Origin of the sequence: Teredinibacter franksiae, assembly GCF_014218805.1 — a bacterium.
Lineage (GTDB): Bacteria > Pseudomonadota > Gammaproteobacteria > Pseudomonadales > Cellvibrionaceae > Teredinibacter > Teredinibacter franksiae.
Genome location: NZ_JACJUV010000004.1, coordinates 57672 through 115342, shown reverse-complemented (window position 1 = coordinate 115342; position 57671 = coordinate 57672). Strand labels below are relative to the sequence as shown.

The following is a 57671-nucleotide window of genomic DNA, read 5'->3' as shown; positions in this document are numbered from 1 at the left end:
CGTTTGCCATTGAAGGTGATGGTATTAGCGCAATTGAATGTGCTATCAGTAGTAGCTCTAGTTCTAGTTCTAGTTCTAGTTCTAGTTCTAGCAGTAGTTCTAGCAGCAGTTCTAGCAGCAGTGCAAATTCAACAAGCAGCAGCTCCAACGGCACTGGCACCCCAACAGGTTACACGTTTTGTGCCGATGAGAGTGAAACCTGCTCGTTTACGGGTACCCGAGAGGTACGCTATGGCGCCAATGGCACATACACTAGCCAAACAGCAACGGCCAGTATAATCTGTGACAACAATACATTTGGCGACCCGATTGGAGGTGTGGCAAAAGCTTGTTATTACGCCAATACAGAATCTAGCTCAAGCACATCCACGAGCGCCTCCACATCATCAAATGTAAGTTCCGCATCTTCGAGTTCAAGTACATCTTCAAGCTCAAGTACATCCACTAGTACCAGCAGCGCATCATCGAGTAGCTCTAGTAGCAGTTCCGTAACCGGCTACATAAATATCAACGATGTGGCGCCCGGCTGGGCGAGCGTAAATGGCGGCACTACCGGTGGCGGCACCGATTTAAGTAACGCAGTAACCGTTAGCAATATGAGCGACCTTAAAGATGCCGTTAAAGGTAACAACAGTAAAATAGTATTGGTAACACCTGGAAATTACGATGGCTCACTAACCCCAGGAGCCAACACCACAATTATTGGCACCGGACCTGGCGTTACCATAAGCGGGAACATAAAGGTCAGCGGCTCGGACAAAATAAATATTATTGTGCGTAACCTAGCCGTGCGTGGTAAGTATTGTGGTGACAACAATGCCTGCAAATCGGGCGCCGACGGAGTGTATGTCGGCAATGGTGCGCATCATGTGTGGTTTGACCATGTAGATATTGCCGATGGCCAAGACGGGAATTTTGATGTTACCCAAGCGGGCGACTTTGTAACCTGCTCATGGTGTAAATTCCATTATACCTACGACAAAGAACACAGCTTATCTAACCTTATTGCCGGCAGCGACGGTGAAACAAACAGTCGCGACAAGCTCAACATTACTTACATGTTCAGTATGTGGGGAGATCGTGTTAATTCTCGTCAACCTCGCGGGCGTTTCGGTAAAATTCATATGCTGAACAACTACCATAAAAATAGCGGTTCACTTCATGGTGTGGGCAGGGAAATGACGCTACTAGCCGAAGGCTGTTACTACGATGTACCGAATAAAAGCGTGTTCTTTACCATGGGCGGTGAACACACTGGCTGGAAGGGCATTGGGAATGAAGGAACTTCTAAAAATTTGAACGATTCCGAAGGCACCATTTTTACACCACCCTATACTTACAGTGTAATGTCCGCCTCCGATGCTAAGCGCGCAATTACCTCTAGCGATTGCGGGGTTGGTAATACTTGCCTGCTTCAACAATAAAGCCCATTAAACCCTCTTGGTGCATCGCACCAAGAGGGTTTCTAACTTTCTAAAACCGGCATATAACACTAGAGCATCACCCCGGAACAACAGAATATCGCAAAAAACAACTACATCTAAACGAAGTAAAATGTCGGAAGGCGGCTTTTGCAAGCTGTGTTTGCTCAATCCACTGTATGGCGGTATTCATTTAACGCCACCCTATTAGGGCCACATAAGCCTTAGGTATTGTTTACGCGACTGAATTCTTTCATTTTCTACTTCAGCCTCTATCGCGTACTGCTCCCATTTCCCTACGCCCACTGCCACTTGCTCTATCAAGCTGGCTGCCCTGTTTTTGGGGATATTAAAACGCTTCGCTACGGTGTAAAAATCTTCCAAAACAAAGCCATCGCGTTTACCGTTAAAACTCATTTGGTGTTGCGAGGTAAACTGTCCTTGCGGGTTATAGGCAAACGTTAAATCATAGGCGGGTGCGAGCTTCCATTGCCCGCGGGTGTCCATAAGAAAGGCAATATTTTTAACATGGTCATCTTGGTTTCTGGCCATAATGTTGAATAGCGCACGCAAATAAAGCTGCTCTATTGCGCTTTTACCCAGGCCTAAATTACCGGCCGTAAGCATAGCTTGCTCGTAGGCATAGGCGCCGGGCATGTTAAAGTCAAAATGCTCCAGCGCGCATAACGTTTGCATATGCAGTTTGCCGCCGCTTGCGGTTCTATCGAAACGTTTGGTTATAAAATGACGACGCTCGTGTTCAGCGAGCAATTGGCATTCGTTCATGTCTATACCGGCCGCCAGTGCCATGCGGTAGTAAGCGTATTCCATTTTGCCGTAGCCCTGACCATCGGCCAGTTCTTTATCTTTGTTGTTGCCTACACCGTCGAACTTTATTATCCAATGCTCAAAGCCTTTTGGTAATGTCAGTTGGCCAGACCGTACTTCATTGGTGGTTTTGTTCCAAGCGATTACAGCTTTTGCACGGGCACCACCGGCGGAGGAACCTATGTGCAAAATATCCCGAAGGGTTTGCTCGTTAAGCCAATCTTCACCTTCTACCCAGTGAGTATTCAACGTTTCGCGCTGGGTTAAAATTTTACTCGCTACATTCACCATGGCCGCTAGGTCTAAGGCTGTGCTGGTTGTTTGGGTTTGGCGCTCCAGTGTTGGCTTAAACTCCAATGCCCCCATACCGCGTGTACCGATATAGCACAGCCGCTCTACGGGAGAAAAATGTGCTTTATTAATGCCCTCTCGTACCAGCCATTGATCAATCATGGCGTTACCGAATTTATCCGGTAAGGTATCGGCCAGCATGCCGGGTAAACGCTTAAACGTATCGGCATTCAGCCCAGGAAAACTGTACACCTGGGGTCGCAAGGGCATCTTGAAGGGCGATAATGCAATGCCACTGTGTAGAAAATCTGGCGCGTATTCAAAAAGACCTAACGCTCGCTCTTCGTCCCAGCTAACAGCGCCAATATTAGCGCCCCAAAGCTGAACGGAAGCCGTTGTTACTTGTCGCACCATGCCTTAACCCTCATTCTTATTCTCGCCCTCAGCTTCAAAATCCACCTGCTGTTCAAAGCCCTTCCACTCGGTGTTTTTGTCACCTGTTTTGCGCTTGCCTGTTGCTCTCTGGCGCTCCTTACCCTTAGCGCGGCTTGCACGCTGTATGGGGCTAATATCAAGCGCTGGAATAAGGCTATCCAGCCGGTCGAGCAGGCCCAGCACCCTAAGCACCTTAATATAGGCATCAAAACTTACGGGGCCGCCTTTCTCTAGTCTGTACAAGGTACTAACCGACACCCCAGCCTCATAGGCAAAGGTTTCTTGGTCCTGATTTAACCGCAAGCGATAAGCCTGGGCTCTACCCCCTAACTCACGGCGGATAGCGTCGTCACTTAAACTGGAATTTATCATATTCATCATATTTGACTGATAATTGACCACCAACACTATAGTACTTCATATATGATGTGTAAATAAATTTACTTTTTATAGCCCTCATATTTGACTGATAAAATCGATTAGCCACATTTATCAATCATATATGATGCTTAATTGTGGTAATGCTTGCATGCGTTAGTACGGCTAGCGTTTAACATGGCTGATGACCGACAGCCTGTTTTTTCATCACCTAGGCTAGGCAGTGCCCACCCTGCCTCGCCTATTCAGTTAACGTGAACCCCTGGCATTGCACTGGCTGCTACCTACTCGTAAACTTCCCGTTCCACGATAAAAACCGCGTAAACCAGATCACCATGCTCCATCTATTCAAAAAACCAGTCGTTGTAGACCCTACAACCGCTAAAAATTTGCAGCTCACGTTTCAATGGGCGCTCGACAATTTCGATAACCCTTATTTCTCCAGCGCCACCGTACTGGTACAACCTACGCGCGAATACTTTCCGGACCGTGCCGACAACGAAACCGACATGGCGCGGGCGCTATGTACCCGCATACTCCGCTACAGCGGCTTAAGCCACTGGCCATTCAAAGTGGTATTGCCCCAGGCGTTTTCACCAGAGATGCCACCGCTACTGCGTTTAAACACCCAACTACGGCAACCGACCAATTCATCTACACCCCTTAAAACAAGCGGCATTAGCTCCACCACGGTAACCAGCACCGACATACTGGAGCCAACATTAGACATCTCCTACGCCAGCGCCATGATGAAACAACCCATGGACCTAGTCGGTAGCATGAGCAAAAGCATTACCCAACACTTTTTATATCAGTCGCAGTTAGAATTGCCGAATGGGCCAGAAAGCTTTGACGCCACCGCCGAGATTCTCTCCATATTTATGGGCTTTGGCATAATGATCGCCAACACCGCCTACACGTTTCGCGGCGGCTGTGGCCGCTGCTACGACCCAAGAGCCAATCGCACAGCAGCACTTTCGGAAGACGAAGCCATTTATTGTTTAGCGCTGTTTTGCCATCACAAGCAAATTGCCAACAAGCAGGTTACAGCGTCGCTGAAGGGATACCTGCGGGGCAGGTTCCGAAAAGCCAGAAAGCAAGTGGCTGCTTTGGTATAAAGGGTTTTAACGTTTAAATTGTGAGCGTGTGTGTATACAGAATTCCTAACTACAACGAACTGGTGCGATGAAAAACCCTCCATCGCACCAAGTACAATGTAGCTATAGATTACTTATTATGATGGACAACCCACTGCGATTGATAAGCTTTGAGAATGGACGCGGCCAAAATCAGCTCATCTTCATGCCCCATCCTCTCCAAATCATCAATCACTAGAGACATCCATAACAAAGCGGTTTCGAGCTGCCAGTGCTTATTCCGATCCATAACGACAGCAGCTTTGGCCGCATGAAGCGCAAGCGCGGTTCTTCTGCCATGACGTCCAGAAGAAGGAAGCTCTTCCAACATTGCAATAAGCTCCGTTTCCATTTCTCTTAAGGAATGCCTCAAACTGAGAACCGAGTTTTCAGTTGCGAGCAAGCTACCGTTGTTATCTTCACCCGCATATATACTCGTTTCGACAGTAAAATCACCCGCTGATTCAGGGAGCAAGATTAATCCACCAAAGGTCAACATATCCATTAGATTCCACTGAGCCGAAGTGTCGCTTTCAGCCATACCTCCCTCGCTTAATTCGAAGTACTCCATCCCTCCCCTAAGTTCTTGGGTAGCGAATAGAGAGCCTGATTCGGAAGAATCGATTGTCCAGTCTACATACTGCAGTGTCGACGGGATACTCTCACTTTCGCTTGGCTCTACAAAGCTCACCATACTTATTGCAAGTGATTGAGCCGCTTCACTATCGGGTATATCCAATAGGTTGAACGGAATCGTTACCGTTTGCCCTTCGCCAAACTGATTTGCTACGAAAGCGGGTTGGCTACAGTTCCCACGTCGATAGCGATAGCAGGAGTACTCAATGGACCCGAGTGCAATACCACCAGCCAGCCGAACACGCATGAGGTCATCTTCAAGCGTCCACACATAATCACCGGAAATAAAATTATCCGATATATTAACCGTCGCGCCACCAGGAACCCGTCCATGAAGCTTGACTCCTGTGAGCGAAGCTAACGATCTAAAGGAATGCGGCTGAGTATTACTCACAATCAAGCCGGTTCCTGAAGCAACAGCCCCTTTAAGTTCAAGAATCGCTCTTCCGTCAAACCCAAAGCGCCTTGAGTACTCTTCCCTAGTATTAAGAATCTGCACTACATTGTGTTTTTGTGAACGCAAAGCCGTAATAAACGCTAAGCGACTACGTGCAACGGTAAAAGAAATACCTGCTGCCTGATACACCTGCTCAAAGAACTCCAATTGAGCTTCCAAGTCACGATCATAATGTTTGAAGTCAGTTCTGTGTCCCGAATGCGACCGACTGGAGCAACTTGGGTGGTGGTGGGTCGATTTCTCTGCGGCCCAAATAAGCACATCAGTTGATAGCACATTTACGCCACTTAACTCAGTTGACCCTTGAACCGAGAAACTGAGTGCATAAGCCAAACTTCCGCTAGCGTTCCCAGCTCGGTCCTGCGCGACAATCGCGAAACTGTTTTCCCCTGGATTCAGCTCAACATCAGTAAAACTGAATATACCGGCACCGTCAGCCGTTGTGCTTAATAGGGTGGAGTCCTGTAGCGTCATAGAAATAAACGCGTTCGATTCTGAGTGCCCAATAATATCGACGGAAGAATTAGAAACCGATGAGCCGTTTGTTGGCGCACTAACGCTTGGCAGCATCGGCGCCGTGAAATCGAGCTCAAATTCAACAGAAGTCTCTACAGTGGTACCAGCCGCATCGGTTGCAGAAATATGGAGTATGTAACCACCCTCTTCTACTATTGCACCACCGGATTCGTAGGTATTTCCATTTAGCAGAATAGTGGACGAGACTAAGTTGTCGTCAGTAATGGTAACTACTGGTGCAATCGGAACGTTATAAGCAGCCTGATCTGAGACCCCATCAATGTCTATCTGAGCTTCAGTAGTATCGATAGTAAACAAAATAATATCAGTGCCTATATTACCGGCAGCATCTTCAGCTGACACAACCATTCGGTACTCGCCATCCTCTTCAATGCTAGTGCCTGAAGTAAATGATTCACCATTTAGAGTAATCGCAGAGTGCGATAAGTTTGCATCGGAAACATTAATTACGGGTATGACTGGCTCACTATAGTACTCGCCGCTCAATACACCTGAAACGGAAATCATTGGTAACGAATTATCAATAGTGACTAAACGAAGCTGTTCGCCGCTAATATTGCCAGCGGAGTCTTCTGCCACTACCCGCAGCTCATGCTCACCTTCAGAGAGGCCATCAAAGCCTTGAACAAACTGATTAAGAACGGAGCTGTTCTTCGGTAACTGCTGTTGATCACCACCACCAAAGCGAACATAAACTGAATCGATTCGTGAGTCAGCGTCTTGAGCTTCAACCTTTAGTGTACCCAGTAGTCCGGAAACAATTGCCCCCTCTTCAGGCTCCAGAATTGTTACCTCTGGAGCTTCTGTATCGACGATGGAAGCGAAGCTTTGGTCTAATACCCCCGACAATGTCTGACCCAATATCGCTTTTTCATAACTCAACCGAACCGCATAATCACCAAGATCGATGCCAGTCAAATCTAATGGAATAGCCCCGCTAAGCTTAGAGGTATATTCAACAGATTGAACAAGTGAGTTTGTCACCAGCTCAGCACCCGTCGAATTATCGAAAAGCGTTAGGCTGAGTGTAATATCAGATACAGCGGCATTACCGTGATTTGAAACCTCATAACCGACGCTAATGGAAGAATCTTTACCAAATGCGCTTTCTGACAGAGTGATTTTCCCCGTCAGTGTTGGGCGACTCGCTAAAATGGTGAAGCTCGCTTGTGCATTCAGTTCCGCAATACTCTCAGACACCAACGAAACCTGCACTTGATAGTTGCCAGGTAAGCTAACAGCTGAATTCCAAAGAATCTCAAATGTTTGCGCTTCGCCCGGCAATATTTCACCAACGTTTCGTGAAACTGAGTACAACGTTTCTCCGAGAGAGTTGTATATGGAAATTGTTGCCGAACCCCCAGGGTAAAGTGCATTCCCTCCCTGATTGAGCACAGTAACAGGCATTCTTACAACTTCATTTGCTGTATAGCTTGGTAAAGCTGCCACAACGCTTGCAACCAGGTTAATGTCTTCAGAAATCTCGAAACTCGCAGTTTGAGAAGACGCTTCTAACCCGTTTGAATCATAAAGAGTTGCTACAACGCGATAATCGCCGGGGAATATTGTTGCAGAGTTCCAAACGAAGCCAGCTTGGTATCGCTGACCGAAAGCAAGATCGACGGGTGTATTTGATAGCTCTTCTACCAAATACCCTTCAGCATCCTCGATAACAAGCCGAAGTTCACCTTGTAGAGTAGTTGCTGTATTGACAAGCGACAGGTTACCAGCAATATCGGTATTGGCCCCAATAGACGATTGTTCGGTGTTCAGCGAAATCACAGGGTCTTCGGAATCTACAACTAGAATTCCTTCAACTGTAGAGGTGTTCGAATCATTAGATTCTACCACCAAATTTTCTGTATCCACGTTCACAACCAACCGGTAGTTACCAATATCACCGGCTTGCCAGCTCAGCGCAAGTGATTCATTGCTACCAGGTTCCAAACGAGGAACGGTGATTTGGCCAAGATCCAACACAATTCCACTTTCAGATACCAGTGAGATATTTGCACTTGTTTCAGCAGACAAAACACCACCAATATTACTAACGATAAACGTCACCTCAGTTTCGTTTCCAGCTAACAACACCCGCTCCTGGTTAACGAAATCAATGTTCAAGTCGGCCATCTCTGGAACAGTTCGTATTACATATGCTGATTCCGAAGGGTTACTTTGATTGCCTGTTTCGTCCGCAGCGATAGCTACAAATTGGTTTTCACCAATATGTATCCCTACATCAGCAAACCTAAACAGCCCAGGCAGCGTCAACACAGAAACAGAGCGACTGGAATCGGAGCCAAAGCTAATTCCGGTAGAGGCAGACCAATCAAGGAACTCTAGGCTTCCAGAGTAACTCAGTTCTTGGGCAAAAGTAGTATCACCAGAAGCTGTTTCAGTAATTCGAATTTGCGTATTGTTGCTCGAATTACGCGCTTGATAAACGAACGCGTCAGCACTATCTGACCACTCCGGTAATGACAGGTTAAATTCACTATCGCTTGCTAAAACAGTAACTTCAACTTTATTAAAGTCATACATAACAACGTCGTCATAGCCTGCTATGTTACCAGCGGCAAAAATCGCTTTATCACCATCCGCGTTCCAAGACACAATATTATCAACCCATTCGTTCAAGGTTGTATCACCAACGGTTATACGCTCAATGGTTTTTGTGTCGCGGTCGAACACTACGAGATCAGTACCATTATCAACGTAGGCTAAGTGCCGGCCATTTGGCGACATTGATAAGTCACACGTTGAGCAGAACCCGTCTAATGGCTCAAATGTTTTCTCCAGAGTGGTGAGATTTACCGTAAACAATCCTGTCCTAGAGACGTCGTAATCACGGGCGATCAGTACCACGGAATCTTCAGTCGTAGAAAGTAATGAGTAAATATCGGCGGCAGCGAAAGCGGTACCGGAAGAAACAACAGTACCAGATTCATGGTCTACCACTTCAAATTTACCATCATAATCATCCATGTATAGAACATATGAACCCAGCCACGCTAAGAAGTCGGGTAAACTCCATGAAGAGTAATTACTCTTCTCCCATTTGCCTTTACTACCAACAAGCAGTTCCCTTGAATAAGTATCGTAGTTGTAACCCAGTGCGGCAATCGTTCCATTTTCTGCCTCACCAATTCTCTCAACCTCAAAACTTGTGTACTGAGTTTGAGTCAGGCTCACGCTCGTTGTTGCTTCTTGAACCACTGTATTGTTTTGAACCAGGAATATGCGAGAGCCTGGATCAGCCTCACCCGTAACTGAAACCCTAGTCTTACCCGTGAGCAAAGGTTCAATGGTAGACGGCACAACAATTGTCGGAGCATTAACGGGAATAGAAAACTCAGCCAGCACCGACACTTCAGAAGAATGGGCGCTTAAATTTCCATAGGCATCCTCTGCGCGAATGGTGTAGCGGTATGTATTACCTTCCGCAACGCTCACATCGTAATGCGAAAGATTTGATTCCTCTACGAGAAGTGCAAGCCCCTCGGACCCTAGAGCCCTATAGATTTTATAAGCACCAGGAGATGTATCTGGCCCGGGCTTCCATGAGAGCCTTACGCCCCCTTCGGAATCCGATAGAGCCGCTAAATCAACAGGAGCGGCTAAAACAGGCGTTAAAATATCTGCGGCTACTATGTTTGAGGGATCACCAGCATTACCTAATGCATCTACACCGCGAATTGTATATTGGTAAGAACCATTTGCTAGCCCTTCATCAGCATAGGAAAGCTCAGCAGAGGACAGCTCTTGAATTAACTGCCCATCGCGGTATACACGGTACGACGCTGTATCGTCCGAATCACTCTCGGTCCAGGTGAGCTCCACATTCACCCCGTTAACGTTAATGGACAAGCTGACAGGGGCTGGTCCAATAAAGTCACCTACCTCAACAAGAGTGGGTTCCGACGCAGGACCCTCCATGCCTCTATCATTTATTGCTGCAACGGTATAGCTATGTTCTCCGTCACCAGGTAAATCCGTAAAGTAGTCAACATCATCCGTAAAACTCAATGTTGATACAGATATTTCGCTCAAGCGGAATGGGTAGGTAGTACCGTCACCGTAGTATGTGTCATTAAAGACAAACCGAACCTTATTTGTAATATATTTTACCGTTAGGTTTTGAGTACTAGAAGCATAACCAATTTCTTTAATTGGTAGATATCTCTCGCCATTCCAGACTTGTAAAACGTAATCATTAGACGAGTAGTAGTACTGATTCCACCGAACTCTAATACCAGTTATGTATTGGGGCCCGTCAAACTCCAATTCAAGGTAACTTGGCATTGATTCGGGTATCCATAGAGAGTTGTCATCACCATCAAATAAATTTGAAATTGGGTAAGCAGACAAATCAGTCGCATCCGTTCCATGAGTTACCGGCTCTATAATGGTTGCAGGAGTAATCTGCACGTCATTGCGGTATACGCCATATCCGAAAATATTAGATTCAGTATTACTATTCCAGCTTAACGATACATTTTCCTCATCGGAATTCACCGAACCAAGTAATCCGGTCACTTGTGACGGCGCCGCAGAATACTCGGTATACCCCGTGACTGTTTTACCAACAAATCCATATTGATCGACAGAATGAATTGTATACTCGTTCTGCCCGGGCTCTAGAACTACATCTCGCACCCAGAATTTACCATACTCGTTGGCTTCAGCTGTGTAAGAACCAATTGGAACCGAGTTGTGCATAACGTTAAAAGTAATGGACACATAAGCTTGCGTATGCCCTACAAACAATTCGGTAGACTCGCTCGTTAAAATATCTGCTCCCGTTAGGAAAGGCGTATAGACAGTCGCCCCAATGGCCTCCGAAGCACTAGAACGGTTACCCGATAGATCCTGAGTGACGATTTGGTATTCGTACTTATCGTCTTCAAGCCCCTCATCTGCATACTGTGTTGCACCAAAGGGAACAGATGAAATCACACTCCAGCTTTCCTCGCCTTGGAAACTTCTCTGAACTTCAAAAAATTCGATATCCAAATCCGCGGGGCCCACCCACGTTATTGTAGCTGTGCCGCCATTTACGGCCACCTCGACTGAAGAGGCGACACCGGGAATAATAAGGTCACGTTTTTCCAACGTCACAACATCGGGGGCACCATCGATATTCGCATGAATATCCTGGGCCACTGCTCTTAACTCATAAGAACCGTAATCTAAATCAGACGTATCCCACTGGTGTTGGTACGGCGCTAAACTATCTTGCTGAATTAGAACCCAATCTGTTTGCCCGCTCTGGCGATATTCAAAATCCATAGTGGCAACGTCCAAATCTTCAAGCTGGGCGTTTAAGAACAGCGTATCATCAAAAAATGACGGCAGCCCAATAAGCTCTGCATGTGGAGTTTGTTGATCAATAGTTAACTCGAGAGCTGCGGATGGGTCACTCTGATTGCCGGCGGTATCTATAGCGATAACCGTAAAACTGTATTCACCATCTGGAAGCGAGTAATCGGAAAAATCCAACTCAGTTACCAAGTACGGAGCCAAGTCACCAACAACAACACCGCTAGCATTTGCAATTTTATTGTTGCGTAACACAAGGTAGCCAGCAATATCATCTTCAACGGGCGCATTCCAACGGAAGTGTGCGGTGTTTCCGAAGTTAATAACGGAGTAATAAATTTCCGGAGCGGTTGGCGCGGTATTATCAATTATCACACTGACTTCATCGAAGGCGCTATTCCCATTTATGTCTTCCGCTTCTACTCGCAAAACATAACTTTGTCCGTCTAATAAAGTGACAGTATTCCATTGCCCAATATCATCACCAAGTACACCAACAGTAGCAGAACTTACCTCTGTCAATAATTCTGAACTTGGACCTACCAATAAACGGTAGTGGCTGAAATCAGAAGCGCTGTACGCTGTACCACGAATATTCACGAGCCCACTGACCGTATCGCCAGTTTGTGGGTAAGTGAATGAAACCTCTGGCCCAGTCAAATCAAGGGTAACATTCTGTGAGGTCTTTTCACTCTCATGCCCTGCTGTGTCAATAGCACTAATAGAATACTGATGTGTTCCTTCGCCCGGAGAACTATCCAAATAATGTGTATTCGAGATGGGTTCGCTCACGACTTTCTGACCATTGCGATACACCCAGTAACCGGTAAGGGTGTCTTCAACCGGTAGCCATTCTAAAGAGACTGCGGCTGTTTCTTTGTCTGCTTCAGCGACTGTTATAGACGGTGACATGGGAACAATAGAATCTACAATAAAATCATGAGAAACAGCGGCAGTATTACCTGCTTTATCTACAGCCGTTAATTGTAAGCTGTAGTCACCATCAGCAGGCAGACTGTCAAAGTTAAATAATGCACCATCGTGAATGCCTGACCTTACTTCTGCAATCGTTTCAAAGGACTCTGAGCCCCCGGCTGCCAACTCCACCAAGTATTTGTCGAAATTACTGTCTTCTGCAGTACCTGTAACGATTAGCGACAAACCGAAATAGCCACTATGCTCTGGAGAACTAATGACAACCTCTGGCGGGGTGTTGTCTATCACAATTGATTTAGATTCTTCCGCTGTGTTACCCACTTTATCAACAACCGATAACTGTAGTGTGTATTGCCCTTCGGGCAGCGTAGTCAAATTAATTGAAGTTAGCGTATCATCAACAGGAAACACATCGTACTGCTGAGAGAGTACTTTAACCCCCGCACTTGATACGAGCGAAGCACTGTAATTCAGTAAGTTTGCCTCCTCGATACTTCCTTTTACGACCAAACTGCCACTACTGTTTACAAACAGGTCGTTCACCGGCGAAGTGATGGTTATTGCCGGTGCAGAAGTATCAAAAAGCATATCGAAAGTAAGAGAACTTCTATTTCCAGCTACATCCTTGGCGCTGACCTGAAACTTATATTCACCTTCGTCTACAACATAATTACTTAAATTCGCCAGCAGACTAATTGGGGCAACATCTCCTCCAGCGATAGTAGTAAACACCGAAGCGCTATTCGGTGTACCAAGAAGTGCAACACTATAGTCATTGAAATACGTGTCGGTAACAGAGCCCAACAACGAAGCGGCCTCTAGATTAGTACGAACACTTATCAACCCAGAATCTAAACCATCGACTTGTATCTGCGGAGCAATTGCATCGAGAATGATACTGGTCGATTCTGTTTGTATAGTAGAAACCGTATGTGCGGCTTGTGCTTGTACTCTTATTGAATAAATACCGTTTTCAAAAGGGACGGAAGCGTTATTCAGGCCATCCCAGGAAATACGGTGGGTTCCTTTTGTGTAAACAGCGTCAGCTAACAGTGGTTCGACTATTTCGTCGCCTTTAAAAATATCAGCAGAAATAACAACATCATTTTCGAACGTAACCGTAAAAGTTGCATTAGCAAACTGTTCATCACCATTTGGCGCCACATACTTTTCAGTGGCAGCCAAGTGCGATATCTGCGCATCTCGCTCAGGAAGGGCCACCTCAACGGAGCCTGATGAATGGTTGCCGACAATATCGACAGCATTAACGCCTAACAACCAACTCCCAGTCAAACCAAATGTATTCCAATGCCCCATACTTAACTCAGAGCCAGATAATATCGCGGCTTTGGAATCAATTATGGCCATCAAGCTTTGATTTTGACCATAAGATAACTGCGTAGAAAAAGAATTTGCATCCACAATGTTCGCCAGCGGCTCAACAATCACACCAAGAGACTGATTTGAAGTAGGAGACACTATTTGCACTACAGGTGGCGTAACATCTAATTCAACCCAACGCGCGGTACGGTCGACAAAGCCACACCCGTCTTGAGTTTCGAATCTAGCCACATATAAACCGTCTGGTATCGACTCTGCATGCCATGCAACAACGTGGTCGCCCTGCGCAAATGCCGCCCCCTCATAAACGCTGGCAACCAACTCATCTGTAGCCCCGTCATGAATAGTCAGCGTAAGAGATACAGCTTCTTCTACAGAATACTGCCAATGAAGTTCGTCATAAAAGCCGTCACCATTGGGTGAAAATATTTGATAGCCATCACCACTTGCTGTTACGCGCTGCACACCTCCGGTTGTACGTATGCTCAGGCCTTCAACGCGAGAATCTATCGTTACAGCCATATTTGAACAGCTGAGCGCCCCAGACCAATTGGTCTGCTCAAAATAGATGGACTGCTCTCGACTACCTTCAGCAACCACATAACCCAAAACACCGTTAGTTCTACTTTCATTAATCAGCGGATTGTATATAACAGGGGTAGTGATGATTTTCTCACCAAACTTATCGACTCTCTCGTTTAGTTTACAGCGAGTAAATGTTGAGCCTTTTTTACACTCAACCGCACCACCGGGATTATAAAACTCAGCGTACGAAACCAAATCTGAATCCAGGGACAAGCTATTTTTAATTGCTAGATTGTGCTTTCCAGCGCTAATCGATTGACCTTGAATTTCTAACGCGGCTATACGATATTCTTTGTCTTTTGGTTTGTCAGAAAGGTACGCCGTTGCACAGTAAGTTTGACCCTCAATCGGATAGACTATATCTAGCGTGGGCTCTTCGTAAGTTATAGGGATATTCAGCGAATACTCCGCCTCATTATCATTTACATCTACGGCTCGCGCATAAAAGATAACTGCCCCACTTTCAACCAAAGTAGTATCGAACACATACTCAAGGGGTTGATTGTAGCGCGGCGAATTAGAATTAAAATGAACGCTCTTAGTGCCATCCATACCAACAGTATAAAGTTCAAGGGTTTTAAGATCGACCGGGTCTCCATAAGACAGGAGCTCCTCAACAACCATTTCAAATCGAACCATGTTTGTTGGCCCGGTATTACACTCATCCGCAACAACTGGCGAAGCCATCACTTCGATAGCTAGGCACTGAGTGTCTATCGGTTTGCTATCGGAAACCCTTTTTCCGTCCTTTGTCTTAACATCCAGAGTAACCTGGTAGGTAGAGCATGGCATCAAGCTCTCCGCACCAAAGGAGAAATGTAAGAAAGGATTTTTAAGGTCTAAACTATGCTTACCATCTTCAGGGAAAATTGTCTTGTAGACGGTTTTTTCGAGATAGCGGTCATCTTCAGTATTCTGAATAGATATCGTTGCAGACTGAAACTCTTCATTTGCTACCGGGCTTAGATACCCGCTAATTATATTTTCACCGCTTATAGTCCGCACTCTATTGTCTAGAATTACTTTTTCGGATGTAGTAAAAGAAATGCCATTTGTTTTGACCTCAGGGCCTATATCAGGCGTTATTTGCACGTAAAAATTGTAAGTAGTGCCAGGCGCAAGGTCGAGCAAAGGTAGATCAACAGACAAGCCAAAGTGATGGGCAAGCAGGTTATTTTGCTCAAAGAAACATATGTCACTAGAGTTCTGCCCTAGATAGGTGTAGCAGGCCCCTATAGATCCGTAAGAAACACTACTGGCGGCCTGATAAGTATCAATCGCAGCCTCAGCCTCACCGTACATAACATGCACAGACGAGATTCCACCCGGAATGGTTTCATTCAAACGAAAAACCAATGGTTTATTAACGTCCAGCGCAACACGAAGATCGGGGAAAAGCCCAGCCTTGGAAAAATACGGCTTACCACCAAGTACTATAAAGCCTGCTGCATTTGGGTTAATCGCGGCATTACCAATAACAGTATCTGTATTGGTAAACCGATCCCCTGACTGCTGTCCGTACCAAATAATGGCTGATTGATTAATTTTTTGATCAAAATCTATGGGTGTTACGGTTGTATTCCCCGCTTGATCGGACGCCTTGGCTTGATACTCCCCTGAAACCCACTGTTGTATAGATAGTGATGATGCAGCCGCAAGGCGCGCTCCCTGTTCGATAAAGTTAATAGGAGTATTCAACCAATCGGCGCTTTCCCAATGTCTGTAGGTAACTTCCGCGTCAGGTACAGAAACATCGTCGAAAGCTTGAATAGTAATGCTATTGGAAACTTCTAAGTAGGCGGGGCTTCTAGCATCGAAAGGATCGAAAAGTATGGACTGATACCAAGGGCCCGTTAAATCCAATACCGTAGGAAATACCGTATCTAAGGTAACCAAAAGTTCGTTATTTTGAACCCTTAATGTATAAGTACCGTCTGCTACACTGTCTCCACTATCATTTCGTCCGTCCCAGGTTATGCTTTGCTCGCTGCCTATTTCGGTATAGCTTTCGACTATTGTGCGAACAATAGCGCCCTCTTCATTCAAAACTTCAACTGTAAAATTATTAATTGGGGTAAGTACACGAAAGTGAATTGATACAACATCCTTAACACCATCACTGTTGGGAGAAAAATAGGCTGGCGTACGGTACAAATTCGAAATGCTCGACTGAACTGACGTAGATACCTGCTTAATAGCGTCTCGAGAATTGCCCGCCAGATCGTGAGACGAGAGCCTAACAAAGAAAGAGCCAGTGGAAGCAGGTACCCACGCACTAAGATCTTCATCAATTGCATGTTGGTTAACGGCAGGTTGAAGCTGTTGCCAGTTATCGGGGGAATCTACGGATGCATACTCAAGCGTATAAAAGTCGAAATTTTGATCTGTGGCAGTACCATGCAGGGTAATGCTACCCGACGAACTATTACGAGTAATGCGTAAATCTGATGTCAGGTTTAACAGCGAGCGAACTAAACGATAACCGTCGGTCATACCAGTAGCGCAAGCATCTACATTATCTTCAGCGTAAAACTTAAGAAACTCTCCCTTATTAGACTGCCCGAGAGAAGATATCGCACGTAAAGGCGTAATTTTTTTTGCTGGCAATACACCGGCTGTGTCTATTGCAACATAAGTATCAGATTTCACCCAGAATGAACTAGAATTATTTAGCCACTGAAGCCCCTTCACATCAGCTAGTACGGGTAAGCCCTCACGGGTAACGGGTACACCTAGAATATTTTGATCAAAGTCCTCAAGCATGACAACCGGAATCAAAGCGCCTGAACTATCGTCGTATTCATCAAACGAAAACGACTCCATTCCACCACCTTGATTCGATTCTATTAGTTTAGAAATTGCATTTGCAGTGGGGAGTTGCGAAGTTATTTGCTCTACTTTGTTTCCGGCAAGCTGATATAAGTAAACACCCGACATATCGCCTTGATAATCAAATAACGCCAAGTCGAAATCTTCAGGTTCAACGCCTCCATCTAGCTCTGCGTACCAACAGTCGCAGTCGAATGTGCCATATTGAGATACCAATATTTGATATAAAAATGAGCTCGCAACATCTTTTAACGAGAAAAGAAGCGCTGAGCTATCGGGGTTCCAGCTAATATGTTCAATATTGCCCACCAACTTCGGTGTTTCAATATCTTCGAAATATTTCCAATCAATGTGGGCCCAATCTGGAAACGTATCAATCGAGGGTGCCGCTGCACTAGCGAGCGAGCGATCGAACTGGTCTGGAAACCGGTAACTTTGAATAACCTCGCCGTCTAAGTTGTAAACTACAACCCCGCCCATTGCTGGGTCGCCAACAGCAAGCTTAGTTCCATCGGGAGCCCAACTTATTGCTGTTGCTTCGCCACCCAAATTCTGACTTATACCCGAAGCGATATTATAAAGGTAGCTTTTGCTTGAATAACCAAAAGTTCTGCCATTAGATCTAACGGGTTCTTTGAATTGAATCGCTACATGGCTACCAAGTGAGTTAATCGATATGTGGGTGTTCGCCGAACGAGCGTAGGCCAAACTGATGGCGTGATCAACTCTGTCGCCACCCACGGTGTCCACATCCCAACTACTTAGGCCGACTTCCAGTTGTTCGTTGTCTACGGAAGTTGGATAGGACGCCAATAAACGATGTGTGCCTTTAATAAACTGTATTGATTCACTGCTGCCATAACCGGTATCAGCTGGATTTGGATTAAAGCTTTCAATAAGGGTGAGTCCACTACCAGGAGAGGTCGATGCAGACCACACTTCAAATTCAAAGTCATAGTCAGACGTTAAAATAAAAGCCAGACGCTTACCATCGTCGGAAACAACCAAATTCAAAAAACGAGGCACACCATTATTAAAGAATCGACGAGACTCCAGATCGAGCACCGAAATGTTGGACACCAATCGCGCATCGGAGCCGTCCCAATTCGCACGGTATAAACCGGCAGGAAAAACAATCTCATCCGACTCATCAGTTTTTTTACCGTAAGCATCCAAAGCCTTGGTATTTAGGTAATAAACAAATTCATCCTTGGGCCCGTATACAAACGCGTTGGCATGCTGCGCACCAATGTTACAAGAAAGGAAGTTTTTTACTTCGTGCTGCGTTCCTAGCGCTTCTACCAGCGAAGCCCTGTTGGTATCCAGTACCGTTTTGGTTTGGTGGCTAACGCTGCCATCTTCGTGCTTAATCGAGAAATAATAGTTTCCGTCGTAGGCCAAACTCCCTACGTCTGTTCTACCATCCCATTCAATATTACCGGTGGTGGCATTGTTGAAAACTTCATCGAAGGTGCGTACCGCAGAGCCTGTAGCGTCAAGTACGGCTACCCGCACGGTTTCTGGTGTATCGAGTTCAAAGAAAAAGCGCGTTGAATCTTTTACTTTATCGCCGTTGGGTGAGAAATAGCGCTCGGAGACATACAGGCTGCCATCTTGAACCGATATGGTTTTTAATGCATTGTTATTCAGTTTATTCGATTCAGTTATTGCGCCGTCTGGGTCAACTTCAACATAAAAACGCTGTGTACCCTCTTGCGTAAAACTAAAATCAAAACTAACCGTTTTTATGCCAAAGCCTGAAATGTCAGAAATTGGGTAACCGCTGCCAATTTCAATGCCGCCATTATCTGGGTCGCCATTAAAGGCGCGCACCAGAACATTTTCGGCGGCCTGTTCGCCAAGGTTTGAAACAGAAACTGTAACGGTCGCTGTTTCGCCCAAGCTTGGGTATCTAGGGTCTAATTGAATAGCACCCTCTGTAACCACCAAATCCGAAACTGAATTTACCTGTAGGGTATCGAATGCTTGGTTATCTGTTTCGTCCAATTCTGCAATGGCATTTTCTGGGTCCACTACGGCAAATACGTAATGGTCGGCAGTGCCCATAACTTGGGGCCAAACGTGCTCTACTGTAACAGAGCTGCCTGCGGTGATTTCAGGCACAACCTCGTAGTCACCAATAAGTATGCCGCCGGTGCCAGGGTCGCCATCGTAGAAACCAACCGGAACCGACGTAACCGTCTCTGTACCGGTATTGTAAACTGTTGTACTCAACACCAAACCCAGGGACTCATTGGCAGGGTATTGAGAAAACCCCAGCTCTGCGGCCTTGAGCGTTACGTTAATGCCTTCCAGCTGTACAACGGAGAAATTGAACTCCTGCACATTATTGGTTTCGTCAGCCTCTGCAATAAGGTTTTCTTCATCGATAAGTACGCGTAGTGCTGTATCGCCTAACCTATTGGCCTGCCATGTAAACTTAACAGGCTTAGTTTCACCTGCGGCAAATGTTAGCTGGGTATCTTCTAGCAGCTCATAGCCGTTATCGCCGAGGATAAACAATTTTACGCCAACATTGGGTGACGCCAGGGTTCCCTGATTACGCAAATTAATCGTAAATGTCGCATCTTGATACAAATACACAGGCAAAGAGCTAATCGCAAAATCCCCTTGCGTAACGGCCAAATCAATACTGCTTGAAGTCGTTACTGCCTGTGTGCTCGTGTTATTCGAAAAGTTGTCTTCTATTGGCAATTCGGTGGGGTTTACCACCACCGTATAGTGGGTTGTACCGGCTTCGGTTAAATCGAACACAAAATTAGCGACAGTGGACAAACGACTGGTAACCGATATTGGCTGTTCTTCTAATAAAATACCGCTCTGTGCTTCGCCTTGCCACAACTGAATACCCACATCAGTCGCATCTGCCAACCCAAGATTGCGCACCACAACAGATGCCGATAACGACGCGGGCAAAAGTGAAGGCGCAGCGGGGAAAAGAACAAATTCACTCTCGGTTACTTCTAAATCGACGTTTTCAGGTGCTTCTGCTACTTCATAAGCTAAAGTAGCCACATTATCGAGCAGCGAACGCTCCACTAAAGCCGCTTCGGGGTCTACAACAGCATAGAGCGTTTTACTACCCGCGCTATTGAGGGTATCCCATACAAAACGGATATAGCGGATTTCTCCCGGTGCTAAAACCGGTATTACCGCTGAACTGACAATGGGGCTCGCTCCGCTTTTCGGGTCACCATCAAAAAGCGCTAAAGTGGCTAACGCTGTATTGAGCGGGCTATTGTTGGTAACGGCAACCGTCAAGTGCACACGTTCACCGTCTCGCTTACTTGCAGCGTCGGCATAAAACTCTACTACAGCGAGGTTTTGCAAAGTAATAGAACGCAGTGCGTTTGCTGCAAGCGCCGTTGTGTAAACGCTTCCCTCCCATGCACCCGACTCACGCTGTAAATTGTTTAAGTAGGCCAAGGCAGCGTTTTGATCGACTTTATCGGCTTGGCGGCTTTGTACGAGGGATACAAGGGTTTCGGCTGTTTCATTAACAGTACTGGCCGGCGCACCAAAACCACCATCTATATTTTGCTGGCTAGCAATCCAAGATGCTGCGTTTGTAATAGGTGTCGGAAACGCGCCAATGTGCTGTAGCGCTGTAATGGCTGCCAGTGTTGCTCTTAAGTTGCTATTACCCCCAGCAATCTCTTCCCAACCAAAGTCTGCATTTTGCTCGGCAATTAAGTACATTTGCGCAAACGCGAGCGCAGCCATATCACCAACACTACTTAAGGCCTGCACTGCAAGTGATGTATCAAGAACGTTACTTTCAAACCCGGCAAGTAGCCCCCAACCGCCATCTACATTTTGGCGTGCAACTAACGCTTCTACTAGCGCTGTTTTATTGGTTGGGTTTAATCGAATTTTTCGAGCGAGGGAGTCGGTATTTTCAACCTGCTGGTCTTCTAACCACTGGTAGGCACTGGAATCATTTGTAAAAGAAGCATCCAGTGATTGCAGTGCATCAAGCACAACGGCTGTATCACGAAAACGGGTTGCGGGTTTATCTTCCCAGTAACCAAGCCCGCTATTTTGCTGGGTTTTCAGCCATTCGAGCGCATCTTGTACATCTGCGGAATCTACGCGTACTGTATCGCCTACAGCCGCTTCAACAACGGACTGCTCGCCAGCTGTTACCTCTGGGAGTGCCTGTGGGTATACATGCGCTATTGCCCTACCACCGGTAAGAATGGCAAAGCGATCCATAAAGGCGCGACGAAAATTATCGATTTTTACAATATCGGCATTTTCAGCGATTTCACTTTCACCAATAAGGTAAACAAAAGCAATTCGAAATTCCTTTTGCGCCTGATCTTTGGCGGGTATGCGCGCGCCTTCGGCTGCGATAACATCATTAATGGAAACCAAGTGTTTGGTGCCTGAAACTTTTGCACCTTGAACAGGGTAGCTATCTTTAGAGTATTCACTATTGGTAGGCTCAATAACAAAGAAATCTTCAATTTCTTCCGGGCCGTAAAACCCCATTAAATACAGATCCAATGGCGAATAGAAGCGCTTAGCGGCAGTAGCGGTAAAGGTTCCGTCGCCATTGTCTCGCCATTGGTGGCCATACTCTACAGAGGCGTCTGTGTCTAGGTAAAAGCTCCAGTGCGCGTCGTCTTTCCCTCGCAGTACGTCAGCATTTAACCCGCCACTTGTATCCACATTTACAAAACTACTCCAGCGGTGCAAAACCTCGTGCGCCAATGTAGAGAGTGTATACTCATAATCAGCCTGAAACGGGTTGTAGCTGCTTCGCGAAAGAGCAGCCATATCGATCATACCCTGTAATTTACCATTAGAACCGTATACGGCCGAGTTATCGAAAAGTGGTAAGCCAATCCCTTGCACATCGTTTTTCACTCCATGATAGAAAGCGCGGGCTTCAGGTGTTGCATATTCAAACGAAGTAAACGTTACAATAAAATCGTAGTTGTCTTGATGGGTTCTATAAAATTCTTTGGCAACTGTTGCACGCGCACCGCGGTTAAATGCGCCGGTTTCAAGTGTGTCATCAAAATTACCCGAAAACGACATGACCGTTACGTGATTTCTGGCTTCTACAAAAGTAGCCGAGTAGGCACCCTCGGGAATATCAAAGCTATCGGTTGGATAACTTCCGCCCGCCATGCAATTAGCTGTATATATTGCCGAAAAAGCCAACACTTTAACCAACAACTTACTTTTATTGCGCAGCTCAACAATCACTTTTTTCATTCCCATAACTCTCACTCTTTACCACTTAGCTTCCGTGCTAATTTGTTATTACTTAAATGGACTAAATTTTTATACAAAAGACTTTACTTGTTTAAAGTCTTCTTGCCGTTACTGCCACTACCAGCCGATTTCAACTGGGTCACATGCCCCTTAGTTTGTTCTGGCGTTGGTGCCACTCGGCGAATCCGTTTAACACTTGATGGCCCACCATTCTTCGACTTGTAAATAACCAAAACATCACCGGGTGCTGTTGTTTCTCTTACAACAACCTTATCGTTTTGAATTTGCGTTACGAAAAGCTCAAAACCAGGAAACCGCGCACCTTTTTCAAGCGTAATCATGTCACCGCTCGCGCTCCTAATAACGGCCGATTCGTCCCTCTCGGATATGGCAAGTAACTTATAGTCAGCCAGTAAATCTTCAGTTTGTTCTTTATCTTTCGCAAACCCAAGCGGACTAAAGGCCAGCCCAAGGTAGAATATAAATACCAACAGCAATAACTTTTCTCGCACACACACAGACATAAATCTCTCTCAAATCTTTGGATCAAGCGCTCAAAACCATGTTGGGCGTTCGAACGTAATTTACGGCATTTTTGGTCGACCACGACCACGATATTCCACGCTAACCCCCGTATGCCGCTCCACTTTGGCGATAAAAGCGTATTTTTCACGCGCGCTTACACTATCACCCACATACGTTAGATAAACCGCTAGACACTCCGTAACGGTTGAGCCTAGCGATAAAAAAGCAATCATCCAAACCCAATAACAGGGTTTGGGGGGCAGGCCTTAGATTTCACATCCTGCACTTTTGTGTCAAACCATCCTTAATGTCAAATGTAAGGCCTGACCCCATTAGTTCCTCCATTAGTTCAAAGTCATTTGTAATGTCACCTATTATTCATCAATGAAGATTGCCGGAGTCTGACGTTTTCCATCAGCATCTCTAAGGTTAATATTGTAGTGTGGCTGATTGGCATGACGACCTTTCTCATGAATATTTGAACTTGTAGGATCCTTGGTATTTATCAAGTCACCACGATAGGTATTAGCAGGATCGCGCATTCCTGGCGACACATTATTTGGCCCAGGTCTCAACTCCTCCATATAAGGTTTGGGGGTCAGGCCTTAAATTTCACATCCTGCACTTTTGTTTCAAACCATTATTAATGTCAAATGTAAGGCCTGACCCCCTTAGCTTTTCTTTGTAACATTACTGCATCAACAAAACTCAATCATTGGCATTGTATAGATCATGCAGACCAATTACCTCAGGATCGTTTAGTATTTGTTCTTTCTCACCGTTATAAGTCAAGACCAACCTACCTTTATCCTCTCCATCCTCAATAGCTCTAGCTCCATCAATTACGGATAACAAACCAAAAATAGCTTCATCAACAGCATCCTTAACAATACTTCCCACTTTACTTCGGTCGTCATCCGACAAAGCGTTAAACCAATCGGATCGAACTTGCTCTGCTTCTGGCACGCGCCTGCCTGGAGGATCTTCTAAGTTTTCAATCGTGTCTTCAATTGCACTTTCACGTACGACCCGCTTAATAATTGTTATAAATTTCTCGCTATCCATTTTGCCTGCCTATTTAGTAAATGCACCCGGTGAGGTTTCTTTATTAAGTCGAATCAAATTTTGCAAAGCACTATTTGGCGCATTCGTGTGCTGCCTCATATCCTTAATGTCCTTAGCCAACAAGTCACGAGCATTTCCACTATATGTTCCCTTGATCGTAGGTATACGTTTATGCTCTCTAGAAGGCAATGCAATTGATGGGCCAGTCTTCGGATCATACCCATCAATGATCTGCCCAGCGGGATGTTTTTGGGTCGCATGGTGTATGTCAAGTTTATCGCCAACAGCCGAACGTTTTTGCAAGTCATTAGAATCGCCGACTTCATACTTTGCAACCCCAGCAGCCCTATCCCGCAAGGTTTGGGGGTCAGGCCTTAAATTTCACATCCTGCACTTTTGTGTCAAACCATCCTTAATGTCAAATGTAAGGCCTGACCCCCTTAGTTCTTTAAACTCATCCTGCCAGATTGCCAACACCAACCTTCACCGTTATCCACCTCGTCAATTGGATCAAATTCAACACTAAAACAATAAGCACCGACTTTTCCAGTTATATAGATGGACATAATTAGTAGCGCAGTCTGCTCTAACGGCTGCCGAAAAACACAGACAGCACCACGAGATCCACGAGCAATATAATTTTCAATTTCTTCCAAAGTCATTTGTAATGTCACCTATTATTCATCAATGAAGATTGCCGGAGTCTGACGTTTTCCATCAGCATCTCTAAGGTTAATATTGTAGTGTGGCTGATTGGCATGACGACCTTTCTCATGAATATTTGAACTTGTAGGATCCTTGGTATTTATCAAGTCACCACGATAGGTATTAGCAGGATCGCGCATTCCTGGCGACACATTATTTGGCCCAGGTCTCAACTCCTCCATATAAGGTTTGGGGGTCAGGCCTTAAATTTCACATCCTGCACTTTTGTTTCAAACCATTATTAATGTCAAATGTAAGGCCTGACCCCCTTAGCTTTTTAGTTACCTTGAGCAGAAACTTCTATATTTTCACACCTTATATTTAGATTAACCCAATCGCCACCTTTAACTTTCGAATCACCCGACTCAATCATTATTAGGCAATCTTGGGATAAACGTAGATAAGCCATGCCATCCTCCTCAACAGATTCAACCTCACCACTCATGAGTGTAGAGTTACCCTCAATGGATATTGAATATCGCCCTTTGTTTGCGTTATTTCTACTTTTCACCTGGTCTATAGAGCTCTCAATGTCAATTTCAACATCGTACTCATAGTTTTTAATAGGTTCCTTTTCGCCAACCCATATTGCGATACCATCCCCTATGCTTGATTTGAAATATACAACCACATTACCATCGATAGTTTCAAAGTTGATTATTTTAATCTTCACTGGGGAATCCTCTGCAATACATTTTCTACTTTATCGTCGTGCCAGGTTTCTTGGTGGTAATGAAGTTTATTTGGCTTACTATTCATTTCATGCTCACCAAACCTAATACTTCTCTTACCATCTGCCGACCAAATTCGATCAGGATCTGGAAGCCCATCTCTAGGGTCTATATTTGTTTGCTTATCACCTAAGAAGTTATCCCACTCATCAGTTGCGTTTTTCTGCTTTACAGCCTTACCACTCTTAGTTTCTACTTCAGGGCGGTCATAGCCTCTACTCTTTGTAACCCCAGCAGCCCTATCCCGAGCAGCCTTATTAAGATCACCAGCTGCTCCCATTTGCTTAATCATGGGATTACTAGGCGCGTTTAAATTCTCCTTGAGCTTTTTCAGCTGAGTACCAACGGCTCCTGACGCCTCTTTAGCAATCTTTAGTCCCGTCTTACCGGCTTCAGCTACCGTTGGCCCCATCCTAAGAAAAGGCTTTAGCGGTCCTCCAGCTAGCGCATCAATACCAGACCCACCCCAAGCTGAGTTTAAATTTTGCCACGCTTTTGCATCACCACGACTCACGCCTTGCGCGGTACTAACCGCCCCCTCATAAGCTGCAATACCTAACTCAGCCCTAGCGTCACGAGAAGTCGCCAGGGTCTTAATACCCTGACCAATTGCGATTAGCGATTGTTTTGTTTGGCTCAGGTTATGCCTAGAATCACTTACTACACCGTATTCACTAAACTCTGCTCCAAAATACTCTAGGTTTGTAGCGACGCCACTGATTGCGGCGTCAGCACTCAAATTAGCCATTCCAGATCCGGCGCCAAGGAGACTTAGCCCCTTAGCTCCTAATTCAGAGAAAGTTGCTACTGTGTGTCCAAGCACACCACCTTGGTACTGCCTCATTTCAAGTGCATGGGACATAGCGCTGTCTGATGCGTCAGCAAATCGCTGAGTCAATTCGGCGAGAAATGGAGCTTCACCTGTTAGATCCACCCAAACCGTAGGATTCCCATAAGCATACAAATACCGATGCAAACTAGGCGGGGTATTAACGTCCCCCTCCCACGGATCATGGCTTAAGAACCGCCCGGTATCCGGGTCATAAAATCGCGCCTTGGCATACAACAGCCCACTCTCGGTATCTTCCTCATACCCGGTAAAGGCAAAACGGTTCCAGGAACTACCCACTTCGTTTCGTTTATTACCCCAGGCGTCGTACTGGTAGCGCGCCTGAATAGCACCATTTTCGTTGGCAAGGTTTACCACACTGTTAAGTGCATCGGTGAGATAGAACTGGGTGCCTTCGGTTGTATGAGAAAGGCTTAACAAGCGGTTGGGGCCGTATTCGTACTTGGCCTGTGTGGTGTTGGTTTCGTTGTACTGCAACAGTACAGACTGGTCGTCGTAGGTGTAGCGTTCAGTTCCTCTATCGCCAATTTTTTCGGTACGCAGGCTCTGGGCATCGTAAAGGAACTGCCCAACTGAAGAGCCACCCACTTGCACCTTACGTAGGTTGTGGCGCGCATCGTAAATAAACTCGGTAGTTTCACCCGCTTTGGTTTTAGTGATTTGGTTACCGGCCAAATCGTAGCCGTATACAATGCTTTGGCCTGCATCCAAATTGTCGGCAATATCGGTTAGTTGGTTACGGCCGTTGTAGTTATAGGTGCGGTCTAACTGTGGTGTACCGTCGTTATTCAGCACATGTTCTTCGCTGGTACGGTTGTAGCTATCGTCGTAACCGTAGGTGGCGGTTATATCGGGGTACTCAACACGCTCTAAACGGTCAATTAAGTCGTACCCATAGGCGGTTGTTTCCGCATCTCCACCGTTGGTTTCTATTTGTTGTGTTCGGTTACCGTTATTGTCGTAGCGGTATTCAAAACGGCTAACAAGCGCGTTGTTTTGTTTGTTTTCAATGGAGGAAACGCGGCCTGATGGGTTATACCGGTAACCACTGGTGATAGACGCGGGGTAGGTAACCTTCTTGATCTGGCTATCGCGGTAATAGTCGTAGTGGGTAATGCCTGAGCTATTGGTTACGGTGTTTACACGGTTTAAATCGTCATAACTGTAAACGGTAACAACCTTGTCTGGGTCGATAATACGCAGCCGGTTGCCGTTATTGTCGTAGCGATACTCGGTGGTTTTACCAAAGGCATCAGTATATAAATCGTTGCGGTCGAAACCGTCGTAGCCCCACTGGTAGGTTTTGGTGCCTAGAGTATCGTAGGTTTCAACGACATCGGTGATGTTGTTATTGTTGTCGTAGGTGGTTGCTACGGTTTCGACCTGCCCGTTAAGTGCTGAAGCAACACGGGCATAGGTGCGCAGTATTTCACGGTTAAGGTTGTCGTAGTTGAACTGGGTTGTTTGGCCGTTGGCATCGGTCATGTCTTTGAGGTTACCATTGGCATCGTATAAGTCGTAGGTAACCGTCGCGTCATCTTCGTCGTAGGTGATTTGCGTTCTACGGTTCAGTTCGTCATAGAAGAACGTGGTTATGTTGCCTTCGCCATCGGTTTGGGTTTCGAGCGTATTGTTGTCGTGGTAGGTGTAGGCGGTATTACCCACGGTTGCGTTGGTGCCAATGGTTTCTAGCCGGTTGGTGGTATCGTAGGTGTAGGTCCATTCACCACCCTCTGGGGTCGTTTTTTCCCATAACTGACCATCATCGTAATAGGTATAATTTGTACGCACCATTTCGCCGTCTGAATTTACGTGGTCTTGGTAATCCAGCCAGTTACGCAAGCCGTAGCCGCTCTTCGTTTCGACACCCTCGGGGTTTTGTACATAGACCCGGTTCCCCAGGGTATCGTATTTAAAATGCGTAATGGCGGCATGCGGGTGAGAAGCCCGAATTTGTAGCCCACGCGGGTCATAATAGAAACTGCTGGTATTCTCTTCGGCATCGGTTTCGAGAATAACGTTATTTTCACCGTCGTAGCTACGCTCGCGTAAAATGGGTATGGCCTGCTTTTCAATTCGTTCTACACGGTTATTTTCATCATAGTAGGTAACTGTTTCAACACCGCGACGGTTCGTAGCGCTGTTTTGATTGTTGTTATGGTCGTAGCCGAACACTTCTGTATAGCTTGTTGGGTTGCCTTCAGCGTCTGGCACCTCGGGGTAGGTAATTTCCCGTAGTCGGTTTAAATCGTCGTACGCGTAGTATGTTGTGTTTTCTAGGCGGTCTTTAACCACCGTGCGGTTTCCAACTTTATCGTAGGTATATTCTTCGTATTGCTGCTCGAAAGGCGCTGGATCGTAGGCGCGCCACAGACGGTTTAAAAAGTCGTAATCGTATTCCCGTTCGTTACCGGCGTAGTCGCGGGTTCTTTCAACATTACCATAGACATCGTACGCGTTTTCGGTATAGCGCTTATCGTGTAAGGTTTCGGTTTTTAAACGGTTGAGAAGGTCATAATTATAGGTTGTGGTATGCCCTTCGGCGTTGGTGGCCGTGTTAGGGTTGCCGTCATTGTCGTAGGTGCGCGATTCAATATTCCCGAGAAGGTCTTTTTTGAGGGTTAAACGGTGTAAGTCATCATAAACATATTCAACGAGATTACCGTTTGGCAATAATTCAGATTTAAGCGAACCGATTTTATAGTGGGTGTATGCGGATTTAATGTCTTGTTCTTCACCCTCAACATAGCCTTTTATGGTGGTAGAAAGCTGACGATTAAGCGGGTCGTAAGTATGGGTTGTTAAGTAACCCCTACGGTCGGTTTGAGACAACAAATTACCAACGGCATCGTAGTGGAATGTACGAGGGTATATAGGTGTAACACCACTTTTATGCGCATTTAAATATGCGTCTGCTTCTTCTTCAACACGGTTTAAAACAGAATACTTGCGCGTTAATACACCATTATTACCATCGATTTCAGCGATTAGGTTGCCATTTTTGTCATAGGCAAAGCCTAAGGAGCGCCCCTCCTCTTCAATTTGGTTAACTCTGCGATTTAGCTCATCATACTCATAGCGTGTTTCATTGAGTTCCGCATCTATTTGTGTGCGCAAATTGCCATTATGGTCGTACTGATAATACGTAGTTACTAGCGCGGGCCCACCGCTAATTTCTGTGCGTTCTTTTCTGTTGTATGAATCGTAGTGGTGGGTGGTGACACGGTCTGAAGTGACATATGCTGTTTTAAGGTTGCCAACACCGTCGTACGATTGTGTGATTGTTCTGTTTTCTGGGCCGGTGATGTTGGTTAAGCGATTGGCGAGGTCATAGCCGTAAGTGGTTAGGCTACCCTCTCTAAAGCTTGTTTCTGTTTTTAGATTGCCGGCTTCGTCATAGGTGAAGGTACGGGTTTTTTCGTCTGCATTTGTTTCTGTCCACACCCTGTTTTCATCGTAGTATGTCCAGGTAGTGGTCTTACCTTCTTCGTCGGTTTCAGTGAGCTTATTACCGTTTTGGTCGTAGGTAAATGTTTTGTGGCTAGGCTGCCCCTGCGCTATTGGGTTCTGAATGTAAATGAGGTTGTTGAGGCCATCGTAAAAGTATTCAGTTAAGTAGCGATTATCATTTTCGTGTGAGCTGCGAGCATCGCGAACATGCGTTTTAAGCCCTAAAGCGTTCCATGTTTGATTAGTGGTTTTAACGTCTGCATTTATTTTTGCCTTTACGTTGCCATAATCATCATAGGTATAGCGTGTGTAGTTGCCATTTTTGTCGATTGAAACGAGCTTATCGCCATTTGAGTCATAACCAAAATGTTCGGTAAAAGTACCTACGGGTATATGAAGCCCATCTGGCAGGTACTCTTCTTTAGACGTTTTTACTTGAACAGCCGGGTATTCAATAACTTCCAGGTTACCCCGAGAATCGTAGACGTAGGAGGTTTTCTCCCCATTTCGGTCGATACGAAATTGCAACCGGTTTTTAATGCTGCTTCCAAATGTAGGCCAGTATCGCGAAACTATTTCGGCGTTAGGTACACCGCCGATTTTTTCGCTAATGGTGTTACCAGCATCATCGTAGGCGTAAATGGTTTGAACACCATTTTCGTCTATCATAGAACGCATTTCAATATCGTCAGTGAAGTCCCACAGGATTTCTTTTGTACCTGCCGGGCTCACGATACGCTCAGGTGCACCATAGCGGTTCATGTAATAGGTGGTTTGCGCACCTTCACGTGGGCCATTAACAACGGTGGATATTGACTGGCGAGTATCTAAACCTCGGTAGTCAAAGGTAATCTCTCCACCTTCGGGCTTGGTAATTTTTGCAACGCTCGATATGCGCTCAATACTCTCTGTACCAAGGTGGTTAATTGGAACGGTATTCACTTCAGTATCATAAGTTGTTGGTTTAGACCTGAAGTCAATAATTTGGTGTATAGCGGCTCGCTCTGTACGCGCATCTAAATTCGTTATACCGCTATCGTCAAAGTATTCCGACTGACTTGTAATCTTGTAGGTATAATTTTCGGTTCGCGTATTTAGGCCCGTTGTTGGAAGGGGTTGCGTTGGGTACCCAGTATAAGTAGCCGCTGTTAGTCGCCCCTGCTCGTCGTAACCATAACTTACATCAATAAGTACGTTTGCAGGCTCCGCTTCTGGGTTACAATTTTGTCCCGGCACACAGACGTAGCTACGGGAAACAATTGGTCCTTGCTGGTCTAGGAATACAGGGTTTTGATAATCTTGATAGGTGAAATGCAGTTTGTGAAGACCATTTTCTACTGCTGTTAACTTGGCGTGCCTATTAGCCGCTGGATCGTAAGCCAACTTGGTTACGTTACCGTTAGCATCGGTTATGGTTTCCAAATACCAGGTTTTGCGCGGGCCGAAGTTATATTTAGCATAATGATAACGGTTGCCGCTTTTGCTGAAGAAGTCGTAACCATCTAAAGTCTCAACTAGCGCTCCGTGATACCCCTTTTGCGGCACCCACTGACCATTTTCCTTTGTAAAAGTTTGACCGCCACCTTCACCTCCAGCAACGGTTAGGCCACCACAGGCTGAACGCATGATTTTCGAATCGTAACTATGGTTCCACCCCATACCCATACGTCCAACACTTTTTGATGTACTGGAATAGGTACGATTTAGGCTTATCGGTACACCACGACCCGGTAGCTGTATATCAGAACGGGAGATTGAAAGGCTTCCATCGAACAGATCGACGTTTTCGTAGTTTGCGTGTGCTAATGGTAGTGAGTTCACTATACGTGATGCGATAGAGATCGCACCCATACGTTCTTCTGTTGCCCGCTCACCGGCGGGGTCTTCCGCGATAATTTTGTAGGTAAAGAAACCCACACCGAGATCCAGCACAGGAACCACAACATGATGTGTGCCTCGGGGATACGACGTTGAGCTTTCGAGTGTTTCTACGACGGTGCTAGATTCCCCGTTGTAGACCTCTATCGTAATATTGACATCCCGCGTGAGGCTAAAACGAATAGCACCCGCCCCCGAACACGTTGTTTCATTCGCGATGTCGGAATGAATAAAACTATAAACAAATGGATTACGAAAATCCAATGCGCCATACCCGAACTGTTCAACATCTTCGGTGTATAGTTCGAAACTACCGACGTAGTCGATAATGGTATCCACATCAAATTCAAGTTCAACTTTATCCGATTCTATATGTTGCTCTGTACCAAAAAAGAAATGACCGGAAGCAAGGTACTCTTTGGTAAAATCAAAACCAATGCCGCGCGGCAAAAAGGTTGATACCTTTCTTGGGCTTTGCCAGAAATTCGGCGGAATAGCGCCACCTTCGTAAGTACTTTCTGGTGGCAGTGTTGGGTCAAATATGCCTGAATTAAAGTAGAATAACTGCCCTTCTTGCTCAACAATAATGTCAGCAAACTGTTCCACCGTTGACCATGGCTTAACGCTAAACCCTATTTCGAACCCCTCGCGTACACTACCGCCGCTTTGGTCAGAAATGCTCGATAGCTCAACGGGGATTGGGCCTGGATCGATAAATTTTAGATCTATGTGTTTTGGACCAGAGTAATCCGAATGCTTTGTTCCGCCCTGGAGAAGATTAATAACGCTTCCCCCTACGGCGGAGGACGCAAGAAAATCGTAGGTAATTCGAGATATACCATCGCCGTGCTGAATATCAAAATTGAGTATTTCGGCTTGTGTTTCACCGTCTAAAGAAGAGTAATTCTCTGGGCTGACAACATAAGGGTCTAGGGATAGTGCGTCTGCAATATAAAAATCTACGCCAGTTTTAACTGCTTCCAGTGTTAGGTTGGGAGCGCCTTCGGATGGTTGCCAATATACGGTAATTAAACGATCACGCGATACTTTTGATACCTCAACGTAATCGATACTGCCGTATACAGTGCTGGGGCTCGAATAGAATACCTGAAGCTCACCTGGCTCAGGTTGGCTGGCGGGGATATCAAGAATTTGAGAAATTCCCCCGGACGCAATCAGTACGGGAAAAGTATAGCCACCATCGGTACTTCTTCCTACAAGAGGAATAATCGCCGCTCCTTCTGCGTTACTGGAGAGTACAATGTTGGCCGATCCACAGGTTCGCAGCGATACTGCCGTTTGATCACAGGCTTCATGCCTAAGATTGTATATGTCGTAGTCTATAAACAACATTGGGTCTGTGACCGTACTACTGGGATGAACATACCCTGCTGCCAACTCTGGCGTTAATGTTGATACTTCGATTCCAAGATTCGAAATCGGGTTGTCAAATGCATCTACCACTACAACGGAAAAGGGGTGAGCCATTCGCCATTCCAGGCTAGCTGGATATCGCGTATCTCTAACTTCAAACCCCGTTGCGTTATTAAATATTCGGGCAGGCTCTCCTGGTGTGGCAAAAAGAGTAAAAGGCTCTAGGGGGCGAATTTCACCGTCTTCAACATTGACGGCAATGTCTATTAGAATTTTACTGACTCGTGTGTAGTGTTGCTGTGCTTCGCCTTCGTCGTCTAATAGTGCATAGCTATGATTACCGAGGGTCGACTTTGGGTAATAAAAATCTTCAATGCGGGCAATACCAAGTGAATCCGTATGCGCTACCGTGGTGAGAGTTCCACTTTCGGGATCATTACTTCCGAATAAGCCACCTCCAGCGGTAATGGTGAAGGTGACCTGTGCGTTATGCACCCTGGCACCATCTTTATCTTCAACAATAACGCGTAGCGGCTCTTCTATTTGTGTGTTTACGGTACTCCACTGGTTGTCAGTAGCAGGGACTAAGTAAACACTCTCTGCAGCAAGAGCATCTAGATTTATACGGCCTTCATACGGTTGGGCCAGGGCATTAGCGATGTCTTCAGGCCAGTTGGTTGGAATGACAGCGGAATTACCGCCGGCAATTCCACCAGATAAAAAGTACCCTGCACCACCTGTAACACTGTCTTTTACCCGCCAGCCAGACCCTGTCCACGCATCAACCTGTATTGGGCCTATAGGCACAGTAACCTGGTACCCCAATGAAACCCATTGCGCTATGTCGGCCAGCACTGCATCGCTGTGATTCAAAGAAGGTAATTGAGACTCAATATTTCCGCTATTAAGCGATAACACCGTTTGCCCGGTTTCAACAGCGGTAGCAATTACTTTATCGGCAGAGACACTATTAACATTGAAGCTCTGCTCTAAAAGACGGTGCTCCCAGTAAGAACCTTCCAGTGCGGAGAGTTCCATCCAATTAGCGCTTGCTAGGGAATTTTCGGTTTTTGAAAATGTGCGCACGTTCCGCAGAGCCGCATCGAGGGTTACGCCCTGCCAATTTAATTGTTGCGGAAGATCGAAAACTCTTACGATTTCGACATCATTGCTTACAAACGTTACGGAGGGTACAGGCCTTATGATTTTTCGGTGTGCAAGATTCGCGAGCAACTCATCGCTATTATCCCATGCATGTAAGTATCGGCGGGCCAGTTGCGACAGTATGCGCGCGGCATCGTATTCAGTGTCTGCATCTGATTCAGCGCTATCTCCTTCGTTTTGAACTTTTTGTGCGCTGATCGCAGCCGCATGATACGAGCCGGCGACAATGTGTTTTTTAATTCGCTCTTCATAGCCTGGCCCCTTAATAACTAGCTCAATTAGGTGGTCATTACCCATGGGCAGAGCATGCGTACCGGTAGCGATTACTACGCCGTTAACCTTAATTTGAGGACGCAGGTCAATCAAGTATGCGGGCGTTGATCCCAAACCGCCAAAACTGTGAACGACGTTTTGAGATTCTGCAGAACCCGGTAAATAGGATAAGGTTACTCTCTGGTCATCTAAGGAAGAAAGGGGTACGCGTTTTTCGATTAAGGAAGCATCGGTGTTGCTTTGTCCCTGGTACACTTTGAATGTCACCCAATGTCGAAGTTCATCAGCCAACTGAGCTTGCTCTGACAACACACCAACAACGGCTGCAGGCGCGCTATTTGGCAAGTAGCCGCTTTCTACTTCAGTTATAACAACTTCACTCAAGTGAGTGTCTAGCTTTTCGGTACCACCTGCTTCAGCGATATAGCTTTGCAAATTTTGTGTAATTTGAGTTGTGATACTGTTTGTTTGAATTGCAGTGAAGTAATTGTCAGCTAAGGCCCCAAGATCGATCTGCGAGTCACTTAATAGTTGTCCAGCTGGCCTATATGTCACACCCTTTACTGCTGGAAACAACGGCAACCAGGTTTTCCCTGAAGCATCAACGGAAACACCGCGATAATTCGCGTATGGAACAAAGGCCGAAACCCATGTATGTTCCAACTGAATTGCAGCAATTCTGCCACCTCGAATGATTGCAGAACTTGGAATACCCGCAGCCCTGATAGCTTTGGAAATTTCGGTAGGGTCTTGAATACCCAGTTGCAGCTGAAATGCCTCAACAGGAAGTTCAATCACACCGTGAACATAGCGAGACGGAATTCCGGAGGCGCGCAACAAGCTAATGAGCAGTGAGCTTTGATCGGTACTGTTCCCGGCTTCTTTTAGGAGCGTATTTTCAGCCCCCTGCATTGCACCGAAATAGTATTCGTTCGAAACAGTGTTTCGTACGTGGTTGTAGATTTTTACCGGGTCATAGGAAAGGGACTTAGCGAGCGCTAAGACTTTTTCACTGAAATTTACATCGCCATTTTCAACGAGATCTTCTGTTTCGACTGACGGGAACGAGCCTTGTAAGTAGCTTGGCTGGATTGTGGTTGACAAATCTGGCGTACCGGCACTAACCACTGAATCGCGAACAGGCAGCGTTGTTGCGCGCAAAATCGGGGTGTCGCCATTCGAGATAAGCTTGGTTAGCGTATCTACAGAGCTAGCGAGGTCATACACTTCGGAACTGTTCGAATAAAGCGCGAAAAACTCTGCATCACTATCGCGTAAAAGCAAGCTACTAAGGGGGTCAAGCAATGCCTTTGCGGTCTTTAGATAGCTTGCTTTGTAGGCTAAAGCCCGCTGTTTAACGGATTCACTTGCACCATTTTTTTCCAGCTTGGCTAAAGTTTTATCTAATCGGCCCAAATAAAGTAGATGCTGAGCTTCGAACTGGTAAAACGCGTTTTCGACGAAAGTCAAGTTACTGTTTTTAAAATCCCACAGATATTCGACTTGTTCGAAAAGGTCTTTTTCGCTCCACTGTAGTGTTTTGTCTAAAGTGGATACAAGGACTGACAAGCTTGCCGTCAGTTCGGAAGCTGCCGTACTTTTAGGTAGCGTTTGATAATTGGCCCCGGGATTCGTGAAAACTTTGGCTTCTTGCTGGTCACCGCGAATGAATGATTCAAGCGGCGTAAGTTTTAGCACAGAGCTTTGCGGTTCTTTGAGTTCATCTGCCACCACGAATGTAGAGGTGCTGAACAACAAAACCATAAAGCAAATAAAAGGTACTACTAACCTGATTTTTAAAGCAGGCACAACAAAAAAACAGTACATCACTTAGTCCACAAGGTAGAAATTATTATTTCAAGTCTTTCCCTTTACTAAAGCACTACTATGTGCTCACTCAAATCCAATCCGTTAGGGCGCAACAAACTTTTACATTTTTAAACTATCTTTTATATATCTAACAAGACTAAATCTGGTTGCGACTCAAACAATTAGGATATAAATAATACAAGATAGGCCTGATATATGCACTAGTTTATTTGTTGTGGGAAGGTCTTTTTAGGGCTAAAAATAAAGTGCCATTGACTATAAGTTTCGCCGGCACCCTGCAACGTTACCCCTACAGGGAAGTGATTGCGCTTAAAAGTTTTTTTTGTGGAGGTACTCTTAATACCGACTATTTGATCGAGGTCATTTGTAATTGTTTCCCAATCACAATCCCCTTTACAAAAAGGGTCTGGATAGCGTGACCTTAAGTGAACTTTGTGGGGAAATCGTGGATCTTTTAGCAATAATTCTAAAGACGAAGGGTATGAAGCCGAGCCGCCCGATTCATAATAGCTCTTGATAGCCTGGTGATATTGAAGCCCGCGATAAAGCAACTCCGATTCTTTCTCTCGCGCGAACTCCGTAGACACAAACCTGTTTACGACAAAAGCCGTTATAGCGCTTACGGCTATCAGGCCTAGTACAAAACTGTATGTGAAACCAGCCTCTCGCTGCATATGATTACTGCCAGCTAACGACATCCTCCCCATCTCCACTACCACCTTCAACCTTATCGGCACCGAAGGAAAGAATTTCGTACCCGCCATTCCTGCCGGGGGTTCGATAAACGTAGGGCTGCCCCCAAGGATCAAATGGAATGTCTTTCTTGAGGTAAGGCCCCTGCCATGCGTCAAGATTACTTGGCTTATTTCGCAGTGCAGCTAGCCCTTCTTGCGTACTGGGGAAAACGCCATTATCGACATAATAAGCGTCCAACGCGCTCATGAAGTTTTCCATCTGAGCAGCTGCCACTGATGTTTTTGCAGGGTTAATGCGCTTGTATAACGTTGGCCCCACCAACGCAGCCAATAGCCCCACGATTACCAGTACAATCAGCAGTTCCATTAATGTGAAACCTAAACTATTATTTTTACTGGGTTTATTCTTCATGCTTTTTACCTTTTTATACTCTTTTACCAGTCGCTGTAGTGGGACCCATCTAAGGCCTGCTCTTCGGAAGAACTTTTGATATCGTAAACACCGCTATGGCCCGCCTCTTCGGCTTCTATTTCGATCCAACTTGAATAGCTCTTCGCAATTGGATCGTAAGGTAGTGTTCTCAGGTATTTATCAGATACCAACACTTCCATGGTGGATGGATAATCACCTTTATCCACGAAATACTCGTCGATAGCTTTTCGAGTAACCGTCAAATTTTGTTTTAACGTTGATTCATTGGCTCTTTCTATTGCGCTATACACTATTGGTGTGGCCAAGCTCGCGAGCAATGCGATGAGCACCAATACTAGGAGTATTTCAATTAGCGTAAATCCATCCCGGCGTTGCGCAATATTAACAGAAGTCATCGATCTCACCACGTACGGTATTCGCTGCCGTCAATGGCCACCCTATCGTGTACCACACGGACATCATATACATCATCACCACTCCATGACCCTTCCGGATCGTCTTCATACCCTCTTACCTCCCAGTGATCCTCTACATCGACACCAGGCTCCCTGAAGGGGTCTTTGGGGATTCGCCTCAAAAAATAAAGCACTTGCCCCTCTGCGGAAGTATCTTCAACTCCGAGGTATAAATATTCGAGACTTTTTGGATAACAGTTTCTGCTCGCTTCATCGGTTGCGGAAGCAATCTCTCCCTCCATACAAGCTGTATGAAACATGTCAATAGCGGTACGAATGGATCGTAATGCGTAGCGCAATTCCGTTTCTTGACTGCGCTGCTTTGTCAACTTTGCATAAGGAAATACAGCACCAGCAAGGATCGATAGAATAACCAGACTGACCAACATTTCGACAAGTGTTAACCCCAGCAACGCTTTTCCACTCGGCATACTTGAATCACCTGATAATAATGCGAGTTTTTGACGGTTGCACATTAATCGCCTCACCGCCAACTGATCTGGCGTCACCAGCCTTCGCGACTAGCGGTGACGTTCCCTTTCTTTTACCCATAAAGTGCAATTGAAGTATATTTTGTTTCGCCGACATTTCTTCACCTCCAATACGCGTGAGCCGCATAATACGGCGCCCATCATCGGCCTGCTCGGTGTGTGTTATGACATATAATTCCGACAGCATGTTTTCTTTTGTGAGTTCAACCAACTTTGAGTTGTAGTTCAATTCGAGATCCACCTCGCCAACATCGTGTAACCCACTCAGTTCAAGATTCACCGTAGTAGTATCTTGCACCTTGGTTGCAATACGGTCTGAAGCGAAATAGAACTCTGTTTTAACCCCCTCGCTATCATTCCTATTTACTTCAATTTCTGGGCTTGCAATATTGGAGCTGCCGCCCTTTACCATCACTGCGTCGTATTTTGCTTGATTTTTTATGGAGCTTTCAGTCAATACACCATGATTCTCTGAATTAGTTTGCTTAGTTAATCGAAGCTTGTCTAACGGTGAGATTTCATTCTCATAATCATTGCCTGAGTTGATACTTTTTGTTCTAAGCTCCCCCCCTTGTTCCACAGTGGTATCGTGCCGAACAATATGCGGCGTTAAAGTGAGAAGAATATCTGTCCTAGCCCCTTCCTGGTCGGAACTACCAAATAACCCCTTAAAAAAAGGAGTGTTGGTTGTACCCGCTATACCAGAATTCGTGCCTCGCCCCTCACTTCTTAAAAGGCCGGCGAGAATCGCTGTCTCACCATCCCGAACTAGCATGGTTGTATCGGCATTTCTTGTGCCAATCCTAAAGGCTTGTTCGGTTGCTGTTCCCAGGTTTTCGCCGAGGGAACTGACTTCTAATTCTACTTTGACAGTAACAACATCTTCTGAGTGAATTTTTGACTCTACTTTGAACCGAATACCGATCTCTTGATATTCAAAAGTCGTTCTCGTTTGCCCCGTTGCATCTTGAATACTTGATTTACGAAGCGGAACTCTATCACCAATATGAATCTTCGCTTTTTCTCTGTCTAGCACGCGTATACTTGGCCGAGCGAGTGACCGAGCGTCTACTGCTTGCTTAAATGCGTTTAAAGAAACGCTAGGAATGTTGAGTGTTGTAACCTCGCTAATGGAATCCAAGATGGACCCTGTTACTGGCACTGCCGGGGTAGAGGTAGATATTTGGTACGTTCCGTAATCGATACCCAAACGCTCGGCTTTACTCTGGTTGATCTCCATAATTTCAACATCAAACACCACCTCACCAGGCGTGTTATCGTTTGAAGCAACAAGCATGCTGGCATTTCTGATAACCTCTGGAGAGTCTTTTATAATGATCGAGTTCCCGCTCTCATTAACCGTCACATTCTTTATGCCCAGAACACTTTTAAGAAGTGCGGCCATATCTTTGGCTGGCATTGTTTTGAGTTTAAATGTCTGAATATCCGTATCGGCGTATATTCTTTGCCTGTCTTTCGTATCTGCAAAAATGATTAGGGTGTTGCTGTTTAACACCTTGTAGGCGTTTTTAGTAATGGACGTTAGTAGCTCAATAGCGTCGACGTAAGTTACATCTTTCAAATCCAATGATACTTCTGTCGCCTTCACAGAATTGTCGAATACAACATTTATTCCGTATGTTTTTGAAATGAAAGAGATCGCATCGCGAACATCTAAATCAGTAAAGCGAAGATCGACCAAATACCTAGCCCGACGCTGCATAACAAGGCTCACGTCAACGCGAGTTAACAGTGCCCTGAGATTAAGATTGTTCTGGTCTAAACTAATCGCTTTTAACAAAGTGGACTTGGCTTCGCCATATTTTTTCTTTGAAATCGAATGCTCGGCATTTCCAATTAGCTCCGCTAGCTCTTCTAAACGACTTAACCGTGCGATTTCTTTGTTGAGAACATTACTTTTTGGTAAGAAAGCAAGGCCCTTAGACACGTAGTTTAGGGCGCTTTCGATACTGCCTTTAGATTCTGCATCGCGCGCTTTCCTATAGTAATAACGCTCGCCGTCCCGCTCCATTTTACGGATCTTTACCAGAACGGCAATGTCGTCTGGGTTACTTTCATACTCTTTACGATAGTTCTCCAAATCGCGCTCAAATTGAGGCTGAGCAGGGGAAACTGCAAGACTTGACTGAACATTGACGCTCTGCCCAGTTGTACAGCCAGTTAGCAGAAACGTCATAACACACAACAACCAACTGAACTTTAAGAATCCCTCAGGAAACGTAGATTTGTACTGTAACAATTACTTAACCTCTTCGAGCAGAACCCGATTTCTTTGGATTTCACTTATTTTTACTGATCCACCTAAAGAATCACCCTCAAATACAGTGATTACATTGCCCTCATACCTAATTAAAGCCGATTTGGTTGTAGTAGAGATATTGATTGCCAAAACTTCATACCCTTTTTGGCTGCGACCAACGTCATCAGACTTCTCTCTAAATGTTTTTCGGCTCTTATCGATTTGGGGTTTTTTCCTGTCGATTTTACCTGTACTTTTAGCGCTATCGGGTGCTGCGCTAAACAGGTCCGCAACTTCGCCAAGACTACTTTTCTTGCTATGTTCTAACCATGCAGGAATCAACGCCGTTTTCTCGGTTCCAGTAGACGTTAGAGAAGATGTGGTTAGCGGTGTTGTTAAACTACTACCGCCGGATAAGTACTTCACAGCATTTACAACTACAAGTGCAAATATTGCGACCCTAAGGAGCTTGCTCTTTCGAAGATCCATTATTCTATGACCTCACTAGCACCCAGGAAGCGCACTATGAGTTCTGCATCGATTGGCCCACTATCGTTTTTGTAAACTAATGCCCTCTCCACTACTGAAAAATAGCTCGCATCATTGAAGGATGCAATTAATCCCGCAATATCACGATAATCGCCAGAAACTACCAACGAGACATCAATTGATTTGAACTCACTGTAAATTTTAGGCTTTGAGTATTCTTCTTCAACAACTGTTACCTTGCTTATTGAGGTTATACGAGATACCTCGTCCAGTACCCGAGAGCTTTTAATTGGCAACCGCAGCTTTTCATTAATTTGAGAAAGTTGGGGTATATAGATTTCGGCACTCTTAGCTTGCTGTTTCACCTGCTCATTCTGATAAACCTTAGATCGCGTGTTTGATAGCCTTTCAGTGAGCTGCTTTGCTTCGTTTTCGGCCTGAGCAAACAAAAGGCTATAGATGATTGCAAAAAGAGCAATTAGACCAAGTAATACTCCTGCAGCCCACTGAATATGAGTGTCCAGAAGAATGGCTGATACATACCGCCTTTCTATCATCGTAATTTCAACTCCAATGAATAAAGCGTTTTTGAGCCTTCACGCTCTCTTTTCTGGATTACAACTTGTACTACAACCGTTTCTTTCTCTAATGCGTCGACAAGCTTTGAGAAATCTGCGTCGAGATGTGCATAGAGTTCAAGTAGACATCTTTTTTCTTTGGAACGGAAATCAATCGTTTGATAGGTGATGCCTGATGTTTTCGATCCTTCGAAAATCAGTAAGAGGGATTCCAACCCAACTTCAGGCAAAGAAAGCTTGCCAACATTTCTAAGCTCTGTACGCAACTGTGCTATTGCCTGCCTTTCAGTTTCCATAATGGATATGTTAGATAGCTTAGTTTCATATGCTTCAATTGCAGCTTGTTTCGACTCTACAATAGCTATATTAGTTTTGTATTGCACGTAAGATGAGTACATAAAAACAAGCATACAAAGACACATTGCAATGATTACAATCAAAGCTATAGGGACATACTGACGCGAACTAATCATAAATGATGGGGTTACATACATGCGTTTTATAACTCCGCCAATACTGGATATGCAGATGCGCAGGCGGATAGGTGTTTAAAGTCCGTTTCTTTACCGTCTAACCCTAGGACATTGTTTGTTCTAACTTGAACAATAGAGCTTATACTTTCAAGCATTCTTTCAAGAGCCTTTATAGCGTCTTGGTCCTCCTGGTCATTTAGAACAATAATACCGCCAACTAGGAGCTGGTATTTCTCTTGAAAATAACGCGCGCAAGATTCGACGTTATACACTATGTGATCCAATTCTTCTTTGGGATAAACACTGCAATCGGCTGAAGAGGAAGAATAAACAATGCCCGCCTTTACCATTAACTGTACGGTCCATCGCTCCGCTCCGAAATAAACAAACAACACGTTTTCAGGGGAATCAGGAAGTACTGCATTGATGTAATTAGGGACCTGGAAATCAATGATTGATGTATTCTGAACCACTAAGCGACTAGACTTCATGTACTTTATGAGTTTCATTGCCTCATTCGAGATGGAGCTATGCCCAACAATAACGCCAGCTTCTTGCTCCATAACAACACTGTGTGCAACTTCCACAGAATGTGCTAGAAGCTGGTTTACTGAACCTTTTACATAGTTTTGATATCGCCATCCCAAAAATTTCTCGCGCTTTTTCCTGTTCGAAGGAAGGTTTTCATACTCAAGGGTAAAATGGTGCACAAGCTCACTCGACAACCCGACAGAAATCAAGGCGCCGTCAAGTTCTTGGTCTTCGAAAAATCGACTAAACTCATCGTCGGAGTATTCACTAATCGGGTGATTTCCTTGGTCTACAGTGGTAAATACACCCTTTTCGTACCTATAACGAACATACGCAAAGCTATCTCCATAGCATGCCAGCCCAAGACAGCCTTTACGCCTCAGGTATCTGGAGTGTAAAAATTGGCTAACCGAACGTAACACGATTCATCTCACTTAAACTTATTTTACCTTCTAGGCACAAACTTTGAGCGTTTCCGCGCATATCTGAATTACCGACGAGACTCGTTGAGTCCAACAGCCTAAGAATACTTTCACCTGCAAGCAAAGAACGCTTGAATGTATCTTCGATTAGTAATATTTCGGCAATCATTGTTCTGCCCCGATGACCTGTATATTCACACCTTTCGCAGCCGCGTGACTTCATAAGAGCTGGATCTGAGTCGGGATCAAAGCCGTTTTCTAATAAAATTTGTTCGGGCACCTGATCAACCTCTAAACACGAAGAACAATTCAGTCTGACTAAGCGTTGAGATACAATACAATTTAGTGCTGATAAGCAATTCTCGAGAGACACCCCAATATTTTGCATACGAATGAGCACGTCTTTTGCACTATTCGCATGCACACTACTAAAAACTAAATGCCCTGTTAACGCCGATTGAACGGCAATTTCTGCGGTCTCTAGGTCACGTATTTCACCAACCAGTATTTGATCGGGATCGTGCCTCAATATTGAGCGAAGACCTTTTGCAAAGGTGAGCCCCTTCTTGATGTTGACAGGGATCTGCATTACACCATCTAGATGATATTCCACTGGGTCTTCAATCGTAATTATCTTATTACTACCTGAGTTTACTGATTGAAGTGCCGAGTACAGCGTTGTTGTTTTACCACTACCAGTTGGACCGGTTACCAGCACCATTCCATGCGGTTCGTTAACGGCTTTTTTGAAAGCGGATGCTTGGTCTGTTGAGAATCCCATATCGTCAATAGAACGGTTGTACAAACTGCCCTCGGTAGACACATTATCTAACACTCGGATAACGGCATTTTCACCCCAAAGCCCCGGTATTATCGATAACCTAAAATCAATACTTCTTGATCCCTGTCTTAGCTTAAACCTCCCATCTTGTGGCACCCGCCTTTCCGCGATATCCAACTCTGAAATCACTTTTAGGCGTGACAATAGTGGCAGGTGAATTGAGGAATCTAAATGATCTGTAGCTTTGCAAAGCACCCCATCTATGCGGTATTTGATGCTTACATACGACTCATGCCCCTCAATGTGGATATCACTAGCCCTCTTAGAAAGAGCTGATGTAATTAGGGTGTCTAATAGTTTTACTATAGGTCCGTCTTCGTCATCTTTATCCGCGAGGCTTCTAGTTATTTCTTGATCACCATTATCAACAACCAAGTCCAGTCGATACTCTTCACTAACCCCTTTTAACCTATCTCGTTTTGATTGAAAGACAATTAACTGAATCTCGACTTCCTTAGTGGTTGCTTTCTCCAGCCGTACATTTACGCCAGTCAAAATTTCTAGTTGCCTTCTTAAAAAGATATCCGACTCATTTTCGCATGCAACGTATAACACACCATTTAGCACATGCTGCGGGCACGATTTGGTTTTTTTAGCGATATCCACACTAAAAACTTCGTATACGCGTTCCAGTATTTCTATATCAGTTGACATTGATACCTCACGAGACAACATCAGCCAGATAGAAAATAGGTAGATACATAGCAACAATTACAAACCCAACGATTAGCCCCAAAAACAACATTACGACCGGTTCAAATAGAGAAGTGAATTGTTTAAGCTGGCTCTCCAACTCCCCTTCAACTTTGTTCGCAAGCTCACCAATCATTGGCCCGAGATTGCCTGATTTTTCGCCCGTTTGAAGCATTTTTGTTGAAGTACTGCTGAGGTGCTTAGTGTGCTTCATCGCTTGACTGAAGCTCTCGCCATGCTCAACAGATTTGGCTACCTTAGTTAGATCTAGGCCCACCTGCTTGTCGGAAAAAGATTGTGCGGTGATACGTAGGGAGTCGACTAGCGGGGAACCGGACACAAGTAGACCACTGAGCATACGCATAATTTGCGAAAACTGAATATTCACCCTCGTTTTCCCTATTACCGGTACGCGGTTTAGGGCTCGGTCGACCCGGATAAGGACCAATTTAGGCTTGTCTGACAACTTCCAGGTAATAGTGGCTACAAGCAGCAATATGGCACTCGCGACAATCGCGTATGGGGCAATAGCGGCAATAGCAAGAATTACTTGGGTTGGGCCAGGCAAAGCTGCGTCGAAACTATCGTAAAGCTCTGAAAAACTAGGGATAACGAAGACAAAAAGCACCGCTAACACTACGACCAATACCGAGGCTAAAAATGCGGGGTAGTACAAGGCAGCCTTAATGCTCTTATCTACGTTTAGCTTCCGGGATAGGATTGCGTTGTATTGCTGCAGCGCTTCTACCAAGTCTCCCGTGTGCTCACTGGTTTGAATGGATGCGAGATAGATTGGATCGAATGCCTCAGGGAAGTCTTTACAAGCAACGGAGAAAGAACTGCCGCTTGAGAGCTTGTCGATAACTTTTTCCAAAATACTTGTTAAGAGCGGGCTATCATCTCGCGGTATAACCATCTTAAGGGAGTCTACAAGTGGAATACCGGCCCGTGTAACCGATAACAACTCTTGATTGAAACGGTACAAAGCTTCGGTCGGCACCTTGGATGCCCCGCCAAAAGACAAAACCTGATGGATATTGGTAATGAGTAAGCCAGAAGCTTCCAGGTCAGCCAGTGCTGATTCTTTGCTTGATGCAGCCAAAACCGAGGATACTTCTAGTCCTGATGAGGAATACCCCTCGTAACTGTACCTAGGCAAAACCACGCCTCATTCGAATGACCCGCTTTTTTGTGTCACTGCTGGCTTGATTAAACCGGGAGGCAGATGAACTGGTTAAAAAACGGTCATTTTATAGGGTTATTCAAATTGTTACTAGCTCAACATTTGTTTATTCGTAATTTATAGGTACACAGGGCCATGGGGCGGCTAGGCGCTACTGGTCTTTTGCAACAAAAACGGCGGCCAACTCAAGGTACTATTTTGGGATAGTACTGTTTCGCCCTTTGGCAGCGTTTGGAAAAAATGGTAATGGTACCGAGGATTGGATGATTTGGCTAACCTATAAGGCTAAGACCGGTAATAACTCAATTATCAACCTCAACACACAGAAATCTCCATTATCCTCTTAGTGGTCCACAACTGGGGGAAACCTTGGTTTTTTGTCGAACAAGAATGTAGCTTCTTGTAAAGGTGCCTGTAGGCGCTACAGGGGTTTACCATAAGGAACTTTGCACTCACAGGATAATATGGTTAGGCAGCTACAGATGAAGCTCCGTGAGGGAGAAAACTAATGGGGCACTGTTTAGTAAATCTCGATTATAACTATATACATACATTTGAAACCCATATTCAAATCAACAAGGATGATTCATTTAATTCAGGTAGGAGGTTGAATCTCAATATAAGCGAGCCATTTGTATGTAAGCTGGATTAATGCTCAGAGAAATTCACTCGCCCTCAACACTAATATTTGACGATAAAGTGCCTGCGTACTTGAGGGTGGACAAACCACCACAAGTCTAGGGGGCGAGTCAAGAAGCTGATAAGTATAGATGTCTGAAAAGCTATCAAATTACGTTTGAATCACCTAACACTAATACAAATACAAAAAAGGCCACCCAGCAGGCGGCCGTGCTCTTCCTGGTGCGAACTTAATCAGGTTAAAACACCGGAATCAATTTTCCCAGCTAAAATGTTTCCCTATGCCTCTAATTCAATGGTGACCTGGAGCGTTTTTGAGGTACCGGCAAACCATTTTTGTACATATAGCGTTCCAACTATTGGGGCTTTACCCTCAGCGGGTACTTCTTTATACCTGACGCTATTTTTAGTTTCTTTCTCAATTTCAAATTTTACCAATGCTGTAGTCATAAATTTCCTATATGTATTTAATGGCGTTTTTATTAGGCGAAACCATCGCCCAAAAACATCGCCCAAAAACCAGTGAAGATATAGCCCAGGGTTAGCCGATTTGCCGATGCTTTGCGGAAACTGCAGCTCCTTTGAAGCCGAAATACCGAGCACTGATGGCTATTCTATCCCCAAACTAACGTGTGTTATCGGGAAAACGGCTATAGGCCAAAACATCTGTTTCCAGGGTAAAGCTAATGCGCATTCCGCATTGGGCTTTTCAACAAGACAGTACCACTGTAATACAACTTTGCTACTGTCATGAACACCCCAAAAAAATATTTATACGCAACATATCACACAGAAACGGAGAAGATTCACGAGGACAAACACTCGCCATTAGCATTGCACTCTATTCCCCACAAATTCTCCACGGGTGCTTGTCACTTCTAGCTTTAAGCACTTGCGGCCAACGCAGCGCTGTTATGCCAGTATTTACAGTGATTCCCTTAGAATCCAGACCTTTGGTGTTTCGCCCAATATTTTTTGCATATTATTTATTGGTGGGTGTCCCTTCTGCGCCTGTTTAGTTTTTCAGCATCCATTTTTTTATGCCACTTTTTTTTATGCCACTTTCTGCCCGCTGCACTGCTCGCTGACAAAAGACGTAAAACCGGTGCGAACCGTTGCCGCAGTGTTCAAGCTCTAGCCGTGGGGATTCATACCGCAGTTTTGGGAGGGGTTGCAAAGGGAGCTTTACAGAAAGAAACCCATGAGGTTACGGCAAAGCATAAGTTGCTTTTTCTTAGTATGGCCAGTCAACTGAAGCAATAGAATTACCCGAGCTGAACGAATATACTCGTGCGCCAATTTCGATTAGCGGAAAAACCCATGACACTTCGTTTTTTACTTGCACTCGGTTTTTTATTTTCACGGCCGGTGTTGGCCCAGGAAATTGAACCTCGGCGATGGACGCCTTTACCCCTGGGCACACAAGTCGTTGGCGTTGGTTATGGGCACTCTTTCGGCGATGTCGCCTTCGACCCCGCGCTTCAAATAGAAGGCGCACAAGCGCAAATCAATACTGTCGGCGCTTCTTATGTTGTGCCATTTAATGCCTTTGGCAAGCTCGCACGTTTTGACACCCTACTGCCCTATCAAACGGGCCGGTGGGAGGGCCTGCTACAAGGCAACCCCGCCAGCACCGAACGCAGCGGCTTGGGCGACCCACAGTTTCGCCTTTCGCTCAACATAGCCGGCACACCAGCAATGGATGGTGCAGCCATGCGTAAGCACTTGGCCACCCAACCCGTTAATACACAAGTGGGTATCGCTTTAGCCGTTTCGGTACCGCTGGGCCAATACGATAAAACTCGGCTGCTCAACCTTGGCCGCAATCGTTACACGGTTCAACCCCAGTTCGGCATACTGCATAACCGAGGGCTTTGGTCCTACGAGCTTACGGGCTCGGCCTTTGTATTTACCGATAATAAAGCGTTCTACAACGGCAACACCTTCTCCCAGAAAACCCTATTGGGTCTTCAGGCGCATATTATTCGGCGATTCAACACAGGCCACTGGCTGTCTGCCAGTTACGGTCAAGGCTTGGGCGGAGAATCTTCCGTAAATGGTGTTGCTAGTGATGACGACACAGAAAATCGCGCATACGCTCTTTCGCTAGGCGTTCCTTTGGCAAAGAAGCAATCCATTAAAGTCGTCTTTATTCACAGTGAAACCCACCGATATACAGGGGCAGATTTACAAACTGTCGCGCTAGCTTGGTCAATACTTTACTAAGGTTCTTGCGCCACCCTTTTTAACCCGCCAATATAAATTGGGGGGGCAGGCCTTAAACTTCACACCCTGCACTTTTGTGACAAACCATCTTTAATGTCAAATGTAAGGCCTGCCCCCTAAGCTCTTCTTAAGGCAATCGAGGCAAAGTGTTCCAGTTGGTCTTCGGTAATCATCCCTCTACCTTCCTGCTGTTTTAGTCTTTTGGCCAAGCGGCCATTATTTGCAACAGATTCAATACCGGATTAGACGCCCCCTGAAAAGACATCAAGCCAGGTAATACATTTAAAAAGTCGTCATTGAATAATTGAGACGCCTGCTCAGCAAAATAGGCTTTCAATTCACTGGGCGCATCCATTAATTCGCGGATAATGCCATTGCGATTTTCCAATACGAACACAATATCTTCCATATCGTGGCTCGCGGCATAGTCGCCATTTCCGCGTCCCTTAAAGGCTTCAAATTTGGTTGCAAGAAAATACACTGGGTTCACCACGCTAATGCTTAAGTCATCATTTAAGCTGTGACTCAGCGCAGTGTCCATGGCGCCTCGGTACCAGCGGTTGGTAAAACCCAAGCCATTTTCGTCTATAGGTATTACATCTACTTTTAAAGTGTTTAAGGCGGCGGGGTAAAGCCAGCGGCAAATAACCTTACTGGCACTATCTTCCTTAAAACCACGCTGGCGTAATGCTTGCGAGAAATGTTCTACGTCCAGGTAGGTTGCCAAATCAACAATCACATCCACATCTTCGGTATGGCGTATACCTGAGTAGGCGGCCTCGTCTACCAATAAGGCCGTGGTGCAACCACCTACAAACGTCACTCTAGGCAGTAAATCACCCAGAGCAAGGGCAATGGCTGTTAATTGCCGTAGGTTAAAGTCATGATTGTTCGTCATTGCCTCTTCCCTGTAAGTAGTATTTTCAAACTTTCCCGTGCTACCACTAATTCTCTAGGTTTACCCAAGCGAACAGCATCCACCAGCGCCAAGGCTTTGTACAGTTGCTCATCCTTAAACGCCGCCAGTGGCACACCAGCATAAATAGGTTTAACAAAAATGCCTTCTTGGGTGCCGCTTGCGCTGGCCCAGACATGGCCGGGAACCGGCGGTACAATGGCAGCCTTAATTAAGCTGCAGTTCCAGGCTGTGCCCATACCTCGGCCAAAACCTAATGTCTGCGCTGGAAAGGCGTAACGCACGCCATAACTCAGCCACTCGAACAGCGCATTGGCCTCGGCATAAAAAACGCCTTCGCGATCAACCAACAGGCCCGAAACCAACAAGCGCTTCGCCCCCTTACTCGCCTCGCTGGGGCTCATCGCAAGTGATTCCGCCAATTCCCGTACAGAGGCATGCTGGCCATTAAGCCGCAAAGACCAATACTTGAGCGCTAAAAGCGTGTCTTGGGGTTTGAGTAAGACCATAACGTGACTATTGACCTCAAGCTGTTTCCTGTTTCGAATATGGAAACATGCTAGATCAAATTCTTTTGCCTTGTCAAGCTCAACCCCCGCCTGCACCAACCCGCCAGTTTAAGCATTCTCCGAAAGCGCTACCGTCCATACCCGCTTTAAGGGCAACTCAGCCTTAATTTCGTTGTCGAGTTTGTCGTAACAAATGAACAACTGCTCCAGCAAATCGTCTTGAGACCACAAGCGCAGTATGTGGAAGCACACCGCCAATACCTTCGGCACATTCTGTTTAAATCCACCCCAGGCAACAACCAAACCGTGTTGGTATTCACAAGGACACCCACTCGCCATTGACATCATACCGAGCATCCCCTACGATTAATGACTGTATTTATACACAGTTACGGTAAACTCATGACGACGGCACGGAAGCATCAAGTCTCTATCAGTGACACACCCTATTATCACGTTATGTCCCGCTGTGTTCGCCGCTCCTACCTCTGTGGTACAGATATTCATACCGGGCAATGCTACGAACACCGGCGCGAATGGATTGCAGAGCGTATTCGCTTACTCTCCACCATTTTTGCTATCGATATCTGCAGTTACGCCATAATGAGTAACCATTACCATATCGTAATCAAAATTGATGCCCAGGCACCGCAAAGCTGGAGCTTCGACGAAATTATTCAACGCTGGCTATGCTTGTACAAAGGCCCTTTTCTGGTACAAAAATATCAAAAAGGCGAAACCTTAGATACCGCAGAACAACGCGTACTCGAAGATACTGTAGAAGATTGGCGTACACGCCTTGGCAGCTTAAGCGAGTTTATGCAGCAACTAAATCAAGTCATCGCACGCCAGGCGAACCTAGAAGAACGCTGCACTGGCCGATTCTGGGAGGGGCGATTTAAATCTCAAGCCTTATTGACCGAGGAGGCTCTGCTAACCGCTATGGCCTACGTGGATTTAAACCCCATACGCGCAAAAATGGCCGAGTCACCCGAAACTTCTGAACACACCAGCGTTCAAGAGCGAATAAACCCTCGCTTTGAACTGGAACAAGCTTTAGCCCACAATCCGGATATCAACCCTCATCACTTCAGCCGCTTTCCCGTTAAAAAATTAGCTGTTTTTGAGGGGAATATTCGGTCCGACATACAACACGGCGTATTATTCGATATCAAAGATTACCTCACGTTAGTGGATACGACTGGCCGTATTCAGCGTAAAGATAAGCGTGGTTACATCGCCAAAAAATCTCTTCCCATTCTGCAACGGCTAGGCATTGACGCTGACGACTGGGTGGGTAACACGCAGAAATTTGAAGCGATCTTCTATAAAAAATTCCATTATAGGCGGCGAGATAAAAACGTCGCTTAGTCCTTTAGTAAACTCACTGCAATTAAAGCGAGCTCACGCTAGCCAGGCTCTGCCGATGGTTTAATCAGCGTGATTCGTGCTCGTACGCGCCATTCTTCCAGTATTTACGACTATTACCTTAAAACTTTGATCCTTCGTATTTCCCCCAATGGATTTTCCACAAATCCTCTAAGAGTGGGTGTCCCGCCTTATTTTTTCGCAAATCCTCTAAGAGTGGGTGTCCCTCCTTATTTCTGATACCTTCGGCACATTCTGTTTAAATCCACCCCAGGCAACAACCAAACCGTGGGTATTCACAAAGAGTGGGTGTCCCTCCTTATTTCCCTCCTTATTTACCGACCGGGAATTCTAACCGAACCAAGCGAGAAACCTGACCGAAATAAGCGGAATTAATTTACCCCCGGAGTAGCTACCGTACGGTTACACCGCCCTATAACTTTGGTTGATAGAGCTGGTGCCAAGCGGGAAGAGTAAATAAAAATACACGGCAACACCCGAGTTAGAATCTGGATATGAATTCCGTAGGACACACATACTTATCGGTTTATTTGTAATACATAAAACTCTTACAACATCCCCATCAAAATCCGCGCGAAAACATTCGCGAAACATATTCTGTGTTTACGCACAGAAATGTTTGTGTTTTCTGTGTTTTTCGTTAGAATAGCCCTATGACCAAAATGTTGAATGGTTTCAGAGGCTATTAACTATGGAAAAAACTGACAAAAAGACACCTCCACCTTATGTCACTTATAAGAGTTTTAGTAATTTTATCAATGAGTTGCGTGAGCACGGGATGCCAACGCACATAACGCGCACTATTTTGCCTGGCTCAAACTCAGGCAAAGCGACTATGGCCGCATCATTGCGTTCCTTAGGCTTAATTAACGGTGACGACGAACCTACCGCAATGCTTGAGAAGTTAACCACCCCTGACATTGATTACAGTAAGACACTGAACGAAATTATTATTTCGCACTATGATTTTTTGTCAGACCCGGAGTTTGATATAAAAAACACAACCACAGAAAAAGTTGTCGAACGAATTAAGGGCGCTGGTGCTAGTGGTAGCACTATAACCAAGTGTATGTCCTTCTTAATCTCAGCCTGTGATGAAGCGGGGATAGAAGTATCAAAGTACGTCAAAGCCCCTGCGCCAGTCAGAACTGCGGGAAATGGGAAGCGTAAATCAAAAACAAAGGCGGCTGACCAGCAAATCGGTCAGGCTGACGCAGCCAGCACAACGGAGCTAACTGATCAAATCCCCGAAAATATGGAGCGTATAACTGTTCCACTTCGAGGAATGGAAGACGGTGTAATTTATTTTCCTGCTGAATTAGAGCCAGGAGAAGCAAAAAAAGCGGTAAGAATGGCAGTGTTCATTCTAAATGAATTCTACGGGCTGGAGGATGAGTAATGAGAAGATAACCTGGTGGGCGTAGACACCGGTAAGCAGATTCCTTAGGCCCCGTGGGGGGGCCCAGGATGATGACCCTACGATATCCACGCTAGAGTCGTGGAGGCCGTGCTTTAGTGGGCCGCGCATAGTTAGTGCAAGTTAAGTATGACACTTGTAGTGCAGCTTTTCAATCCAGGCGCGCTTTGTTGGCGCTTGAACCGGTCTCCCAACCCTTCTAGGTTGGAGATTGAATCATGCTTAGGCAAGATAAATCAAAGCCGGTTTTCGTGAGTGCGTATATCCGATTTCGCTACGGCAAATGGGAAAATGTTTGCTCGCATTACCGAAGCTTTCCGAATCAGCTAAGCTTTTCATTTTAGCTAGATTAAATAAGGGGCATTTCGCCCCTTATTTCAAATCTCCGCAACCCTCACGTGCAGCACCTTAACTAGCGCTCGCATAGCTCATATGCAGGCCTAGAAATTTTAATCTCCAGATAAAAATCTCAGTCTCGAGCTAATTAGGCTCTTTATGCAGTGTTTTAATCCTCCATAAGCTTTGTGATTTTATACTCACTTCATCCAGCATTTTAACGGCTAACGCCAGCACTCCCATTATTGCATCACCGGATAAAAAGCCTTCGTTCCCCCCATCTTTGGCGCGCGCTGCATTGTGCCCACAGTCCATAAGAACAGTAAGCTGAGCTTTTATATCAAAGATTAATTCGTCTATTTCGTCCGATAGCTCAAAAGCTTGTTTATTTGGTTTTTTCAGAGGTGTGGACGACGTTGCTGATTCAGTGGTGGGTGTTAAGGATATTGTGATCGCTCCTAGTTTGACGTGGTGATTTAATATAAAGCAGCCGTCAAAAGGTGGGGCACTAAGAGGTTGTCAAAGGGATATTCGTCTAGCAACAAACGTCTACTATAAGTCTACTATTGCTTTTCAAGGCCATCCAATGAAACGAGCTTAGATCCTGAAAGCTTTGTAGGTAGTGGTGCCCGGGAGCGGACTTGAACCGCTACGACATTGCTGTCGGGAGATTTTAAGTCTCCTGTGTCTACCAATTCCACCACCCGGGCTTAATAGGGAGGCATATTTTTTATAGTAGGTTTGGTACCCTACTGAAGCATTTTTACCAGCGCTTCGCACTGGACCAATTCCTCGGCAACTGCGTCCTGCGTTGCTCTACCTCCTGCATCCATGCAGTCGACCACCCTAGGCTTATAGGGAGGCATATTTTTTATAGTAGGTTTGGTGCCCTACTTACTGCTTCAAGAACTGACTTAACTAGCCTGCTTTTGAAAATTGGAGGCGCGAGCCGGAGTCGAACCGGCCTACGTGGATTTGCAATCCAGTGCATAACCGCTTTGCTATCGCGCCTTAATCTTGCTGAAGGTTCTATGCCTTCGGTTGCGGGGTAATTTTAGGCTATGTGCCACTAACCCAGCGGTTCTGCACTGGATTGCATCCAGTGGCTATTTGTTTTACACCTATAGGTGTGTCGCCCTTCGGGCTCTGCGCTTTGCTTTAAAACATCGCGCCTTAATCTTGCTGAAGGTGTGTGCCTTCCTATCGCGGGGTAATTTTAGGTTATGTGCCACTTACCCAGCGGTTCTGCACTGGATTGCATCCAGTGGCTTTTTGTTTTTACACCTAAAGGTGTGTCGCCCTTCGGGCTCTGCGCTTTGCTTTAAAACATCGCGCCTTAATCTTGCTGAAGGTTCTACCCCTTCGGTTGCGGGGTAATTTTAGGCTATGTGCCACTTACCCAGCGGTTCTGCACTGGATTGCATCCAGTGGCTTTTTGTTTTTACACCTAAAGGTGTGTCGCCCTTCGGGCTCTGCGCTTTGCTTTAAAACATCGCGCCTTAATCTTGCTGAAGGTGTGTGCCTTCCTATCGCGGGGTAATTTTAGGCTATGTGCCACTTACCCAGCGGTTCTGCACTGGATTGCATCCCGTGCGCTTTCTATCTTTGCCGCCTTGGTTTACCAAGGTTTTCTTGCCTTGCCGTTCTGCGCTTAACTGGCACGCTATTCAAGGGCTGCGAATTGTAATGGAATCGTTTTAGGAATCCTAGCCCGAATTGAGCTTTTTTCTTTTAATACAGTGGCTTGAGTGCCAATTTTGAAGCTGGCTCGCTTTGTTTAGGTGTCGCCTTTTTCTTCGTCTGTCTCGCTATGGCCCTTCAATGTGGGCCAGGCGGCTTTTAAGTATACAAACATGGACCACAGGGTAAGGATGGCGGCGGCATATATGGCGACGTAACCCACTGTATTGATAAGGGGGTACCCCTTGGGGTTAACCATTAACAACACCACTATGGCGATAATTTGCAGGGTGGTTTTGATTTTACCCACTACCGAAACCGCTACCGTTGCGCGCTCACCGAGTTCGGCCATCCACTCCCTTAGGGCGGAGATAACGATTTCGCGACATATAATGACGGTAGCCGGCAGTGTGAACCAGATATTGCTATGGCTCTCTATTAGCACCGCCAGCGCTACGGCAACCATTAGCTTGTCGGCTACCGGGTCTAGGAAGGCGCCAAAGGGTGTGGTTAAGTTGTATTTGCGTGCTATGTAGCCGTCTAGAGCGTCGGTTATACCCGCTAGACCAAACAGTGCTGCAGAGGCTAAAAAGCGCCATTCGAAGGGCGTGTAGTAGATAACCACCAGCAATGGAATAAAGACAATACGAATAAGGGTTAGCTGGTTGGCAATATTAAACATGAGGTTTGTAACTGGCTCGAACGGCTATGGAGTAATCGATTAGGTTAGAAGCTGGGCCGTTTGGCAACAAAACAGGCAAGCACAACTTCACGCTAGCGTCGGGTTGCACGTTACTCACTGTGGAGTGCGCTGTAAACCTCTTCAGCCATTTTTTTACTGATACCGGGTACCTTTGCAAGGTCATCCACATTCGCGCGCATAACCTCTTGCAGGCCACCAAAGTGGGTAAGTAACTCTTTGCGGCGTTTTGGCCCTACGCCGGGTATATTTTCCAGTGTGGATGTACGGCGCTTTACATCGCGGCGCTGTTTATGGCCTGTAATGGCAAACCTGTGAGCCTCGTCGCGCACTTGCTGAATAAGGTGTAGCGCAGGGTTATCGCTTTCGAGCACAAGTTCACTACCGTTGGGCTTTATGAGTGTTTCAAACCCGGCTTTGCGTGTTGTGCCCTTGGCTACACCAATTATATCGATTTCTTGAATACCCAGTTCGTGGAGTACGCTCGTTGCCTTAGAAAGCTGACCTTTACCGCCGTCTATAAGTAGCAACGATGGCAGTGGTTTACTCTCTTTTTGTAGCCTTGAGTAACGCCGATTAAGTGCCTGCTCCATTGCAGCATAATCGTCGCCAGCTTGAATACCTTCTATGTTGAAGCGCCGATAATCGGATTTTAGTGGCCCGGTTTGGTCAAAAACAACGCAAGACGCCACGGTACTTTCGCCACTGCTGTGGCTAATATCAAAGCATTCAATGCGGTTGGGGGTTTCGTCGCTTTGCAGTGCGTTTTGTAACATTTCAAAACGCTGCTGTAATGTTTTGGCGTTATTCAGCCGCGACTGTAGATTTAAACGTGCGGCCTGTAGGGCCATGGCTAGCCATTTGGCGCGGTAGGTGCGCACATTGGAGGTGATTTTTATGGGCTTGCCTGAATGCAATTTTATGGCGTCGCACACGGTTTCGTTATCGTTTATGGCGTGGCTAAGCACGACATAGGGGGGAACATCCATGGCGCTGCCCCCCAAGTAAAAGTGGCCAACAAATGCGCTGAGCACACCGGGTTCCGTGTTTTCCAGTTTGTCTTTTGGGTAATAATTTTTGCTGCCGACTACCCTGCCCTGGCGAACAAAAAGAACATGAACGCATATACCGCCCGGTGCAATTGCACAGGCTATAACGTCCATATTGCGATAACCGGCTTCCATTACCTGTTGGGCCTGAACCTGTCGTAACGATGTAATGCGATCACGGTAGAGCGCGGCCTGCTCAAACTGCAGTTTTTCGGAAGCTTGCTCCATCGCGGTTGCTAAGGCGCTGTGTAGTGTGTCGCTTTTGCCGTCTAAAAAAAGTGCTGTTTGGTTTACATCCTGCGCGTAATCTTCTTTGCTAATGTTGTCTACGCAGGGGCCGGAGCAGCGGTCTATTTGGAAAAGCAAGCAAGGCCGTGTTCGATTGCGGTACACACTGTCTTCGCATTGACGCACACCGAATGTTTTCTGTAAAAAATTCAAACTTTCTCTGACAGCGCTAACATTTGGGTATGGACCAAAGTAGCGGCCCTTTTTCTTTTTGCTTCCCCGGTGTAGCGATAGGCGCGGGTGAGTATCACCCTCGGACAAAAATATATACGGAAATGATTTGTCGTCGCGTAGCAGAATATTAAACGGCGGCTTTTGCGTTTTAATGAGGTTATGTTCAAGTACTAGCGCTTCTGCTTCGCTGGGCGCCACGGTAATTTCGATTGTATTAATACGGCTAACCAGTGCGATGGTTTTTGTGGTTAGGCCGGCATTACGGAAATAACTCGTTACCCGGTTTTTCAGGTTTTTTGCTTTACCCACGTACAAAATATCGCCGGACTTATCGTACATTTGATAAACGCCGGGTTTTCGGGTGAGGTTCTTTAGGAAGGATTTGTGGTCGAAGGCTGTAGCCGTGTTGTCACAGCTTTCTTCCGAAGGATGCTTGTTATCGGCCACGGGGTTCTCAGGTAAGACTGTCTACATCCAGAATTTTGTATTTAACCGCGAGCAGAGCCAATTCCACGTCACTATTTATGCTTAATTTATCGAATATTCGGTAACGATAACTGTTCACCGTTTTAGGGCTTACACA

33 protein-coding genes and 2 tRNA genes (2 of these 35 cut by a window edge) are annotated in these 57671 nt (G+C 45.7%); 5 read left to right on the top strand and 30 right to left on the bottom strand.

Annotation, left to right across the window (positions count from 1 at the left end; translation table 11 throughout):
- Positions 1 to 1424: the 3' portion of a pectate lyase family protein gene (locus H5336_RS19330; RefSeq protein ID WP_185236109.1), read on the top strand. The gene continues 571 nt to the left of window position 1, outside the view; 1424 of the gene's 1995 nt are visible here — the last part of the coding sequence; its start codon lies beyond the left edge, outside the window; it ends in the stop codon at positions 1422 to 1424.
- Positions 1425 to 1628: 204 nt separating this feature from the next.
- Here H5336_RS19330 and H5336_RS19325 read toward each other — a convergent pair whose 3' ends face one another.
- The gene (locus H5336_RS19325) at positions 1629 to 2954 is read right to left on the bottom strand and encodes a type II toxin-antitoxin system HipA family toxin (protein WP_185236108.1); all 1326 of its coding nucleotides are present in this window, start codon (positions 2952 to 2954) and stop codon (positions 1629 to 1631) included.
- Between the two features lie 3 nt (positions 2955 to 2957).
- Positions 2958 to 3356, bottom strand: a complete 399-nt coding sequence (locus tag H5336_RS19320; RefSeq protein WP_246439414.1) for a helix-turn-helix domain-containing protein — start codon at positions 3354 to 3356, stop codon at positions 2958 to 2960.
- 332 nt (positions 3357 to 3688) lie between these two features.
- On the opposite strand from H5336_RS19320, the gene H5336_RS19315 reads away from it, so the two are divergent.
- On the top strand, positions 3689 to 4471 hold the full coding sequence (locus tag H5336_RS19315; protein WP_185236107.1) for a hypothetical protein: 783 nt from the start codon (positions 3689 to 3691) through the stop codon (positions 4469 to 4471).
- A 109-nt stretch (positions 4472 to 4580) separates the two neighbouring features.
- Here the strand turns inward: H5336_RS19315 and H5336_RS19310 are convergent, their stop codons facing one another.
- From H5336_RS19310 to H5336_RS19210, 20 genes are all read right to left on the bottom strand, one after another.
- Positions 4581 to 22376 carry a CARDB domain-containing protein gene (locus tag H5336_RS19310; protein ID WP_185236106.1) on the bottom strand — a complete coding sequence of 5932 codons (17796 nt, stop codon included), beginning with the start codon at positions 22374 to 22376 and terminating at the stop codon, positions 4581 to 4583.
- A gap of 83 nt (positions 22377 to 22459) precedes the next feature.
- Entirely contained in the window at positions 22460 to 22900 is a 441-nt protein-coding gene (locus tag H5336_RS19305; RefSeq protein WP_185236105.1) for a hypothetical protein, read from the bottom strand.
- A 375-nt stretch (positions 22901 to 23275) separates the two neighbouring features.
- On the bottom strand, positions 23276 to 23443 hold the full coding sequence (locus H5336_RS19300; protein ID WP_185236101.1) for a hypothetical protein: 168 nt from the start codon (positions 23441 to 23443) through the stop codon (positions 23276 to 23278).
- Positions 23444 to 23609: 166 nt separating this feature from the next.
- A complete protein-coding gene (locus H5336_RS19295; RefSeq protein ID WP_185236104.1) occupies positions 23610 to 23966 on the bottom strand; it encodes a hypothetical protein in 357 nt (118 codons plus the stop codon).
- A 440-nt stretch (positions 23967 to 24406) separates the two neighbouring features.
- On the bottom strand, positions 24407 to 24628 hold the full coding sequence (locus tag H5336_RS19285) for a hypothetical protein (protein WP_185236102.1): 222 nt from the start codon (positions 24626 to 24628) through the stop codon (positions 24407 to 24409).
- Between the two features lie 15 nt (positions 24629 to 24643).
- A complete protein-coding gene (locus tag H5336_RS19280) occupies positions 24644 to 24811 on the bottom strand; it encodes a hypothetical protein (protein ID WP_185236101.1) in 168 nt (55 codons plus the stop codon).
- A 137-nt stretch (positions 24812 to 24948) separates the two neighbouring features.
- Complete coding sequence (locus H5336_RS19275; RefSeq protein WP_185236100.1) at positions 24949 to 25344, bottom strand: hypothetical protein; 396 nt, start codon at positions 25342 to 25344, stop codon at positions 24949 to 24951.
- Positions 25341 to 36122, bottom strand: a complete 10782-nt coding sequence (locus H5336_RS19270; RefSeq protein ID WP_185236099.1) for an RHS repeat-associated core domain-containing protein — start codon at positions 36120 to 36122, stop codon at positions 25341 to 25343. The genes H5336_RS19275 and H5336_RS19270 overlap by 4 nt, the downstream gene beginning before the upstream one ends.
- 299 nt (positions 36123 to 36421) lie before the next feature.
- Positions 36422 to 36919, bottom strand: coding sequence for a type II secretion system protein (locus H5336_RS19265; RefSeq protein WP_185236098.1), 498 nt, complete (start codon positions 36917 to 36919; stop codon positions 36422 to 36424).
- The gene (gene gspG / locus H5336_RS19260; protein ID WP_185236097.1) at positions 36900 to 37328 is read right to left on the bottom strand and encodes a type II secretion system major pseudopilin GspG; all 429 of its coding nucleotides are present in this window, start codon (positions 37326 to 37328) and stop codon (positions 36900 to 36902) included. The genes H5336_RS19265 and gspG overlap by 20 nt, the downstream gene beginning before the upstream one ends.
- A gap of 23 nt (positions 37329 to 37351) precedes the next feature.
- Positions 37352 to 37744 (bottom strand): type II secretion system protein, encoded by a 393-nt coding sequence (locus H5336_RS19255; RefSeq protein ID WP_185236096.1) that lies wholly within the window; start codon positions 37742 to 37744, stop codon positions 37352 to 37354.
- Positions 37745 to 37749: 5 nt separating this feature from the next.
- The gene (locus H5336_RS19250; protein WP_185236095.1) at positions 37750 to 38235 is read right to left on the bottom strand and encodes a type II secretion system protein; all 486 of its coding nucleotides are present in this window, start codon (positions 38233 to 38235) and stop codon (positions 37750 to 37752) included.
- 7 nt (positions 38236 to 38242) lie between these two features.
- Positions 38243 to 40492 (bottom strand): secretin GspD/PilQ domain-containing protein, encoded by a 2250-nt coding sequence (locus H5336_RS19245; RefSeq protein ID WP_185236094.1) that lies wholly within the window; start codon positions 40490 to 40492, stop codon positions 38243 to 38245.
- Positions 40493 to 40555: 63 nt separating this feature from the next.
- Positions 40556 to 41044 carry a hypothetical protein gene (locus H5336_RS19240; protein ID WP_185236093.1) on the bottom strand — a complete coding sequence of 163 codons (489 nt, stop codon included), beginning with the start codon at positions 41042 to 41044 and terminating at the stop codon, positions 40556 to 40558.
- A complete protein-coding gene (locus H5336_RS19235) occupies positions 41044 to 41601 on the bottom strand; it encodes a hypothetical protein (RefSeq protein WP_185236092.1) in 558 nt (185 codons plus the stop codon). Before H5336_RS19235 ends, H5336_RS19240 begins: the two co-directional genes overlap by 1 nt.
- Complete coding sequence (locus tag H5336_RS19230; RefSeq protein WP_185236091.1) at positions 41598 to 42116, bottom strand: hypothetical protein; 519 nt, start codon at positions 42114 to 42116, stop codon at positions 41598 to 41600. Before H5336_RS19230 ends, H5336_RS19235 begins: the two co-directional genes overlap by 4 nt.
- A 5-nt stretch (positions 42117 to 42121) precedes the next feature.
- Complete coding sequence (locus tag H5336_RS19225) at positions 42122 to 43048, bottom strand: hypothetical protein (RefSeq protein ID WP_185236090.1); 927 nt, start codon at positions 43046 to 43048, stop codon at positions 42122 to 42124.
- Positions 43032 to 44543 carry a GspE/PulE family protein gene (locus tag H5336_RS19220; protein ID WP_185236089.1) on the bottom strand — a complete coding sequence of 504 codons (1512 nt, stop codon included), beginning with the start codon at positions 44541 to 44543 and terminating at the stop codon, positions 43032 to 43034. Before H5336_RS19220 ends, H5336_RS19225 begins: the two co-directional genes overlap by 17 nt.
- A 7-nt stretch (positions 44544 to 44550) precedes the next feature.
- Positions 44551 to 45741: a type II secretion system F family protein gene (locus tag H5336_RS19215; RefSeq protein WP_185236088.1), complete on the bottom strand. Its 1191-nt coding sequence runs from the start codon at positions 45739 to 45741 to the stop codon at positions 44551 to 44553.
- A 942-nt stretch (positions 45742 to 46683) separates the two neighbouring features.
- Positions 46684 to 46854, bottom strand: coding sequence for a hypothetical protein (locus tag H5336_RS19210; RefSeq protein ID WP_185236087.1), 171 nt, complete (start codon positions 46852 to 46854; stop codon positions 46684 to 46686).
- A gap of 870 nt (positions 46855 to 47724) precedes the next feature.
- On the opposite strand from H5336_RS19210, the gene H5336_RS19205 reads away from it, so the two are divergent.
- Entirely contained in the window at positions 47725 to 48630 is a 906-nt protein-coding gene (locus H5336_RS19205) for a transporter (protein WP_185236086.1), read from the top strand.
- A gap of 193 nt (positions 48631 to 48823) precedes the next feature.
- On the opposite strand, the gene H5336_RS19200 is transcribed toward H5336_RS19205, so the two are convergent.
- From H5336_RS19200 to H5336_RS19190, 3 genes are all read right to left on the bottom strand, one after another.
- The gene (locus H5336_RS19200; protein ID WP_185236085.1) at positions 48824 to 49528 is read right to left on the bottom strand and encodes a nucleotidyl transferase AbiEii/AbiGii toxin family protein; all 705 of its coding nucleotides are present in this window, start codon (positions 49526 to 49528) and stop codon (positions 48824 to 48826) included.
- A complete protein-coding gene (locus tag H5336_RS19195) occupies positions 49525 to 50055 on the bottom strand; it encodes a MarR family transcriptional regulator (RefSeq protein ID WP_185236084.1) in 531 nt (176 codons plus the stop codon). Before H5336_RS19195 ends, H5336_RS19200 begins: the two co-directional genes overlap by 4 nt.
- Positions 50056 to 50163: 108 nt before the next feature.
- Entirely contained in the window at positions 50164 to 50403 is a 240-nt protein-coding gene (locus H5336_RS19190; protein WP_185236083.1) for a hypothetical protein, read from the bottom strand.
- A gap of 21 nt (positions 50404 to 50424) precedes the next feature.
- Between H5336_RS19190 and H5336_RS19185 the strand changes: the two genes are divergently transcribed.
- Both H5336_RS19185 and H5336_RS19180 read left to right on the top strand, forming a co-directional pair.
- On the top strand, positions 50425 to 51426 hold the full coding sequence (locus tag H5336_RS19185) for a transposase (protein ID WP_246439413.1): 1002 nt from the start codon (positions 50425 to 50427) through the stop codon (positions 51424 to 51426).
- Between the two features lie 709 nt (positions 51427 to 52135).
- On the top strand, positions 52136 to 52843 hold the full coding sequence (locus H5336_RS19180) for a DUF5343 domain-containing protein (RefSeq protein ID WP_185236081.1): 708 nt from the start codon (positions 52136 to 52138) through the stop codon (positions 52841 to 52843).
- 977 nt (positions 52844 to 53820) lie between these two features.
- On the opposite strand, the gene H5336_RS19175 is transcribed toward H5336_RS19180, so the two are convergent.
- From H5336_RS19175 to H5336_RS19155, 5 genes are all read right to left on the bottom strand, one after another.
- A tRNA-Leu gene (locus tag H5336_RS19175) sits at positions 53821 to 53907 on the bottom strand.
- Between the two features lie 227 nt (positions 53908 to 54134).
- A tRNA-Cys gene (locus H5336_RS19170) sits at positions 54135 to 54208 on the bottom strand.
- 766 nt (positions 54209 to 54974) lie between these two features.
- A complete protein-coding gene (gene pgsA, locus H5336_RS19165) occupies positions 54975 to 55559 on the bottom strand; it encodes a CDP-diacylglycerol--glycerol-3-phosphate 3-phosphatidyltransferase (RefSeq protein ID WP_185236080.1) in 585 nt (194 codons plus the stop codon).
- Positions 55560 to 55669: 110 nt separating this feature from the next.
- Complete coding sequence (uvrC, locus tag H5336_RS19160; RefSeq protein WP_185236079.1) at positions 55670 to 57535, bottom strand: excinuclease ABC subunit UvrC; 1866 nt, start codon at positions 57533 to 57535, stop codon at positions 55670 to 55672.
- A 7-nt stretch (positions 57536 to 57542) separates the two neighbouring features.
- Positions 57543 to 57671, bottom strand: partial view of a response regulator gene (locus H5336_RS19155; RefSeq protein WP_185236078.1) — the final stretch only. The gene runs 525 nt beyond the window's last position; the window shows 129 of its 654 coding nt (coding positions 526-654); its start codon lies beyond the right edge, outside the window — the gene reads right to left on this strand; it ends in the stop codon at positions 57543 to 57545.

What these genes read in the sequence shown, in the direction of transcription:
- H5336_RS19190 (WP_185236083.1), bottom strand. Translation starts at nt 50,403, where the DNA reads ATGATGTCAATGGCGAGTGGGTGTCCTTGTGAATACCAACACGGTTTG.
- H5336_RS19305 (WP_185236105.1), bottom strand. Translation starts at nt 22,900, where the DNA reads ATGTCTGTGTGTGTGCGAGAAAAGTTATTGCTGTTGGTATTTATATTC.
- H5336_RS19210 (WP_185236087.1), bottom strand. Translation starts at nt 46,854, where the DNA reads ATGACTACAGCATTGGTAAAATTTGAAATTGAGAAAGAAACTAAAAAT.
- H5336_RS19315 (WP_185236107.1), top strand. Translation starts at nt 3,689, where the DNA reads ATGCTCCATCTATTCAAAAAACCAGTCGTTGTAGACCCTACAACCGCT.
- H5336_RS19255 (WP_185236096.1), bottom strand. Translation starts at nt 37,744, where the DNA reads ATGACTTCTGTTAATATTGCGCAACGCCGGGATGGATTTACGCTAATT.
- pgsA (WP_185236080.1), bottom strand. Translation starts at nt 55,559, where the DNA reads ATGTTTAATATTGCCAACCAGCTAACCCTTATTCGTATTGTCTTTATT.
- H5336_RS19200 (WP_185236085.1), bottom strand. Translation starts at nt 49,528, where the DNA reads ATGACGAACAATCATGACTTTAACCTACGGCAATTAACAGCCATTGCC.
- H5336_RS19250 (WP_185236095.1), bottom strand. Translation starts at nt 38,235, where the DNA reads ATGCCGAGTGGAAAAGCGTTGCTGGGGTTAACACTTGTCGAAATGTTG.
- H5336_RS19285 (WP_185236102.1), bottom strand. Translation starts at nt 24,628, where the DNA reads ATGACTTTGGAAGAAATTGAAAATTATATTGCTCGTGGATCTCGTGGT.
- gspG (WP_185236097.1), bottom strand. Translation starts at nt 37,328, where the DNA reads ATGAAGAATAAACCCAGTAAAAATAATAGTTTAGGTTTCACATTAATG.
- H5336_RS19295 (WP_185236104.1), bottom strand. Translation starts at nt 23,966, where the DNA reads ATGGATAGCGAGAAATTTATAACAATTATTAAGCGGGTCGTACGTGAA.
- H5336_RS19265 (WP_185236098.1), bottom strand. Translation starts at nt 36,919, where the DNA reads ATGTCGTTAGCTGGCAGTAATCATATGCAGCGAGAGGCTGGTTTCACA.
- H5336_RS19230 (WP_185236091.1), bottom strand. Translation starts at nt 42,116, where the DNA reads ATGTATGTAACCCCATCATTTATGATTAGTTCGCGTCAGTATGTCCCT.
- H5336_RS19310 (WP_185236106.1), bottom strand. Translation starts at nt 22,376, where the DNA reads ATGAAAAAAGTGATTGTTGAGCTGCGCAATAAAAGTAAGTTGTTGGTT.
- H5336_RS19220 (WP_185236089.1), bottom strand. Translation starts at nt 44,543, where the DNA reads ATGTCAACTGATATAGAAATACTGGAACGCGTATACGAAGTTTTTAGT.
- H5336_RS19245 (WP_185236094.1), bottom strand. Translation starts at nt 40,492, where the DNA reads ATGACGTTTCTGCTAACTGGCTGTACAACTGGGCAGAGCGTCAATGTT.
- H5336_RS19235 (WP_185236092.1), bottom strand. Translation starts at nt 41,601, where the DNA reads ATGATAGAAAGGCGGTATGTATCAGCCATTCTTCTGGACACTCATATT.
- H5336_RS19300 (WP_185236101.1), bottom strand. Translation starts at nt 23,443, where the DNA reads ATGCGCGATCCTGCTAATACCTATCGTGGTGACTTGATAAATACCAAG.
- H5336_RS19280 (WP_185236101.1), bottom strand. Translation starts at nt 24,811, where the DNA reads ATGCGCGATCCTGCTAATACCTATCGTGGTGACTTGATAAATACCAAG.
- H5336_RS19240 (WP_185236093.1), bottom strand. Translation starts at nt 41,044, where the DNA reads ATGGATCTTCGAAAGAGCAAGCTCCTTAGGGTCGCAATATTTGCACTT.
- H5336_RS19195 (WP_185236084.1), bottom strand. Translation starts at nt 50,055, where the DNA reads ATGGTCTTACTCAAACCCCAAGACACGCTTTTAGCGCTCAAGTATTGG.
- H5336_RS19320 (WP_246439414.1), bottom strand. Translation starts at nt 3,356, where the DNA reads ATGATGAATATGATAAATTCCAGTTTAAGTGACGACGCTATCCGCCGT.
- H5336_RS19185 (WP_246439413.1), top strand. Translation starts at nt 50,425, where the DNA reads ATGACTGTATTTATACACAGTTACGGTAAACTCATGACGACGGCACGG.
- H5336_RS19205 (WP_185236086.1), top strand. Translation starts at nt 47,725, where the DNA reads ATGACACTTCGTTTTTTACTTGCACTCGGTTTTTTATTTTCACGGCCG.
- H5336_RS19180 (WP_185236081.1), top strand. Translation starts at nt 52,136, where the DNA reads ATGGAAAAAACTGACAAAAAGACACCTCCACCTTATGTCACTTATAAG.
- H5336_RS19325 (WP_185236108.1), bottom strand. Translation starts at nt 2,954, where the DNA reads ATGGTGCGACAAGTAACAACGGCTTCCGTTCAGCTTTGGGGCGCTAAT.